Genomic DNA, 56335 nt, shown 5'->3' with positions numbered 1-56335 from the left:
ATCGGATCCGCCGGTACGGCATGACCGTGGAGATCTTCGACGGCGTCCACGTCGAGCCGACCGACGACTCGATGAACAAGGCCGTGGGCTACGCCGGCGAGCAGGGTCCGTGGGACGGGTTCGTCGCCGTCGGCGGCGGGTCGGCGATCGACACCGCCAAGGCCGTCAACCTCCTGACGACCTTCCCCGGCGACCTGATGGACTACGTCAACAAGCCGGTCGGCAACGCCGCGGTGCCGCCCGGCCAGCTCAAGCCGCTGATCGCGGTGCCCACCACGGCGGGCACGGGCTCGGAGTCCACCGCCATGTGCGTGCTGGACATCCTGTCGCTGCGGGTGAAGACGGGCATCAGCCACTGGCGGCTGCGCCCGACCCTCGCCGTGGTCGACCCGCTGCTGACGATGACGCTCCCCCCGGAGGTCACCGCGGCGTCGGGCATGGACATCGTCTGCCACGCGCTCGAGTCGTACACCGCGCGCTGGTACACGAGCTTCGACCGCAAGAAGCCCGAGGAGCGGGTGACCTACTGCGGGTCCAACCCGGTCTCGGACCTCTGGTGCGAGAAGTCGATGTCGCTGCTCGCCCGCTCGTTCCGCACCGCGGTCGAGCGCGGCGGCGAGGACGTCGACGCCCGGATGGACATGATGATGGCGGCGACGTTCGCCGGCATGGGCTTCGGCAACTCCGGCGTGCACATCCCCCACGCCAACGCCTACCCGATCGCCGGCCAGGTCCGGGACTTCCACCCGGCGGGCTACCCGTCGGACGAGGCGATGGTGCCCCACGGCATGTCCGTGTCGCTGACGGCGCCGGAGGCCTTCCGCTTCAGCTTCGACTCCGCCCCCGACCGCCACCTGGCGGCCGCGCGGATGCTGGGGCCGAACGCCGAGACGCAGAACAAGGCGTCGGAACAGCTCCCGCACGTGGTCACCGAGCTGATGCGCGACATCGACATCCCCAACGGGATCGGGGCGGTCGGCTTCGGCGAGGGCGACATCCCGGACCTCGTCGACGGGGCGATGAAGCAGCAACGGCTGCTCGCGACGTGTCCCCGGATGCCCACCGAGGACGACATCGCGGACATCTTCCGCAAGTCGATCGAGAACTGGTAGCCCAAGGGGGGTGACGCTGTGCCGATCTACGACTACCGCTGCGACTGCGGCCTGCGGTTCGAGCGGCTGATCGGCCGGGACGCCCCGGCGCCGGCGTGCCCGGAGTGCGGTGGCGAGACGCGCAAGGTGCCGTCGCGCCCCGCACTCCACGGGACCGCCGACCCCGGGCCGTCCCAGGAGTACATGCCCCAGACCTGGAAGGGCACCTACCGCGGGAACCGGGAGTACGTCACCGGTCTGCAGAAGCAGTGGGACCAGCGGCAGAAGCTCGAGGCCAAGCACCCCGAGCTCCGCGGGGACACCCGCCCGGTCGCGGCCCACGAGGGGCGCTACGAGCAGGCGCCCCTGCGGGCGGGGGAGCCGTACCTGGGCCACGCGCGATCGTCGGATCCCGTTCCGACGAAGGACTCGGGCCACGGTCACGGTCACTAGGGCCCTGACGGGCGCCGGCCGTCGCCGGGCCGACTCCTCGCCGCGGTGGGGGACGCGGCGGTTGCCGCGGGTTAGCCAGGCGATGGAGCGTTCGACCATGGGGCGGTGACGCCGGTAGCTCTCGATGTGTTCGGGGAGTCCGGCGCGCTCGCGGTGGGCGCGCTGCAGAGCGTGGTGGGGTCCCAGCCTGAGAGTGCGCCCGGCGGTGGCGGTGGTGCAGCGTTCGCGCAGTGGGCAGCCCCGGCAATGCGCACCGAAGATCACCGACCCGGCTGCGGTGATGGGCCGGGTGATCCCGTTCGGGCAGGTCACGGCGTCGCTGGTGTCGTTGATGGTGAAGTCGTCGAGGGTGAACCCGCCAGCAACGGTCGGCCGCAGCGGCCAGGGCTTGATCACCGCGCGGTGCCCGGCGGCCTCGAGCGCGGCGAGCGCCTCGCTGCTGCGGTAGGCCGAGTCGGCCAGCACCTCGACCGCGTCGCCGGGCTCGGGGTCCACGCTCGGGGTCCACGCTCGGCTCGTCGGCGAGCAGGGCGATCCCGACCGTGGCGTCGCTGTTGTCCGGGCCGGTGGCCTTGGTCAGGGCGGTGTTGGTGATCAGCCCGGTGTCGGGCTCGACCACGAGGTGGGCGCGGAAGCCGTCCTGGCGGCGCTCACGGGACTTGTGGGCATGGCGGGTGTCGGGGTCGACGGTGGAGATCACCCGGTCCGGGGCGGTTCGGTGGGCGATGCGCCACCGACCGTCGGTGCCATCCGAGCCCTCCGCGGGCGAGGTCCTGCCCGGCGACCAGCGCCAACAACGCCACCGCCTCGGCCTGCTTCGCTTCGAGGCCGTCGCCGCCGGGATAGCGCTCCTCGATGCCGGCCAGGACCGCCAGCGCGTCGTTGACCAGCGCCGAGACCAGCTCGTCGCGAGCCTGTGGGTCGTCCCAGGCGATCTCGGGTTTGCCGGTAGCCACCACCTCCGGCGGCACACTAGCGTCCCTGCACCCCACAAGGATCCCAGCCCCGGGCTCGGCCGCCCGCTCCGACACCCACCTTGTTCAGCGGGCTCCTAGGCGGCGGTCAGCACCCGGACGGTCTCGGCGACGGCGGCCACGCGCGCCGCGCGCACGGCGGTGGCGAGGGGTCGCAGGGCGTCGGTCCGGGCGAGCGCCGCGGTCGCCGACACCGCGCCGCCGGGGTCGTCGCCGGACGCGGCCACGAGGATCGCCTCCACCTCGTCGGCGTGCTGGAGCACGCGCAGCGGCCGGCCCGGTGTGCCGGTGGGCCAGCCGGGGTGGGGACGGCGGCGCAGGCGGTCGGCGATCTCCTCCCGCACGCCCGCGCGGGGCTTGGCGACGTCCATCGCCGCGAGGGTGTCGGCGGCGTCGCGCACGGAGCCGCGCAGGTCGTGCTCGGCGTCCGGGAGGCTCGGGTGCGCGGCGGGCGGGACGTCGTCGACGACGTGCACGGTCCAGCGCAGGACGCCGTCGGCGACGGGGGACGGCACGGCGGCGAGCCCCGCCCCCGCGAGCACCGCGCACTCGCCGGCGTCCATCGCCGCGACCCGCAGCGCCTCGGGCCCCGGCAGCCCGCGGACGTCCCCGGGCGCCGGCATGACGAGCCGCGCGTCGGACCCGGTCGGCGACACCCGCTGCCGGGCGAGCACGAGCAGTGCCACGAGCCCCGCACCGGCGTGGTCCGGGGTGGGCAGGTCGGTCACCGCGGCGGTCGCGGTGTCGGCGGCGACGACGTCGTGGGCCTCGGACCACGGGGCCAGCGCGTCGAGGACGTCGTCGGCCGCCGCGGAGCCGGCGAGCCACGCCGCGCTCCAGACCGCGAGGGAGGCACTCGCACAGGGCACCCGATCAACGCTACCGGCGTCCCCCACCGGGGCGCGCCGCCGGCGGCGACGGGGCACGTTCGGCAGGCCGCGATCCCTGGTGACCGTGCGCAGCGCACCCCTCGGGTCGGCACCCGCGCGGGTCGACCGCTCAGAGGGCCCACGGGCGTGTCGGCCCCGGACGACCACGCTGCGCCGTTAGCGTCGCCGATCGTGGCGAGGACACAGGGCCGGGGGATGCACGGCTCCACCGGCGACCCCGGGTTCCGATCGACCGGCGGGGCGGTGCACGCGCCCGCCCGGAGTGGCGGCGGGCCGTCGTCGGGCGCCGGGCGCACCGGCGGGCTGCCGGGCCTCGCGCCGCACAGGCCGACCCGCGAGGTCGTGTCGGTCGTCGCCGAGCCGGGGCTGGTCGTCGAGGACGCCGCCGAGACCTTCTGCGGCGCGGTGATCCGTGCCGACGTGCGCGAGGTCGTGCTCGAGGACGCCGCGGGGCGCCGGCGCCTGTTCCCGAACAAGCCCGCCGCGTTCCTCCACGAGGGCCGGCCGGCGACGCTCGTGCCGCCCCAGCGCGCGGCGACGGCGGAGAAGACGCCGCAGCGCTCCGCCTCCGGGTCGCGCCGCGTCGAGAACGTCACGGCGCGCATTGCCCTCCCGCACCGGATCTGGGTCGAGGGCCTGCACGACGCGGAGATCGTCGAGCGGGTGTGGGGGCACGACCTGCGGGTCGAGGGCGTCGTCGTCGAACCCCTGCACGGGGCGGACGTGCTCGTCGAGGCCGCGCGGGAGTTCGGGCCCGGCCCGGACCGGCGCCTCGGGGTGCTCGTCGACCACCTCGTCACCGGCTCCAAGGAGTCCCGGATCGCCGAGGGGCTGCGCCGCGAGCTGGGGCCCGCGGCGGCCCACGTGCTCGTGCTCGGTCACCCCTACGTCGACATCTGGGAGGCCGTGAAGCCCCGCGCGGTGGGTATCGACGCCTGGCCGACCGTGCCCCGCGGGATCGACTGGAAGAGCGGTGTCTGCGAGGCGCTGGGCTGGGGCGACGACCGCGCCGGCGCACGCCGCGTGCTCTCGTCCGTGTCGACCTGGGCGGATCTCGAGACGCCCCTGATCACGGCGATGGAGCAGTTGATCGATTTCGTCACCGTCGATCCCTGAACTCACGCTCACGGCAAGTGGCGTCTGGCACACTCGGGCCCGTGATCCCGCTGCTGTGGGCGATCGCGGGAGTGGTGCTCGTCGCGGTCGAACTCGTGACCGGCACCTTCGTGCTGCTCATGCTCGGGCTCGCCGCGCTCGTCACGGCCGGGGCCTCCGCGCTCGGTGTGCCGCTGGGTCCCGACGTCGCCGTCTTCGGGCTCAGCGCGCTGGCGCTGATCCTGGTCGCCCGCCCCGCGCTACAACGCCGGATACGCACCGACCGCACCGACGCCCCGGTCAACGCCGGGACGCAGGCGCTGCTCGGCGCCGACGCCGAGGTCGTCGAGCCGATCGCCACGGGTGACGCCGGCACCGTGCGAATCGGCGGCGCGTTGTGGACCGCGCGCGCTCTGCACGAGAGCGACACGCTCGCCACCGGCGACCCCGTGGTCGTCGTCGACATCCGCGGGGCGACCGCGGTGGTCACGGGCCCTTCGCCGGGCTCGCCCCACCCGTTCCACCCGCCCCTCCAGGGAGAGAGCTGATGGAGCCCGCGACGCTCGTGCTCTACGTGGTCATCGCCGCTGCGCTGATCCTCATCATCACGGCGGTGGTCAAGAGCATCACCGTGGTCCGCCAGGCCGAGGCCGCGGTCATCGAGCGGCTCGGGCGCTACCAGCGCACGGCGGCCCCGGGGCTGACCTTCCTCGTGCCGTTCATCGACCGCATCCGCGAGCGGGTCGCGCTCTGGGAGCAGGTCGTCTCGTTCCCGCCCCAACCGGTGATCACCCAGGACAACCTGACGGTCTCGATCGACACCGTCGTCTACTACCAGGTCACCGAGCCGAGCAACGCGGTCTACGAGATCTCCGACTACATCAACGGCGTCCAGCAGCTCACCACCACCACGCTGCGCGACGTCGTCGGCGGGATGAGCCTCGAGGAGGCGCTGACGTCCCGCGAGACCATCAACTCGCGCCTGCGCCGCGCCCTCGACGACGCCACCGGTCCGTGGGGCCTGCGGGTGGTCCGTGTCGAGCTCAAGGCGATCGACCCGCCGCCCTCGATCCAGGACTCGATGGAGCGGCAGATGAAGGCCGACCGCGAGAAGCGGGCGATGATCCTCACCGCCGAGGGCCACCGCGAGGCCGCCATCGCCCAGGCGCAGGGCAACAAGCAGGCCGCGATCCTCTCCGCGGAGGGCGCCAAGCAGGCCGCCATCCTCGAGGCCGAGGCCGACCGGCAGTCCACGATGCTGCGTGCCCAGGGCGAGCGGGCGGCGCAGTACTACCAGGCGCAGGGCGAGGCCAAGGCCATCGAGAAGACCTTCGCCGCCATCAAGGCGGGTCGACCGACCCCGGAGATGCTGGCCTACCAGTACCTCCAGACGCTGCCGCAGATGGCGCAGGGCGAGGCGAACAAGGTCTGGATGGTGCCCAGCGACTTCGGCAAGGCGCTCGAGGGCTTCACGAAGATGCTCGGCGCGCCCGGCGAGGACGGCGTCTTCCGCTACACGCCCTCCCCGGACGACGGCGCGCCGACGACGCGGCCCGGCGAGACCGACGCCGACGTCGCCGACTGGTTCGACACGAGCACCGACCCGGAGATCGCCAAGGTCGTGGCCGCCGCCGAGCAGCGCGCCGAGGCCGCGACCTCCGCGGAGCCCGAGTCGAACGGCGCCGGCCGCCACGCGAGCGGGGAGGGCGCGGCGCCCGACACGGTCTGACCCGAGGGCCACCTCGTAGATTGGGCACATGCTCGATCGCGCCCTCGTCGACGGCCTGTTCCCGGCCGACCTGCCCGAGCCCGCCGAGCTCGAGGAGCGCTACCCGCCACGTGAGCTGCCCGACGGGGCACTCGTGACGCGCTTCGGCCCGAGCCCGACCGGGTTCGTGCACGTCGGCGGCCTGTACACGGCGATGGTGTCCCGCGACCTCGCGCACTCCACCGACGGCGTCTACGTGCTGCGGATCGAGGACACCGACCAGAGCCGCGAGGTCGAGGGCGCCGACGCGCAGTTCCGCCGCGCGTTCGAGGCGTTCGACCTCGTGCCGGACGAGGGTGATCTTGATTTTCCAGCCCGGCCGGCGCCGCGGGGCGACTACGGGCCGTACCACCAGTCGGCGCGCGCGGCGATCTACCAGAGCTACGTGCGCGAGCTGATGCGCGAGGGCAGGGCGTACCCCTGCTTCGCCACCAAGGCGGAGCTCGCGGAGATCTCCGACGCACAGCGCACACTCAAGCTGCCCACCGGCTACTACGGACGCTGGGCGCCGTGGCGGGACGCGTCGGCCGAGGACGTGCGGGCAGCACTCGACGCCGGCAAGCCGTGGGTCGCGCGCTTCCGGTCACTGGGCTCGGTGGGGGAGCGGTTCGCGTTCACCGACCGCCTGCGCGGCCGCGTCGAGTCCGAGGACAACCACAACGACGTCGTCATCCTCAAGACGTCGGAGAACCCGGTGCGGCTGCCGACGTACCACTTCGCGCACGCCGTCGACGACCACCTCATGCGCACCACCCTCGTCGTGCGCACCGAGGAGTGGCTGTCGTCGGTGCCGACACACCGCCAGCTGTTCGCCGCGCTCGGCTTCGAGCCCGTCGACTACGCGCACCTCGCGCCGCTGATGAAGCAGGAGGGCGGCTCGAAACGCAAGCTCTCCAAGCGCAAGGACCCCGAGGCGTCGGTCGACTTCTACCTCGAGGCCGGCTTCCCGGTGCCCGCCGTGCAGTACTACCTGCGCGGGCTCGCCAATCCTCGGCTCGCCGAGATGCCGCTGGACGAGGCCCTGGTCACCCCGCTGCGCCTCGACGAGTTCGGGCTCGCCGGCCCGCTGGTCGACACGGTCAAGCTCAGCGACATCTCCGCCGACCACATCGCCACGCTGTCCGCGCCCGACGTGGTCGCCGGCGTCCGGGCGTGGGCGTCGGAGTACGACCCCGAGATCGTCAAGGTGCTCGACGCGAACCCCGAGCTCGCGCTCGCGGCGATCGACGTCGAGCGGGTCGGCGTCGAGAACCCGCGCAAGGACCTCGCGAAGTGGTCGGACTTCCGGGAGGCCTACGGCTTCTTCTTCCCGGAGCTCTTCACCGACGTCACCGACCCCGCCGACGAGCGCTTCGGCGGGCTCGACGCGGAGCTGGTGCGCACCGTCGCCGCGGACCTGGCGGAGACGTACACCCACGAGGGCGACCAGCCGACGTGGTTCCAGCAGATCCGCGACCTCGCGACCCGGCACGGCTTCGCGCCCAACCCGAAGACGTACAAGAAGGACCCGGACGCCTACCCCGGCATGCTGCGCGACGCCGCCAACGTGGCCCGGGTGGCGATCACCGGGGCGCAGCGCAGCCCGGACCTCTACGAGGTCACCCGCGCGCTCGGTGCCGACGAGGTCGTGCGCCGGCTCCGGGCCCTCACGCGATGATTCCGGGTGCCGGTACCCGTCAGACCTGACACGGCCGGGCGACGGTCGAGCTCTCGCCGCCGGCCGCGAACCGGTCCACACGCACACGCGGCACGACGGAACGGCGTCCGCCGCGGAACAATGGCGGGGTGGACTTCGGAACGAAGCGATGAGCCCGCTCCCCGTGCGCCTGGAGCTCGGCGCGCACGCCCCGACCGCCGGCGTCGACCTGTCCGGGGTGGCGGTCACCGGTGACACGATGTTCCTCGCCCCCGACGAGGGCTCCTCGCTGCTGCGGCTGCGCCGCGAGCCCGGCGGCGGGTCACTGGGCTGGGCGGCGCCCGAGGAGGTCCCGCTCACCGAGGCCGTGCATCTGAAGGGCGACGCCGAGGACGAGGTGGACGCGGAGGGCCTCGACCTCGTCGACGGGTGCCTCTGGGTGGCCGGCTCGCACAGCGCCAAGCGCAAGCGGGTCAAGCCGGGCACCGAGCACGAGGAGATCGGGCCCCGGCTCGCGGAGGTCGACCCGCAGCGGTCGCGCCGGGTGCTCGCCCGCCTGCCGCTGCGCGACGGTTCCGACGGGCCGCGGACGATACCGGCGGGGGAGGAGGTCCCGGGGCTCGGCGAGGCGGCGCGGCTGCCGTCGGGCAAGAAGGGCCTGATGGGGGCGCTGGCCGAGGACGAGCACCTCGGCCCGTTCCTCGGCATCCCGGGCAAGGACAACGGGTTCGACATCGAGGGCGTCGCGGTCCGCGAGGCGCACGCGGGCGGGGGCGTGATCCTCGGTCTGCGCGGCCCGGTGCTGCGCGGGTGGGCGGTGCTGCTCGAGGTCGCGGTGCACGCCGACGGCCCGAAGCTCGTGCTCGACGGGCTGACGAAACACTTCGTGGACCTCGAGGGCCTCGGCGCGCGGGACCTGGCCCGCGACGGCGACGACCTGCTCGTGCTGGTCGGGCCGACGATGGTGCTCGACGGCCCGGCCCGCGTCGTGCGCCTCCGCGGCGGGGCGGCGAACCCGCTGCCGCCGGCGATCACGGCCGGCGAGGTCGAGACGGTCACCGAGGTGGCGGTGGGGCGGGGCTGCGACCGCCCCGAGGGGCTCGCGGTCCTGTCCGAGGGCCTGCTCGTCCTCCACGACACCCCGGCGCCCCACCGCCTCGAGGGCGAGCACCTCGTCGGCGACCTGATGTGCCCTCCGGGCATGTGAGCGACGCCCACATCAGACGTTCATCGCGATGTACTTGATCTCCAGGTACTCGTCGATGCCGACGCTGCCGCCCTCGCGGCCCAGGCCCGACTGCTTGATGCCGCCGAACGGGGCGCCGGCGTTGGACACCATGCCCTGGTTGAGGCCGACCATGCCGGCCTCGAGACGCTCGGAGAGGCGGATCGCCCGCGTCAGGTCGTTGGTGTAGAGGTAGCTGACCAGGCCGAACTCGGTGTCGTTGGCGGCGCGGATCGCGTCGTCGTCCTCGGTGAACGTGAAGATCGGCGCGACCGGGCCGAAGATCTCCTCCTTGGCCAGGCGGGCCGAGGTGGGGACGTCGGCGAGCACCGTCGGCGGGTAGAAGTAGCCCGCTCCCGAAGGGATCTCGCCGCCGGTGCGCACGACGGCGCCCTTCTGCACGGCGTCGTCGACGAGCTCGGCGACCTTGTCGCGCTGGTCGGCCTCCACCAGCGGGCCGACCTCCACGCCCTCTTCGGTGCCGCGGCCGATCGTCATGTCGCCCATCCGCTCGGTGAGCTTCGTGGTGAACTCCTCGGCCACGTCGGCGTGCACGTAGAAGCGGTTGGCGGCCGTGCAGGCCTCGCCGATGTTGCGCATCTTGGCGAGCATCGCGCCCTGGACGGCCTCGTCGACGTCGGCGTCGGCGCACACGACGAACGGTGCGTTGCCGCCGAGCTCCATCGAGGTCTTCAGCACCTGCTCCGCGGACTGCTCGATCAGCTTGCGGCCGACCTCGGTGGAGCCGGTGAACGAGAGCTTGCGGATGCGCCCGTCACGGATCAGCGGCTCCATGACCCGGCCGGTCGAGGAGGTCGTGACGACGTTGAGCACGCCGTCGGGCAGCCCGGCCTCGGCGAGGATGTCGGCGAGCTCGAGGATCGTCAGCGGCGTGAGCCCGGCCGGCTTGATCACCATCGTGCAGCCCGCCGCGATCGCCGGCCCGATCTTGCGGGTGCCCATCGCCAGCGGGAAGTTCCACGGCGTGATCAGCAGGCACGGCCCGATCGGCTGGCGGGTCACCAGCACGCGGCCGGCACCGTTCGCGTCGACCTTCCACTCGCCGGAGATCCGCACGGCCTCCTCGGAGAACCAGCGGAAGAACTCGGCGGCGTAGGTGATCTCGGCCTTCGACTCGGCGAGCGGCTTGCCCATCTCGAGGGTCATGAGCAGGGCGATGTCCTCGGCGCGCGCGGTGACCAGCTCGAAGGCGCGCCGCAGGATCTCGCCGCGCTCCCGCGGGGCGGTCGCCGCCCAGGAGGCCTGCGCGGCGGCCGCGGCGTCGAGGGCGAGCATTCCGTCGGCCGGGGAGGCATCGGCGACCTCGCAGAGGAGCTCGCCGGTCGCCGGGTCCTCCACGCCGAACGTCCTCCCGTCGGTCGCGTCGCGCACCGACCCGCCGATGATCAGGCCCTTGGTGACCTCGTCGATCACTCGGCGTTCGCGGTCGGTCTCGGCCATGGGTCCCCTCCCGTCGGCGGCCCCGTCGCGCGGGGCCGGTCGGACGGCGGAGTGCCCTGGTACCGGTGTCGCTACGCGTGCACGGCGTGCCGTGCCGTGCCGGGAGCAGCGACGCTCCCGGACGCGATCCGCTCGTACGGACCGGACCGCGTCGCGCGGCTAGGGTCGGCGTCCGTGCCCGGCCCCCGCACCCTGCATCAGCACGTCCCCGCCCGCCCCGACCTCCCGCACCGTGTCGGGCCGGACGCCACGGCCGTGGTCGTCGGCGGCGGGATCGCGGGGGTCAGCGCCGCCCTGGTCCTCGCCGAGCGCGGCGTCCGGGTCGAGCTGCTCGAGGCCGCGCCGCACCTGGGAGGGCGCCTCGGCACCCGGGACAAGCGGCTCGCCGACGGCTCCGAGGTGGTCGTCGAGCACGGCTACCACGGTTTCTTCCGGCAGTACTACACCCTGCGCGACGTCCTGCGTCGCCTCGACCCCGAGCTCGCCTTCCTGCGCGACGTCGGCGGCTACCCGATCGCGAGCCGGCCGTCGGTGGGCTGGGAGTCCGAGGACTTCACGGCGCTGCCCCGCACGCCGCTGCTCAACCTCGTCGCGCTGGTGCTGCGCAGCCCCAGCTTCCGGCTGCGCGAGCTGCGCCACGTCGACGCCGACGAGGCGCTGGCGATGCTGCGCTACGACCCGGTACGCACGTTCGCCGAGCACGACCACCGCAGCGCCGCCGAGCTGCTCGACGGTCTGGGCTTCTCCGACCGCGGCCGCGCGATGTTCTTCGAGGTCTTCGCGCACTCGTTCTTCAACCTCGAGCAGCGGTACTCGGCGGCGGAGTTCCTGGCCATGTGCCACTTCTACTTCACCGCCAACCCCGAGGGCCTGGGGATGGACGCCCCGACCGAGGACTACCGGACCTCGCTGTGGGAGCCGTTCACCCGGCTGCTCGAGAAGCACGGCGCGACGGTGACGACCGGCGCGCGGGCGGTCTCGCTGCGCCCGGACGGGGCGCGGGGCTGGGTGGTCGACGTCGAGCGCGAGCCCGCCCGCCACGCCCGCCACCTGGTGGTGGCCACCGACGTCCCCGCCAGCCGGGAGCTCGTCGCCGCCTCGCCGGAGCTGATCGCCTCGGCACCCGGGCTCGCGCGGCGGATCGCGGCGCTGCCCGGCGGAGAGCCCTACGTCGTCGCGCGCCTGTTCTGCGAGGGCGACGTCGACCCCGGGCGGGCGGTGTTCACCGGCGTCACCCGCGAGCGCATCCTCGATTCGGTGACGTTGTTCCACCGGCTCGAGGGCGGATCGGCGCGCTGGGCGGGCGCCGGGCGCTCGGTGGTGGAGCTGCACTCGTACGCCTGCCCGCCCGGGGAGTCGGTCGACGACCTGGTGGCGACGATGCGCGAGGAGCTCGCGGCGCTGTGGCCCGAGGCCGCGGACCTGCGGGTGATCGACGTCGACGCGCACCGGTACACCAACGCCCCCGGCTTCGACCCCGGCTACCACCTGGTCCGCCCCGGCGTGCTCACCGACGCGCGCGGGCTGCGCCTGGCCGGTGACTGGGTCGCGAGCGACGTGCCCTCGGCGCTCATGGAGCGCGCGGCGGTCACCGCGGTCACCGCCGCCAACGACGTCCTGCGCGAGGAGGGCGCCGCCCCCGAACCGATGCGCTCGATCCGCCCCCGCGGGGTGCTGGCGCGCCGTTCTCCGTGAGCGAGCTCCGGGCCGACAAGCACCAGTGATCGCTCACACGGGCCGAGGACGGTGAGGGGGACGGCGAGGGGGACGGCGACGCGATACCGTCTGCGCGCCGCCGGCGGAGGACCGGTGGGAGACCGGGGAGGACCTGCAGTGGCGAACCGACGGACGGCCGGGCGCACGGCGGCGCTGGTGGGCGTGCTGCTCGCCGCAGGCGTGGCCCTGAGCGCGTGCGTGTTCCCCGCCGAGCCGGCCCCGGGGTCGCCGTCGAGCCCGGACGACTACTCCACCGAGGGGTTCCCGCCGCCCGGTCCCGCGCCGCAGCCCGGCGTGATCACGCCCGCTCCCGCCCCGCCCGCCGAGCCGGTCGAGCCGACGCCGGGCCCGCGGACCAGCGTGGACCCGGCCGAGCCCGAGCCCGCGCCCGCCCCGGGCGAGTAGTCAGCTCCCCGGCGCCGGGGTGCGCGCGCAGAACGCGACGCCGATCAGCCCGAGCGCGCCGCTGACCAGGAAGATCGCGAGCATCCCCGGCGAGAGCGAACCGGTGACCGCGTCGCCGAACAGCACCACCGCCGCGGTCCCGGGCACCAGCCCGATCGCCGTGCCGGCGAGGTAGTGCCGCCACCGCACGCTCGTCACCCCGAACGTGTAGTTCAGCGGGGCGAACGGGATGAACGGCACGAAGCGCACCGAGATCACCGCGAGCAGACCGCGCGAGCTCAGCCGCTCCTCGAGCACGCGCACCCGCCCCGGCCCGAGGCGCCGCACCGCGCGACCCCCGAGACGCCGCGAGATCGCGAACCCCGTGGCGGCCGACACGACGCTCGCGGTCAGGCACAGCACCAGACCCGGCCAGGGACCGAAGAGCAGGCCCGCGCAGACAGAGAACGCCGTTCGGGGCACCGGCGCCGTCGTCACGACGACGTGCACCCCGAGGAACGCCAGCGGAGCCCACGCCCCGAGCGCCGCGACGCGGTCGCGCAGCTCGAGCGGTGTGGGCAGCGGGACGGTGAGGGCGACGACGGCCAGCGCGAGCAGCACCGCGGCCAGCAGGTACCAGCGCCCGCGGCCGGACGTCAGGCGCAGCGCTGCCACGGTCGTGTGCTCCTGTCGTCCTTGCTCGGCGTGTTCCGGCGAGCGTACTCAGGCGACCCGCGCGAACAGGCCCTGATACGCGACGACCATGCCCACCGGGTCGACGGTGACGCCGAACTCGCCGTAGGTCGGGTCGGCGTAGGTGTAGGTCGCGAGGCCGCGGGCGTCGTCGTGGCCCCGGCGATAGATCTGGCGCACGCGGTGCAGCGCGAGCGAGGGCACGTCGAGCCAGGCCACGTCGATCGCCGCCTCACCGCCCACCGGCAGGTCCAGCCGGCGCACGGGCAGCGTGTTCGTCAGCGGCGAGGCCGAGACGTCGACGTCGGTGCACCCGCGCAGGTCCGGCCAGGGCCGCCCGTCGAGGGACCACTCACCGAGGTGGTCGACCTCCAGTGTCACCCGCTCGAGCCCGTCGTCGGAGAGGACCTCGACGAACACGGTCCGGGTGAGCCACGCCCTGTCGGCGATCACGGAATACCGCAGCGACCACACGCCGGCATCGTCACGCACGACCCCCGAGCCGTCGAGCAGGTGCGCACCGTCCGGGTGCGTCGCGTCCGGGGTGTAGTCGGAGAGGGCGCCGTGGGCCAGACCGTCGGAGATGTCGAGCCGTCGCCACATCGCGGAGTGCAGGGCCACCCGGGGATGGTGGCAGACACACGGTGACGCACATTCACGCGTGCCGTGCACGTACGCGTGGCACGATCTCGGCGTCATCTCCTCCGGCGCGGGGGAGTCACCGGCGCGGAGAGGGGAGCGTGCCCAGGTGAGTGGTCCGCCGTCGTCCGACCAGCCGTCCGACCAGCCGTCCGACGAGACGTCCGGCACGTCCGGGTCCTCCGGATCGTCCGATGCCTCGGGCGGCGAGAACGGCGGGACGGCCGAGTCCACCCCGCCGCGCGGCACGCCCGGCGGGTCCTCGGTCCCGGCCTGGGATCCGGGCGGTGGCGGTGGTGGCGGCGGCGGTGACCAGCCCACCGCCGGCGGCCCGTCGGGGTTCGCTCAGCCTGGCACCACACCCGGTCAGCAGCCGGCCTACGGGCAGGCTCCGGGGTACGGCCAGCAACCCGGGTACGGCCAGCCACCCGGGTACGGGCAACCGGGGTACGGGCAGCCACCCGGGTACGGGCAACCGGGGTACGGGCAGCAACCCGGGTACGGGCAACCGGGGTACGGCCAGCAACCCGGGTACGGGCAACCGGGGTACGGCCAGCAACCCGGGTACGGGCAACCGGGGTACGGCCAGCCCGGCCCGGGCCAGCCCGGATTCGGCCAGCCCGGAGTCGGCCAGCCCGGAGTCGGCCAGCCCGGAGTCGGCGGGATGCCGCCGCGCGCGCCGAAGCCCGGCATCGTGCCGCTGCGCCCGCTGGGGCTCGGCGAGAGCCTCGACGGCGCGCTCGGCTACATCCGCGCGCACCCGAAGATCGTGCTCGGCTGGTCCGCGGTCGTCTCGGTGATCAGTGTGCTGGCCCAGCTCGTGATGACGCTGCTCATCCCGACCGCGTCGCCGACATCGCTCGGCGCCACACCGGATCTCTCCCGGCTCACCGGTCAGGTCGCCGGCACGGGGGCGTCGTCCTTCGTCTCCGGGGTGATCACCCTCGTCGCGACGTCGGTGCTCACCGGCATCCTCATGGTGGTCATCAGCCGCTCGGTGCTCGGCGCCCCGGTCGACGCCAACGAGACCTGGCGCGCTGCGCAGCCACGGATCCTCGGCATCATCGGGCTGTCGCTGCTCATCGCGCTGATCGCGATCGGCATCCTGCTCGTGGGCGCGATTCCCGGTCTCCTGCTCCTGCTGGTGGACGGCACGCTCGGCGGCGCGATCATCGGCCTCGGGGTGCTCGCGGCGGTCGTCGTCATGATCTGGGTCGGGGTCTCGCTCTCCCTGGCCGCGCCCGCCTACGTCCTCGAGGGCGTCGGCGTCACCGAGGCGCTGCGTCGGTCGTGGTTCCTCGTCAAGGGACGCTGGTGGCCGGTGCTGGGCATCCAGCTGCTCGGCGCAATCATCGCCCTCGTCGTGGCCGCGGTCATCGCCGTGCCGTTCTCCGTCGCGGGCGGCCTGGCCGCGTTCGGCGGTGGCGCCGGCGGCTTGGCGGGCGCGGGGACCATGCCGGTCTCGGTGCTGGTCCTGACGTCGCTGGGATCGATCATCGCGAGCACGGTCACGACGCCCTTCCAGTCCGGGGTCACCGGCCTGCTGTACGTCGACCAGCGCATGCGCCGCGAGGGTTTCGACATCGAGCTGCAGCGCGCCGCCGTCGGGCCGCGCTGACGGGCCGCCGATGATCCCGGTGTGGCCCGCCGACCCGGCACCCGCACCCGGCGCCGTGCCGATCGACATCGGCGCGGACCCCGCCCGCGAGCTGGCCCGCGAGGAGCTCTCCGGGCGGGTCTACCAGGAGGCGGCGCCCGATCCGGCGCAGGTGATCCTTCGGTGGATCGCCCAGCGGCTCGAGGACGTGCTGCGCGCCGCGTCGGGCATCGCGCCCGGCGGCGGGTGGGGACTGCTCGTGCTCCTGGTGCTCCTCGTCATCGTGATCGTCGTGGTGCGCCGCCGGTTCGGTCCGATCGCGCGCACCGCGGCGCTTCCCGGCGCGGTGCTGGGCGGGACCGGGCGCACCGCCGCCGAGCACCGCCGCCTCGCCGACGGGCACGCCCGGGCGGGCGAGTTCGACGACGCGGTCCGCGAGCGGATGCGTGCGATCGTCCGGTCGCTCGAGGAGCGCACGATCCTGGAACCCCGCCAGGGCCGCACCGCCGGCGACGCCGCACGCGAGGGCGGGCGCGCGCTGCCCGCCGTCGCGGACGACCTGCTCGAGGCCGCTCGCCGGTTCGACGAGACGGTCTACGGCGGGCGCACGGCCGACGCCGGCACCGACGTCCGCCTGCGCGAGATCGACACCGCCGTCTCGGCGACGCGGGCCGTGAGCGCCACGTGATCAACGGGGACTTCCGGCGCGTAGAAGCAGCGAACGCCACGTTCGCTGCGAGGGGGAGGCGCTGGCGCGGGCCGGTGCTGATCGGCGCGCTCGTGCTCGGCGCCGCGCTCGTGATGGCGTTGCTCACGGCCGCGCCGCGAATCGGCGACCTGAGTCCCGAGGGTGCGTCGCCCGAGGGCGCGATGGCCCTCGCCCACCTGCTCGAGGACCAGGGCGTGCGGATCCGGGCGGTCGACGACCTCGATCCCGCGACCGCCGCGCCCGGGCGCACGGTGTTGGTGGCCTTCCCGGAGCGGATGAGCACCCGACAGCGCGACGCCCTCGCCGCGTCGGGCGCCGACGTCGTGCTCGTGCGTCCCGACGAGCGCTCGCTCACCGCCCTCGCGCCGGGCGTGCGCACGGAGCTGATCGAGCTGCCCGAGCCCACCGAGCCGGCGTGCGCCCTGCCCGCCGCGGTGCGGGCCGGGCCCGTCGACCTCGCCGGCGCCGCCTACGGGATCGGTCCCGGGCTCGCGGCGGAGCGCTGCTACCCGACCGACGGGCCGGCCGGTGCGGCCTCGCTCGTGAGCGTGCGCGAGCGAGGACGGACGGTGACCGTCGTCGGCGACGCCACCCCGTTCACCAACGACGCGCTCGACGAGCGGGGCAACGCCGCGCTCGGGCTCAACCTGCTCGGCGCCCATCCCGAGGTGCTCTGGTACCTGCCGGTCCCGCCGCCGGCGGAGCCCGGCCAGGAGCGCAGCACCTCCGAGCTGCTGCCCGAGGGCTGGATCTGGGGCCCGCTGCAGCTGCTGGTCGCCGGGCTGGCCGTCGCGCTGTGGCGGGGCCGGCGGCTCGGGCCGGTGGTGACCGAGGACCTCCCCGTCGTCGTCCCCGCCGGCGAGACCGTGCGGGGGCGGGCCCGGCTCTACCGGCGCGCCGGGGCCCGCGACCGGGCGGCCGCGGCGTTGCGGGCCGACGCGAACCGGGAGCTCGCCGCCCGCCTCGGCGTGCCGCGCCGCGAAGGCACCGGGGCCGTCGTGGACGCCGTCGCCGCGCGCACCGGGCGTCCCGCCCACGAGGTCGGCGCCCTGCTCGACGGCCCCGCACCACCGGACGATCCCGCGCTGGTCGCGCTGGCCGGCGACCTCGACGGGCTGCGCCGCGCCGTCCGTGACACGGCCGCCGACGGGCCCACGGGGTACGCATGATCGGATGGCCCACGTGACCAGCAGCGAGGGCACCGACACCACGGTGGTGACGACCGACGCCGGCGTCAGCGGCGACGAGGCCCGCGAGGCCCTGCTCGCCCTGCGCCGCGAGGTCGCCAAGGCCGTCGTCGGCCACGACGCCGCCGTGACGGGCCTGGTCATCGCGCTGCTCAGCCGCCGCCACGTGCTGCTCGAGGGTGTTCCCGGCGTCGCGAAGACGCTGCTGGTCCGGGCGGTCGCCGCGGCCCTGTCGCTGGAGGACCGCCGGGTGCAGTTCACCCCCGACCTCATGCCCGGCGACGTCACCGGCTCGCTCGTCTACGACTCCCGCACCGCGGAGTTCTCGTTCCGCCCGGGCCCGGTGTTCACCAACCTGCTGCTCGCCGACGAGATCAACCGCACCCCGCCGAAGACCCAGGCGTCGCTGCTGGAGGCGATGGAGGAGTTCCAGGTCTCGGTGGACGGGACGCCGCGCCCGTTGCCGGACCCGTTCGTCGTGGCCGCGACCCAGAACCCCGTGGAGTACGAGGGCACCTACCCGTTGCCCGAGGCCCAGCTCGACCGGTTCCTGCTCAAGCTGGTCCTGCCCCTGCCACCCCGCGACGACGAGATCCGCATGCTCGGCCGGCACGCCGAGGGCTTCGACCCCCGCGACCTCGCCGCCGCGGGCGTGCGCGCCGTCGCCGGGCCGGAACACCTGCGGGCCGGGCGCGCCGCGGTGAGCAGGGTGACCGCCCGGCCCGAGCTCCTCGCCTACGTCGTGGATCTCTGCCGCGCCACGCGCTCGTCGCCGTCGCTGCGCCTCGGCGTCTCCCCGCGGGGGGCCACCGCGCTGCTGCTCGCCGCCCGGTGCTGGGCGTGGCTCTCGGGCCGCGAATACGTGACCCCGGACGACGTGCAGGCCCTCGCGCTGCCGGTCCTGCGCCATCGGGTCGCGGTGCGCGCGGAGGCCGAGCTCGAGGGCGTGACCGCCGACGGCGTCGTCTCCGGGATGCTCGCCGCGGTGCCGGTCCCGCGGTGAGGACGCGGTAGGCGATGGCCGTCACCGGGCGCTTCGCGCTCCTCGTCGCCCTGGGCGCGCTGGTCGTCGGGCTGGCGTGGCCGTCGGGCACCGGGGTGCTCGTGGTGTCCGGGGTGCTGGCGCTCGCCGCGGGCGCCGACGCGCTGGCCGCGGTGCCGGTCGGCTCCCTGCGCCTCGACCGCGAGCAGGACCCCGACGCGGTGACCACGCTGCGCCTCGGCACGTCGATCGAGGTCGCGCTGCGGGTCGCCAACCCGGGCCGCCGCCGCGCGGTGCTGCTGCTGCGGGACGCCTGGGAGCCCTCTGCGGGCGCGGTGCCGTCGCGGCACCGGCTCGTCGTGCCGGCGGGGGAGCGGCGCCGGGTCGTCTCCACCCTGACCCCGACGCGCCGCGGCGATCGCGACGCCGTGCGGGTGACGGTCCGCTCGCTCGGGCCGCTCGGGCTGGGCGCCCGGCAGGGCCGGCGGGACGTCCCGGCACGCGTGCGCGTGCTGCCGGCGTTCGGGTCGCGCCGCCACCTGCCCTCCCGGCTCGCCCGGCTGCGCGAGCTCGACGGCCGGCGCGCCATCCAGGTGCGGGGGCAGGGCACCGAGTTCGACTCGCTGCGCGAGTACGTCGCCGGCGACGACGTGCGCTCGATCGACTGGCGGGCTTCGGCGCGCTCGCACGACCTGGTCGTACGCACCTGGCGGCCGGAACGCGACCGGCACGTGCTCGTCGTCATCGACACCGGCCGCAGCGCCGCCGGTCGCGTCGGCGCTGGAACGAGCTCGGACGGGCCCCGGCTCGACGCGGCCCTCGACACCGCGCTGCTCCTGGCCGCCCTCGCCTCCAGAGGCGGCGACCGCGTCGACCTCCTCGCGCTCGACCGCGAGGTGCGGGCGTCGGTGCTCGGGGCGACCGAGCGCGACCTGCTGCCAGCGCTCGTCACCGCGATGGCTCCGTTGGAGCCCCGACTGGTCGAGACCGACATGCGCCTGCTCGCCGCCGCGGCGCTGGCGCGGGCCGGGCGGCGCAGCCTCGTCGTGCTGATCACCGGGCTCGAGGAGGCCGCGGTGACCGAGGGGCTCGACCCGGTGCTGGGCGCGCTGCTGCGCCGGCACACGCTGCTGCTCGCCGCCGTCGCCGACCCGGAGCTCGCGACCCTGGCGGCCGGTCGCGGGAACGCCGAGGCCGTCTACACCGCGGCCGCCGCCGGCGCCGCCCGCGACGCCCGCCGCCGCACCGCCGAGCGCCTGGCCCGCCGCGGGGTCGAGATCGTCGACGCGGCCCCGGACGACCTGCCCCCGGCCGTCGCCGACCGGTACCTCGCGCTCAAGGCCGCCGGCCGGCTCTGAGGCCTCACGCTTCGGCCCACAGCAACCAGCACGCGGCGGTGAACCGGATCTCCCCGCCCGCGCGGAACTCGTCGAACGCGGGCGTGATGTGATCGACGACGCGGGCCCGGGTGGCGTCGTCCTCGCCGGCGAGCAGGCGACCGACCGGTCCGAGCGCGCCGAGGTAGGCGTCCAGCGCGTGCGCCGGGAGCGCGCACACGAGGTCGACCGGGTCGGCCGTCGCGGTCGACCAGCCCGCGTCGCGGAGCAGACCGAGGGTCCGGTCGGGGTCGGCGAGGGCGAACGGGCCGGGCGCGTCGGGGACGAAGGGCGGCACGTCGAGCAGGGGAGCGGCGGCCTCGCCGGCGCGCGTCATGAAGGGGTTCTCCTCGGCGCCGCGCCAGACGACGGCACGCAGCGCCCCGCCGGGGCGGGCGGCGGCCCGCAGGTTCGCGAACGCCGCCACCGGGTCGTCGAAGAACATCACCCCGAACCGGGAGGCGATCACGTCCGCGGCCCCCGGGGCGAACCGGTGGCGGGCGGCGTCGGCGACGACGAACTCGGCCGTGCCGGCGTCGCGCGTCCGGGCGACCGCGACCATGGGCTCGGACAGGTCGACGCCCAGGCACTGCGCCTCCGGGCCGAGGCGGCGCGCGAGCGCCAGGGTGGTCGCGCCGGTCCCGCAGCCCACGTCGATCACGGTCGGCGAGGAGCTTCCCACGGCCGCCGCCACCCGGTCGACGAGGAGCTCCTCGATCGGGGAGTACATCGCGTCGAGGACGGGCTGCAGGCGTACCCACGCGTCGCCGCCGGCGCCGTTCCAGGCCGCGGTCTGCTCCGCCTGTGCGTCCACGGGCCACAGCGTGTCAGGCGGCGTCCACTCAGCTGAAGTCGTCCGGGCTGAACGGGCGGGGCTCGACGAGCACGAGCCAGTTGCCGGAGTTGTCGCGCATGACGGCCTCGACGCCGTAGGGGCGCTCCGAGGGCTCCTGGGTGAACTCGACGCCGAGCTTCGCGAGGCGCTCGTACTCGGCGCGGCAGTCGTCGGTGGTGAGCCCGAACCCGCCCATCGTCCCGCTCGCGAGCGCGCGACGGACGGCGCCGGCCATCTCCTCGTTGAGCGGCGGCCCGGGCAGCATCAGCGTCACCTCGAGCTCCGGGTGGTCGGGGAGCTTCACGGTCACCCAGCGGAAGCCCTCACCCATGCTGACGTCGGTGCCCTCCACGAACCCCAGGACGTCGCAGTAGAACCTCTTGGCCTCGTCCTGGTCGGTGACGTAGATCGTGACCAGCGAGATGTTGGTGATCATGCGGGGGATTCTCCTCGAGCGGGCTCGGCCCGGGCCTTCTCCGGAATTGCTCGGTCGGCATCGGTGGACCGGCTCCGCTGCGCTGCACGGTCGGACAACCCGTGCATCATCACAAAGCACCCCGGGATGGGCGGCGGGCCGGAGTGCGCCCAGCGCGCCTGGTACTCCGACGGGCTGCAGCCGACGAGCCGCCGGAACAGCGTCGAGAACGACCCGAGCCCCGAGTAGCCGACGAGCCAGCACACCTCGGTGACGGTGAGGTTGGTGGCGCGCAGCAGGTCCTGGGCACGCTCGATCCGGCGCTCGGTGAGGTACGCGTGCGGGGTGCGGGCGTAGGTGCGGGCGAAGCAGCGCAGGAAGTGGTACTTCGACAGACCCGCCGTCGCGGCGAGGGCGTCGAGGTCGAGCGGCTCGGGGTAGTGGCGGTCGATCCGGTCGCGGGCCCGGCGCAGGCCGACGAGCAGGTCGTCGGGGACCGTCGTCATGGCTAGCCCGCCGCCGGGAGCACGGCACCCCGCCGGTCGGCGGCGAGGTCGGCGAGTGCCGGCGCCGTCGCGCCGTGACGCCGGACCAGCACCGCACCCCACAGCACGTAGGTGACGAACGCGGCCTCGGCGAGCACCCCGATGCCGACCCGGGCAGCGGTCGGTAGGCTCGACGGCGTCACGAACGCCTCGATCACCCCCGAGATCGCGAGCAGGACGGCGACGCCGAGCGCCATCCCGACCGTCGTGCGGCCCTGGCGGGCGAGCGACTCCGTGCGCGACAGCGGCCCCGGATCGATCCACGACCACCCCAGCCGTAGGCCCGCCCCGGCCGCGACGAACAGGGCGGTGAGCTCGAGGAGCCCGTGCGGCGTGATGAGCCCGAAGAAGAGGTCCGCGCGCCCGTGGGCGGCGAGGATTCCGCCGGAGACCCCGATGTTGACCACGTTCTGGAGCATCACCCAGAGCACCGGGAGGATCAGCACGCCGGTGACGAGGCAGATCGCCGCGATCCAGGCGTTGTTGGTCCACACCCGCGCCGCGAACGACGACGCCGGGTCCGAGCTGTAGTACGACGCGAAGTCCTCCTCCACCAGCCGCCGCGTCTCCTCCGGGGGCAGCAGCGCGGCCTGGACGTCGGGGGAGCGGGCGACCCAGACGCCCACGGCGACCATGACGACCGAGCACACCGTGAGCGTGGTGAACCACCACCGCCACGACGCGGCGAGCGCCACCGCGAAGCCGACCGTCGCGAACCGGGTGAGGTCGCGCCACGACGCGGTGGTCGACCCCGTGATCGCGGTGCGGGCGCGCGCGACCAGCGTCGAGAGCCGTGCCACCAGCGCCGGGTCCGGCGAGGTGGAGCGCACCACCGACAGGTGGGTGGCCGTGCGCTCGTAGAGCGACACGGCCTCGTCGACCTCCGCACCGGTCCACCGGTGACGGTCGAGCAGGGCCGCCAGGCGGTCCCACTCGGGCCGGTGCGCGGCCACGTACGCGTCGACGTCCACGATCGCGATCCTCCCACCGGCCCCCGACAGGCGCTGGCACGATGGCACCCGTGGACCGGGTCGTGATCGGCGAGGCCGTCGAGCTCGACGTACGCACCGCCCGCCTGCCCAGCCGGGCGCTCTCGTTCGCCCTCGACGCGCTGATCATGGTGGCGCTGCTGTTCCTGGTCCTGCTCGTGATCGAGCTGATCGGGTCCGACGTCGACACCGCCCTGGCCGCCGCGGTGGGCCTTGCGATCACCGTCGGGGTGTTCGTCGGCTACCCGCTGCTCTGGGAGACGCTGACCCGCGGGCGGTCGCCGGGGAAGTACGCGATGGGCCTGCGGGTGGTCCGCACCGACGGCGGGCCGATCGTCTTCCGCCACGCCCTGGCCCGGGCGCTGGCCGGGTTGATCGTCGACTTCGGGCTGCTCTCGTTCTTCACCGGCGTGATCGGCATCGTCGTGTCGGCGAGCACGGCCCGCGGTCAGCGCATCGGCGACCTGCTCGCCGGCACGATCGTCGTCCGCGAGCGGCTCCCGCGCACCGGGCTGCCGGGCCTGCCGCCTGCCGACCCCGCGCTCGCCGCCTGGGCGCAGCGCTGCGAGCTCGCGAACCTCCCCGACGACCTCGCCCTCGCCGCCCGCCAGTTCCTCGTGCGCGCCGGGCAGCTCGCCGCCCCGATGCGCGCGCAGCTCGCGACGCGGCTCGCCGCCGACGTCGCCGCCCGCGTCGCCCCGCCCCCACCCCCCGGCACGCCGCCCGAGGCCTACCTGCTCGCCGTGCTGGGCGAGCGCCGGCGTCGTGAGACCGAGCGGCTCGGCGGGTCGTCGTGGGGACATTCCTCGCCACCGGTAGGCGCACCGGCCCCACCGTTCTCGCCGTGGACCGGTCCGGCGGGTGCCCCGCCCGCACCGGTCACCACGTCGCCGTTCGCGCCGTTCGCGCCGTTCGCGCCGTCCGCGCCCGGCCCGACACCGGACCCGGCGCGTCGTGACGACCCGGACCCCGCCGCGTCCGCCGGCGGCTTCGCACCACCCGGCTGACCGCCGCGACCGGCACCTTCCACAGGCGCCGACGCCTGTCGATCATGCCCAGAGGGCCGGTCGCGTCACCGAACCCGCCCGCAGGACGCTTCGGTTCCCGAAGCGTTCTCCTCGGAGCACCCGCCTCCCCGCCGACCCCCGGGGCGAGGCCCGCGACCGCGGCTTGCCACGATCGGACCGTGTCCCCGGACCCCGCAGCGACCCCGGACGCGCCGCGGGTCGCCGACGCCGCGGCGAGGGAGGACGCGCCGCGCCGCCGGCCCGGGATCGCCGCCACGGCGCCCGTCGTGGGCGTGATGGCGCTGGTCAGCGCGTGGACGGGTTGGGGCGGGCTCGCGCTGGGGCTGGTCGCCGTGGCCGTCGCGCTGGTCGCGTTCGCGCGCCTGCGGGGTCGGGACGGCTCCCGTCGCGGCCCGCTCGCCGGGCTCGCACTGGGCGTCGTCGCCGTCGCGATCGCGGTCGTCGTGGAGTGGAGCACCCTGGCCGGCGCGGTCACCTACCTGGAGACCGGTGGGGTGCGCACGCTCGACGAGTGCATGCGGCAGGCGCAGAACGAGAAGGAACAGCACGTCTGCAAGTCCCAGCACCTCGACGAGTACCGGGCCCGCTACCCGAGCGAGATCGACCCGTGAGACGGGGCGCGGCGCTCGCCGGCGCCGCCGCGGTCGGGGGCCTGCTCGTCGCGGCCATGGCCGTGCTGGTCCGGGGACCGGTCGGCTACCCGGAGCTGGGCCTGACCGACCCGGGCGTGCAGGTCCGCGTCCTCGTGCCGGTGCTGCGCACGGTCGTCGACCTCGCCGGCGCGGCCACGCTCGGCGGGCTGCTCGTCGCCCTGCTGGTCGCCACGCCGCCTGCGGGCACGAGCGCCTTCAGCCCGACCGGGCGGCGCGCGCTGGGCATCGCGCGGTGGGCGGCGTGGGTCGGCGCGGCCGGTGCGGCGCTCTCGGTGCCCGCGACCCTGGCCGACTCGACGGGCGGGCGGGTCCCGCTCGGTCCCGATCTCGTGACGACGATGCTCGCGCGCGGGGAGCCCGTCGGCTGGCTGGTCGCGGCCGTGCTGGGCGGGGCGACGGCCGTGGCGGCCGGCGAGGTGCGCCGCTGGAGCGGCGGCGCGGGGGTGCTCGTGCTGGCCGTGGCGACGCTGCTGGTGCCGGTGGCCACCGGCCACGCCGCCGACGGCGTCGGTCGCGACCTCGCCCTGTCGAGCACGGCGTTCCACGTCGTCGCCGCCGCGGTCTGGCTGGGCACGCTCGGGGTGCTGACGGTGGTCCGGGGCGACCGGCGAGCGTGGTGGCGGGCCGGACGGATCGGCACCGCCGCGGGCCTCGTCACGGTCGCTTCGGGCGCCGTCGCCGCGACCGTGGCCCTGAGCGGGCCGGGCGGACCGGCTGCGGGCGTCGACTGGACGGTCCTCGTCCTGCTCGGCGCCGCCCTGACGGTCGTCGCCGGCGGGGCGCTGTGGCGACGGCGCAGCGGTCGCACCACCGGGGCCGTCGAGCTCGCCGTGCTCGTCGTCGTGGTGGGCCTGTCCGCCGTCGCGACCCGCGCGGTGCCGCCGGTGCAGGCGCCCGGCGCAGCGAGCACTCCGACCGCGCTCCTCGGCTACGGGCTCGCCGCGGCGCCCTCGCCCGCGGTGCTCGCGACGTCGTGGCGCCCCGAGCTCACCACATCGATCCTGGCCGTCGTCCTCGCCGGGCTCTACGCCGCCGGGCTGCGGCGACTCGCGAGAGAGGGAGCGCGCTGGCCGCGGGGACGGTCGGTCGCGTGGTTCGCGGGGTGCGCACTGCTCGTCGTCGCGACCTCGTCGGGGCTGGGGCGCTACGGCCCGGCGGTGCTCAGCGTCCACATCGCGGGACACATGCTCGTCGCCACCGCCGTCCCGCTGCTCTGGGGCCTCGGCGCGCCGATCGTGCTGGCCCGGCGCACGCTGCCCGAGGCGCCGCCCGGAGGGCCGGAGGGGCCGGCACCGGAGGGTCCGGAGCAGTGGCTGGAGCACCTGCTCGCCGCGTCGACGCTGCGGTTCGCGAGCCATCCCGCGGTGGCGCTCGTGCTCGTCGTGGGCTCGCCCGCGCTGCTGTACCTGACGCCGGTGTTCTCGCTGACCCAGCCGCTGGGCTGGCTGCAGCCGCTGATGACGCTCTGGTTCCTGCTGGTCGGGGTGCTGTTCCTCGGCCCGCTGGTCGCCGGGCCGCCGGACGGTCCGGGTCTGCCGCCGATCGCGCGCCTGACCTTCCTCATGGCGTCGATGCCGGTGCACGCGCTGGTCGGGCTCGCGCTGCTCGCGTCCGACCACCCGGTGTCGCGCACCCCGGTGCTCCCGGCCGACGGGGGGAGCGGCCAGATCGTCGTCGACGACTTCTTCGTGCGCCTGCGCCTGCCGTGGGCCCCGGATCTGCTGGCCGACCAGCACCTCGCCGGCGTCCTGGCCTGGCTGCTGGGCGACCTGCCGCTGCTCGCCGCGGTGGTCGCGGTACTCGTCGCGTGGTCGCACCACGCCCGGGCCGAGGACGCCGACCGCCGGGGCGACCTGCTCGTAGGACTGACGTCACGCTGATCCTTCCCAACATCTGGGACAAGCGTCCTGCGACGTGGGCGCTGGAGGCGTAGAACAGGGAGCCGTGCGATCCCGTCGACGCTGGGCCGTCCTCGCCGCGGGCGTCGCGGCGCAGACGGCCGCGTCGGCCGTGGTGTACGGCGTGCCGTTCCTCGTGCCGAGCCTGCGCGACGAGCGCGGCCTGTCGCTCGCCGCGGTCGGGATCGTCGTCGCCGCCCCCACGCTCGGGCTGCTGATGGCGCTGATCGCCTGGGGCGCGGTCGTCGACCGGGTCGGCGAACGCCTCCCGATGGCCGTCGGGCTCGGCGCCTGCGGCCTGATCACCGGCGCGCTCGCGCTGCTCGCCCCGCCGTCGCTGACCACCACCGTCGCGCTGCTCGTGCTCGCGGGCCTCGGCGCGGCCTCGGTCAACGCCGCGAGCGGGCGCCTGATCATGGGCTGGTTCGACGTCGACGAGCGCGGCCTCGCGATGGGCATCCGGCAGACCGCCCAGCCGCTCGGCGTGGCCGCGGCCGGGCTCGTGCTGCCGACGCTCGCGGCGCGCGAGGGCCCGCTGCCCGCCCTCGGCTGGCCCGCGCTCGCCTGCCTCGCGTGCGCGGTGATCGTGGTGCTCGTCGCCGCCGACCCGCCACGCGTCCCGCGGGCGCCGGGCGAGGCGCGGCCGGCGTCGCCGTACCGCACCCCCCTCCTGCCCCGCGTGCACGCGGCGAGCGCGCTGCTGGTGCTCCCGCAGTTCGCGGTGTCGGCGTTCTCGCTGGAGTACCTGGTGCGCGAGCAGGGCTGGTCCCCGGGCGCGGCGGGCGTCTTCGTCGCCGGCGCGCAGATCGCCGGCGCGGGCGGGCGCATCGCGAGCGGCTGGTGGTCCGACCGCGTGGGCTCGCGGCTGCGCCCGATGCGCCGGCTCGCGGTGGCGAGCGCCGCGGTGCTGCTCGTGTTCGCGGTCGGCGACCTCACGCTCGGGCTGATCGCCGTCGCCGGGATCGCCGCCGGGTCGGTGATCACCGTTGCCGACAACGGCCTCGCGTTCACGGCCACCGCCGAGATCGCAGGCCCCGGCTGGTCCGGGCGGGCGCTCGGGGTGCAGAACACCACCCAGAACATCGTCGCCACGGTGGCACCGCCGGCCCTGGGCGCGCTGATCGGTGCCTCGAGCTATGCGGTCGGCTTCGCCGTGGCCGCCGTCGCGCCGCTCGCGGCGATCGCCGTCACGCCCGTCCGGTCGGAGCCCGAGCCGGAGCGGGTCACGGCAGCCCGGGCCACCGTTGCCGGAGACTGACCGGGTGCGCTGGACCATTCGCCGCGCGGTCGAGGCCGACGCCGACCGGATCGGCGAGATCACCGTCGCCGGCTGGCGACACACCTACCGCGGGATCGTCGCCGACGAGCGCCTCGACGCCCTCGACGCGGGCGAGATCGCCGAGGTCCGCCGGGCGTCGATCGCCGCGCCCGCGCCGACGGCGGTGTTCGTCGCCGACGACGAGCAGGACCGCGTCCGGGGCTACTGCATCGTCGGCCCGCCGCGCGAACCGGAACCCTCCGACGAGGGCACGGCGGTGCTCTACACCCTCTACCTGGACCCTGCGGTCATCGGGACCGGCGCGGGCGGCGCGCTGCACGACGCGGGCGTCGCGCACCTCGCGGCGGCGGGGTTCGCCCGGGCCACGCTGTGGGTCTACACCGCGAACACGGGCGCGCAGGCGTTTTACGCCCACCGCGGGTGGCGCGTCGACGGTGAGCCCTACCAGGGACCGGGGTGGTCGGCGCCCGCCACGCGGTGGGCGCTGGACCTCTCGAGGCTCTAGACGAGGAAGCGGAACGCCGGCGACCCCGGCTCGAGCGCCTCGATCTGCAGCGGCGAGCGGGCCATGCGCTCCAGCAGCGGCTCGAGGTCGTCGCGGGACCCGATCTCGACGCCGACGAGCGCCGGGCCGGACTCCCGGTTGTCCTTCTTGACGTACTCGAAGCGCGTGACGTCGTCGTCCGGGCCGAGCACCTCGTCGAGGAAGCGGCGCAGGGCGCCGGGCTCCTGGGGGAACTCGACGAGGAAGTAGTGCTTGAGGCCCTGGAAGCGCAGCGAGCGCTCGATGACCTCGGCGTAGCGGGAGACGTCGTTGTTGCCCCCGGAGAGGACGACGACGACGGTCTCGCCCGACACGAGGTCCAGGCCCGGCCCGTCGGGGCGGATCGCGGCGCCGGCCAGCGCGCCCGCGGGCTCGGCGATGATGCCGTCGGTCTGGTACAGCGCGAGCATCTCGGTGCAGACCAGGCCCTCGTCGACGGCGACGAGCTCGGCGCCGGAGCGGCGGATCAGCGGGTAGGTCACCGCACCCGCCTTGCGCACCGCGGCGCCGTCCACGAAGCGGTCGAAGCCGTGCTCGTCGAGCATCACGGGGCTGCCGGCGTGCAGGGCGGCGGCGACGTTGCGCGCGCCGGCGGGTTCGACGCCGATCACGCGGGTGCGCGGGTGGGTCGCCTGCAGCCAGGTGGCCGTGCCGGCGAGCAGGCCGCCGCCGCCGACGGGCACGACGATCGTGTCGGGCGCCTGGCCGAGCTGCTCGACGATCTCGGCGACGACCGTCGCCTGGCCGGCCACGGTGCGGGTGTCGTCGAAGGCCGGGACGAGCGTCGCGCCGGTCTCGTCGGACCACCGCGTCGCGGCCGCCGACGACTCGTCGTAGGTGTCGCCGTCGACCACCAGGTCGATCATGTCGCCGCCGAGGGCGACGATCCGCTCGCGCTTCTGGCGCGGGGTGGTCGACGGGATGACGATCCGCCCGCGCACGCGGTGCGCCGCGCAGGCGAACGCGAAACCCTGGGCGTGGTTGCCGGCGCTCGCGCACACCACGCCGGCGGCGCGGGACTCGTCGTCGAGCTGGCTGATGAGGTTGTAGGCGCCGCGCAGCTTGTAGGAGCGCCCGACCTGGAGGTCCTCGCGCTTGAACCAGACCTCGGTGCCGGTGGCGCCGGACAGGCGGGGGTTGCGCTGCAGCGGGGTGCGCTCGGCAATGCCGCCCAGACGCTCCGACGCCTCGAGCACCTGCTTCTCGAAGGTCGTACCGCCGTCGCGCGCCATGGGTGTCCCGCTCCTCGCTGCTGTCATCCGGTGATGGGGGAGTTGATCCATCGATGGTAGGTGCCCCCGGCGCCGACGTCCGGGCTGACCCCGATGGATCCCCGGGTCGCGTACGCCCGGACGCTGACGACAGGGCCCCGAGCGCCCCCTAGCGTCGTCGGGGTGACCCCGATCGTCCGTCTCGCCCGGTCCCGGTGGTGCCCGCCGCCGGCCGACGCGGCGCTGGCCGCGGCGCTCGGGGCGCTGTGCCTCGCGGGCACGGCGATGGCCGCCACCTCGCCGGACCGCCCGTGGTGGCCCGGCGGCGCACTGCTGATCGCCGCCGCGGCCCTCGTGCTGGCGTGGCGGCGGCGCGCCCCGCTGGTGGTGCTCGTCCTGACCCTGGCCGCGGTCGCGCCGTACTACTGGCTCGCCTACCCGGACGGCCCGGCCTCGCTGATGGTCGCCGTCGCGATGTACACGGTCGCGACGCGGTCGAGCTGGACCCGCTCGGTCGGTGTCGGCGTCCTGCTCTTCGTGGCCTGGGTCGGGCTGGAGCGCCTCATCGACGGGCGGCCCGTGGCGAGCGCGCCGGAGCACGTCATGTGGATCGTGGTGACCGTCGCGATCGGGGTCGCCGTCGGCGGGCTGCGGCGGGCCCAGACCGCGGCCGTCGAGCGGGCGCACGAGCAGGCGCGCCGGCGCGTCGAGCAGGAGCGGCTGCGCGTGGCCCGCGAGGTGCACGACGTCGTCTCGCACAGCCTCGCGATGATCGCGGTGCAGGCGGGCGTCGGTGCCCACGTCGCCGACCGCCGCCCCGAGCAGGCCGTGGCCGCGCTGCTCGAGATCAAGCAGGCCAGCAGCGCCGCGCTCACCGAGCTGCGCAACGTCCTCGGCGTCCTGCGCGACGCCGGGCCGGTCGACGCGCCGGGGGTGCACCGCCTGGACGAGGTCGTGCGCGTCGCGGGCCTGGCGGGGGTCGAGGTCGAGGTGCGGGGGAGCGCGGGACGCCCTGACGCGGCCGTCGACGGGGCGGCGTTCCGGATCGTGCGCGAGGCGGTCACCAACGCCGTGCGCCACTCCCGGCGGGCGCGCCGGGTCGTCGTCGACCTGGTGCGCGACGCCGACGAGCTGCGGATACGGGTGGCCGACGACGGCGGGGCGGCGGGGGAACTGGTCCCGGGCCACGGGCTGCGGGGCCTCGCCGAGCACGCCGCCGCGGTGGGCGGGCGCTCGTCGGTGTCGTCGGACACGGACGGTGTGGTCGTCGAGGCGTCCCTGCCGGTGCCGCGGTGATCACCGTCGCGCTGGCCGACGACCAGCAGCTCGTCCGCGCCGGCCTGCGCGTGCTGCTCGAGACCGAGGACGGCTTCGCGGTGGTCGGCGAGGCCGCCGACGGCGGCGAGGCCGTCGCGCTCGTCCGCGCGACCCGCCCCGACGTGGCGGTGATGGACGTCCGCATGCCCGGCGTCGACGGCCTGAGCGCGCTGGAGACGATCGTCGCCGACCCCTCCCTGGCCGGCACCGCGGTGCTCGTGCTCACGACCTTCGACCTCGACGAGTACGTCTACCGCGCGCTGCGCGCGGGCGCGGCGGGCTTCCTGCTCAAGGACGCCGAGCCCTCCGATCTCGTGCGTGCGATCACGCTCGTGGCCCGCGGCGACGCGCTGCTCGCCCCGGCCGTGACGCGCCGGCTCATCGCGGAGTTCGCCGCCCGCCCGCAGCCCCTGGTGCCCGCGGCCCGCCTCGACGTCCTCACGCCCCGCGAGCGCGAGGTCCTCGCCCTGGTCGGCGGCGGGCTGACGAACGACGAGATCGCCGCGCGCCTCGTGATCAGCACCGCCACGGCCCGCACGCACGTCGGTCGCCTGCTGACCAAGCTCGACGCCCGCGACCGCGCGGCCCTCGTGGTCATCGCCTACGAGTCCGGGGCGGTCGTCCCGCGCCGGTGAGTTGTCCGCGCAGCGGCTCCGCAGACCTCTACTTGTCCGTCACGCCACGCACTCGACGCCCACCCCCGAGATGTCAGCGACGTGGCGTCGCTGACACTCAACGTCCGTAACGCCACGCGCTCGATCGCGGGCCCCGGGGATCCCGGGGTTCCTACGCCCCCGCGCGTACGCCCGGAACACGTCGTCACGCCGACGTGGCCGGCCCGTCCCGCGGCGAGTCTCGTCGCCGTGTCCCGCCCCCTCTCCCGACGCCGCTTCCTCGGCGCCACGCTCGCCGCGGGCGCGTTCGCCGGTCTCGCCGCGGCCGGGTGCTCGACCGGCCCGCCACCGGTCCGGCAACGCCCCGCCCAGCATCCCCTCGCGATCCCGCCCCTCGCACCGACACGGCGCGAGGCCGGCCGCCGCGTCGTCGAGCTCACCGCCGCCCCCGGCGAGAGCGTGTTCCTCGACGGCCCGACCACCCCGACCTGGGGCTACGGCGGGATGCCGTTCGGCGGGCCGACGATCCGGGCCCGGCGCGGCGAGGAGGTCGTCGTGCGCGTCACCAACCGCCTGCCCGAGACCACGACGACCCACTGGCACGGCATGACCCTGCCGGCGCGCATGGACGGCGGCCCCCACCAGCCGATCGCGCCGGGCGAGACCTGGGAGGCGTCCTGGCGCATCGACCAGCCCGCGGCGACGCTCTGGTACCACCCGCACCCCCACGGCCGGACCGAACGCCACGTGCACCGCGGGCTCGCCGGGCTCTTCCTCGTCGACGACGACGTCCGAGTCGACCTGCCCGACCGCTACGGCGTCGACGACGTCCCGGTCGTGCTCACCGACCGCTCCTTCGCCCCGGACGGCAGCTTCGACACCGCGCACCGCAACGCCGTCGGGCTGCTCGGCGACACCGTGCTCGTCAACGGCACGGTCGCGCCGTACCTGGACCTGCGCACCACCCGCGTGCGCCTGCGTGTCCTCAACGCCTCCCCGGCGCGCAGCTACCGCCTCGCCCTGGACGCCCCGCTGACCCTCGTCGGCACCGACGGCGGGCTGCTCCCGTCGCCGCGGGTGGTGCCCGACGTCCTGCTGACCCCCGGCGAGCGTGCGGAGGTCGTGGTGGAGCTCGCCCCCGGGCGCCGCGCCATGCTGCGCTCGCTGCCCGACGGGCTCGGCGCGGTCAACGGGATCGCGAACGCCGCGGGCGGGCACGACACCCTCGACCTGCTCGAACTGCGCCCCGCCGACCGGCTCGAGTCCTCGCTCCCGGTGCCGGCGACGCTGAGCCGCGAGGCTCCGCTCGCGGAGGCCGCCGCCGGGCACACCCGCCGCTTCGTCCTGTCCAGCAACCGGATCAACGGGCTGGCGATGGACATGCGCCGCGTCGACGAGGTGCTCGACGCCGGCGCGACCGAGGTCTGGGAGCTCACCAACCGGCACACGCTGCCGCACAACATCCACGTGCACGACGCCCGTCTCCAGGTGATCGAGCCGGGGCAGCGGGCGTGGAAGGACACGGTCGCCGTCCCGCCGGGACGCACCGTGCGGCTACTGGTGCGCGTCGGTCCGTACGCCGACCCGGAGGTGCCCTACATGATCCACTGCCACCTGCTCCGCCACGAGGACGACGGGATGATGCTCCAGTTCCTCGTCGTCGACCCTGGTCAGCGACCCTCGGAGATCGTCGGACACGCGCATGGTTAGCGGGCTGGCGGCCGGCGCCCTCCGGGTCGTCGCGGTGCTCCACGCGGCCATGACCGTCGTGCAGGCGTTCGCCGCCGGCGCCCTGCTCCAGGCGTCCGCGGCCGGGTTGGTCGTCCACCAGGCCGTCGGCGGGACCCTGCTTCTCGTCGCGATGCTGCAGGTCCCGCTCGCGGTCCTCGCCTGGCGCCCGGGCCGCCTCTCGCCCTGGCCGATCGCGGTGTCGGTGGTGCTCGTGGTCGCCGAGACGGCCCAGGTCGCGATCGGTTACACGGGCATGCTCTCGGTGCACGTCCCGCTGGGGATGGCGATCGTCGGGACGGCGGTGGCGCTCGCGTGGTGGGCGGTGCGGACGCGGCGCGTGATCGCCACCGGTGCTCCGGCGGGTCGATGACCTCGCCCCGGAGGAGCACCGGGAGCGATCTCGCCGAGAACACCCCGGCCCGCGGTACGGTGAGAGGTTACGGTGAAAGGTATGGCGACCCGGAAGGTCACGTACTCGCTCGACGAGACCGCCGTGGAGCTCGCCGAGGCGTCGGCGCGGCGGGCGGGCCTGTCGACGTCGGCGTGGCTGTCCCGCGCAGCCCGGCGCGAGGCCGTGCGCCAGGGCGCGGGCACCGCGTGGGGCGACCCGGCAGGCGAGGCCGCCGCCGACGACGCCGACCTCGCCGCGGCGGAGGACGAGGTCCGTGCGACGGGGTGAGCTCCGCGCCTACACCCGTCCGTCGTCACCCGATGTGCGCCGCGCCGTCGTGCTGCTCCAGCGACGGCATCAACGACTCGCCCCGCCCGTGGCTGCTCGGGATCGAGCTGCGGGCGCAGGACCCGGGCGACATGCTGGCGATCCCGGTCGGTGACGGGCGCGTCGCCTACGCCGGCGACCTGACCCGGCTCTACCGCGCGTGGGTGGGCGAACGCCTCGGTGTGCTCGACACGACGACGCTGACCCGGATCGACGGCGCGCTCCGGGCCGCGCTCGACCTCTGATCGGGGCCATGATCCGCCCAGGTGCTCCGGGCACCCCGTGACATCGGGTCGACGGAGCACCCGGAGCGATCACGTCGATCGGTCGCGCGCAACCGGCGTGAACCGCCGTCTCCCGGGAACGATCACCCCTGACGGATCCCCAGGGAAGGACAGCGCGCGATGCCGGGACGGCTCGAGGGACGCCGCGTGCTCGTGACGCACGCCGATCGCTACGTGGGACCGCCCGTCGTGGCGGCCCGCGGGGCGCAGAACGCGTTCCCCCAGGCCGTCGGGGCCGAGGTCGCGCCGCACAACGTGCAGGTCAACGCCCTGGGATCCGCCCACGTGCGGAACAACATGTACGACACCGACGCGATGCTCGCGGACGACGCCGGGCAGGTCGTGTCGGTCTCCGGCGGCGGGGCGACCTGACGCCGAGCGGCGCTGTCGGTGGTCGGTGCTATCCCTCGTGGCACGGCACGGACGAGGGAGGCCGCGATGAAGGTGCTGGTGGCGACGGCCGAGACGCAGGGCGCACGCGCGCACGACTACCACTGGGCGACGGACGGCGAGCTCGTCCGCGTCGGCGAGGTCTGCCGGAAGGACCGGGACGATCCGGACGGGGGCTGCGGCTGCGGGCGCGGGTTCGCCGGGCTGAACTCGCACCGGGCGACGACGACGGCACGGGTCGCCGAGGTGCCCCTGACCCGTGCGGAGTACGTCGAGGCGATCCGGTCCTCCCTGCAGGCCCAGGGGTGGGATCCCTGCGCCTGCTGCTCGACCGACGAGGCCGACGACCTCGCCGAGTACGTGGCCGGCTGGCCTGTGGGCTCGATCGTCGAGCGACGCCTCGACCTCCTGCACGTCCGCGCCCTGCCGAGCGAGCTCCCGGTGTGACCCACGGACGGCCGGGCCGCCGGACCCCGCGCCGACGGGTCGATATCCTCGACGGTGCACGGACGACCCACCGCGGGAGAGGACGCATGAGCGAGACGATCGAGTTCCAGGCCGAAGCCCGTCAGCTGCTCCAGCTGATGATCCACTCGATCTACTCCGACAAGGACGTCTTCCTCCGCGAGCTGATCTCCAACGCGTCCGACGCGCTGGACAAGCTGCGCCTGGCGTCCTACCAGGACAAGGATCTCGAGGTCGACACCTCGGACCTGCGGATCGAGCTCGCCCCGAGCGCGCCCGACACCGAGCACCGCACGCTCGTCGTCCGCGACAACGGCATCGGCATGACGCGCGACGAGGTCGTCGAGCTGATCGGCACGATCGCGAAGTCGGGCACCGCCGAGATGCTCCAGCAGCTCCGCGAAGCCAAGGACTCCGCGCAAGACGACGGGCGGGCCGAGGACCTCATCGGCCAGTTCGGCATCGGCTTCTACTCGAGCTTCATGGTCGCCGACAAGGTCGAGATGGTGACCCGCAAGGCCGGCAGCGACGAGGGCGTGCACTGGGAGTCCACCGGCGAGGGCACCTACACCCTCGAGCCGGTCGCGGACGCCCCGCAGGGCACGTCGATCACGCTGCACCTCAAGCCCGAGGACGCGGAGGACAGCCTCCACGACTACGCGAAGCCCGAGACGGTGCGCCGCATCGTGAAGCGCTACTCGGACTTCATCACCTGGCCGATCCGGATGACCCCGCCCGCCACGGACGAGACTCCGGAGCCCGAGCCGGAGACGATCAACTCCCGCAAGGCGCTGTGGGCGCGGCCCAGCTCCGAGGTCACCGACGAGGAGCTCACCGAGTTCTACCGCCACGTCAGCCACGACTGGCAGGAGCCGCTGGAGACCATGCGGCTCTCGGGCGAGGGCACCTTCGAGTACCAGGGCCTGCTGTTCCTCCCCGCGCACGCGCCGATGGACCTGTTCATGCGCGAGGCCCGCCGGGGCGTGCAGCTCTACGTCAAGCGCGTCTTCGTCATGGACGACTGCGAGGCGCTCGTTCCCGAGTACCTGCGCTTCGTCAAGGGTGTCGTCGACGCCGCCGACCTCTCGCTCAACGTCTCGCGCGAGATCCTCCAGCAGGACCGCCAGATCCAGGCGATCCGCAAGCGGCTGGTCCGCAAGGTGCTGCAGACGGTCGCCGCCCTGCAGGAGAACGAGCCGGAGAAGTACGCGACGTTCTGGGCCGAGCTCGGCCGGGCCTTCAAGGAGGGCCTGCTCACCGACCCGGACAACCAGCAGGCGATCCTCGGCGCCAGCGCGTTCCCGTCCACCCACTCGCCCGACGAGAACACCACGCTCAAGGCCTACAAGGAGCGGATGCCCGAGGGCCAGGAGTCGATCTACTACCTCACCGGGACGACGCGCGGGAGCATCGAGAACTCCCCGCACATCGAGGCGTTCCGCGCCAAGGGCTACGAGGTCCTGCTCCTCACCGACCAGGTCGACGAGGTCTGGACCGACGCCGTCACCGAGTTCGACGGCACCCCGATGGCCTCGATCGCCAAGGGCGACGTCGACCTCGGCGGCGACGAGGACAAGCCCGAGGGCTTCGACGACCTCCTGACCTGGATGGGCACCGAGCTCGCCGACGACGTCAAGGAGGTGCGGCTCTCGACGCGGCTGACGAGCTCGCCGGCCTGCCTCGTCGGCGATCCCGGGGACCTCTCGCCGACCCTGGAGAAGATGTACCGCGCGATGGGCCAGGAGCCGCCGGTCACCAAGCGGATCCTCGAGCTCAACCCGCAGCACGCGCTGGTCAGCGGGCTGCGCGACAAGCAGGGCGCCGGCGAGGCCGACCCCGACGTCGCGCGGCTGCTCTACGGGATGGCGCTGCTGGCCGAGGGCGGCGAGCTCAAGGAGCCGACGGCGTTCGTCAACACCCTCGCCGAGCGTCTCCAGAAGACACTCTGATGGCGGACAACGTCCTCCTGGGCGTCGACAGCTTCGTCGCCCGGGTCACCGACCCCGCCACCGAGCGGGTGATCGGCCCGGAGGAGCGCTTCGAGCACCTGCTCTCCGAGATCGCGCTCGCCGACCGCGTCGGCCTGCACTCCTACGGCATCGGCGAGCACCACCGCAGCGAGTACTTCGACGCCGCGCCGCCGGTGATCCTCGCGGCCGCCGCCGCGCGCACCGAGAACATCCGGCTGCGCAGCGCCGTCACGGTGCTGTCCGCCGCCGACCCGGTGCGGGTGTTCCAGGAGTTCGCGACGATCGACCTGATCTCGCGCGGCCGGGTCGACCTGGTCGTCGGGCGCGGTTCGTTCACCGAGGCGTTCCCGCTCTTCGGACTGCGGTTCGAGGACTACGACGACCTCTTCACCGAGAAGCTCGACCTCCTGCTCAAGATCAACGAGTCGCCGACGGTGACCTGGTCGGGGAAGCATCGCCCTGCCCTGAACGATCAGCCGGTCTACCCGCGGCCCAGCCAGGAGCGGCTGCCGATCTGGGTCGGGGTGGGTGGCACGCCCGAGTCGTTCGCGCGGGCCGGGCTGCTCGGGCTCCCGCTCATGGTGGCGATCATCGGCGGCGAGCCGAGGCAGTTCGCCTCGCTCATCGACCTCTACCGACGGGCGGGCGAGCACGCCGGCCACCCGCCGGAGGCGCTGCGGGTGGGCCTGCACTGCTTCGGGTTCGTCGGCGACGACGTCGCCGAGGCCACCAACGCCTTCTACCCGGGCTGGCAGGAGATGTTCACGCAGGTCGCCGCCGAGCGGGGCGGGATGCCGCCGACCCGGCGCGCGTTCGACGCCATGCGGGGCCCCGAGGGCGCGTTCTTCGTCGGCGATCCGCGCACCGTCGCCGAGAAGGTCCTGCGGGTCTCCGAGCAGCTCGGCGGCGTCGAGCGGATCAACCTGCAGATGACCAACCCACGCCTCGCCCACGACGACCTGCTGCACTCCATCGAGCTGCTCGGCACCGAGGTCGCGCCGCTGGTCGAGAAGGGCTGATCAGACCGACTCGGTCTCGCGGTCGTCGGTCGTCGGGCGGCGTCGCCGTCCCCGCAGCACCACCGGCACCACGAGCAGCAGCACGATGATCACGTACACGGTGATCGACAACGGCGTCGACACCAGGGTCGTGACGTCGCCGTCGCTGATCTGCAGCGCACGCCGCAGCTGCAGCTCGGCGTCGGGCCCGAGGTTCACGCCGATGATCGCGGGCAGCACCGGGAGCCCGAAGCGGCGCATCCCGAAGCCGATCGCCCCGATGACGAGCAGGACGACGAGGTCGAGCGAACCGATCGGTCGGCGACGAGTCCCAGCGCATCGACGCGGTGGATGTCACCGTGGCGCCGGGCCCGGGGGGTTAGTACGTGTGTCCGAGGGGGCTACGCACTAACACGACGCTTCGGCGGGGCAGGGGAGTGCCCGCGCCGCGGTTGAGCAGGCCGTCCCCGAGGTGGGACGGCTGAGGCGTCCCACCTCGGGGACGGCCGCTGAGCAGCGGGGACGTCGCTCATGGGCGCGCAGCCCGACCCGGCGGCCGTCGTGGTCGACACCGCCGAGGAGGCCGCCGATCTCCTGCTCGCCGACGGGGTGGACGCCGTCATCCTCACCCCGACTCTGCGTCGAGGCCCGCTTCGTCATGCGCCCCGACGACTCCGGCGACGCCGTCCACCAGTGGCTCTGGGGCGACACCGCTCTCGGCCCCTGTTCGCCCGGGTCACCGAGGTGCTGGCCGAATCCGACGACCCGACCGACAGGGCCGTCTCCTTCGGGATCAGCCGCTGAAGCACGGTCAGAGGGTGGCGTGGATCCAGTCGGCGATGTAGCCGGTGGCGGCGGGCATGTTGTCGGCGCTGACGTGCTCGACCCCGCCCTCCCTCGGGGTGAACCACTTGAGCTCGCGCTTCGGGCTATTGACCGCGGTCTCGTACTGGGCGATCGCGTACTCGCGAGGGATCTGCCGATCGTTCGCGCCGTGGGTGACCAGGAACGGCACGGTGATCTTCTCGGTGACCCCGACCAGGCTCATGGCCGGGGCGAACGCCATGAACTCGTCGAGGGTGTCCTGACCGAAGACCCACTGGACGTGGTCCCAGTAGTGGGGGACCGGGCGGTCGCCCTCGCGGGCCAGGCGACGCTTCTGCAGCTCGCCCCAGTTGTAGTTGGCGCCCCAGGCGACGCAGAGACGGAAGCGCTGCTCGAACGCGGCGGCACGGGGCGCGTAGTAGCCCCCGAGTGACCAGCCGATGACGCCGACGCGGTCGCGGTCGACGTCGTCGCGGGTCTGGAGCCAGTCGAGGCACGGCGCGGCCCAGTGCTCGCTGTCGTGTCGTCCGGTCAGCCCCTGCAGCCGGAGCGCCTCGCCGCTGCCGGGGTGGTCCACGACGAGGGAGGCGACGCCCCGCCGCGCCAGCTCCCGGGGCATCCCGGAGCCGTGGACCATCTCCTTCATGCTGTCCAGCCCGTTGGTGAAGACCATGCAGGGCGCCGGCCCGTCGACGCCCTGCGCGGCGACGAAGAGCGCGGGCATGCTCGTGTACCCGTAGGGGATCTCGACTCGGGTGGTGTCGTGCCGGTCGAGCGTGATGGCCTTCTCGAAGGCGTCGAGCATCGCGCGGTAGGCGGTACGGCGCGGGGTGTAGTGCCTGCTCTGCAGGCGTTCTGCCGTGAGGTAGTGCACCGCGGCGCGGTAGTACCGGGCGCCGGCCGAGAGGGAGTGACCTGCGGCCTCGTCCTCCCGCGCGAGCTCGGCGAGGCGGTCGGCCACCGCCGTCCAGGAGCGGAAGAACAGCTCGGTGCCCGCGTCCTCGCCGTCGCGGGCGGCGTCGAGGACGGGCGCGCAGGCCTCGGCCACCTCGCTGATGTGGGCGCCGGTGTTCAGCGCGATGCTGACCGACAGGTTCCACACGTAGTTGCCGGGGAACATCTCGAACACTGCTGCGTCTCCTCTCACCAGTGGATCGGGGGCAGCCCCGGGACGGGGGAGGGGAAGCACGGCAGGGTCGTCCCGCGCAGGCTGCCCAGGTAGACCTGGTCGAGGGCCGGGCCGCCGAAGGTGACGCTGGCGAGCCAGGGCGCGAGGGTGCCGCCGGTACGCGACAGGGTCTCGAAGCTCACCGCTTCCCCGGTGGCGAACTCCGCCTCGAAGCGCGCGGTGGCCTCGGGGTCGCCGTCGGAGAACAGCTCGAGCAGACGGCCCTCGGGCGTCAGGGCGACCAGGCGGTCGGCGAAGATCATCGTCGCCCAGAGGTTGCCGTAGCTGTCGAAGGTGATGCCGTCGACGAGGCCGTCGCCGAGAGAGCTCGGCCCGAAGACCTCGCGCTCGGCGACCGAGGCGTCGTCGGCGATCCGCAGGCGCGTCACACGCTTGCCGGTCGTCTCGGCGACGTAGAGCCACTGCTCTTCGGCGTCGAAGCGGATCTCGTTGGTGAAGGCGAAGCCGTCGGCGACGACGCGCAGGCCGCGCTCGTCCAGGACGGCGACGTACCCGTCGGCCACGTGCCGACCGATCGCCTCGCTCCACGGGTTGACCATCGTCGACACCGTGATCCAGATGCGGCCACGCCGGTCCCGCACGACGAAGTTGACCTTGCCTAGGGGCTCGCCGTCGATCGAGTCGTGCAGGGTGTGGACCGTGCCGCCCCGGTCCATGACCTCGAGGGCGTCGGTCCCGAAGTTGGCGATCAGGATGTCGCCGCCGTCGGTGAAGGCGAGACCGTTGGGCAGCGTGCCCGAGAGCAGGCTCCCCGCCATGTCGCGGTCGGTGTCGAAGCGCCCCGACGGGCGCGCCGCGACCAGATCCTGGGTGCCGTCCGGCCCGATCCGGACGACGCCGCCCCGCGCGTCCGCGGTCCAGAGCGTCCCGTCGCGCTCGGCGAGGATGCACTCGGGCCGCTGGAGAGCCCACCCGACGGTGCGGACGGCGGCGCGATCGAACTCCCAGGTCAGGAGGGGGTTCACGGACGTCGACATCAGAACGGCTGGGCGAGCTGCGCGAAGGCCTGGCCCATCAGCCCGGCGTGGTCCGCGCCGGGCGTGCCCGGGTGCGTCTCCCAGTAGCTGATCTGCGCGGAGGTCTCCACGACGTACCGGCATCGGTCGAACCGGCGCTTGCCGAAGGTGCGCAGGCCGTCGTCGACGCCCGCGCCGGCCCCGAGCTCCTCGCCGAGGGCGACCGCGTCCTCCAGGCACATCGCCGCGCCGGCGGCGAGGTGCGGGGTCGTCGCGTGCGCGGCGTCGCCCAACACGAGAACGCGGTCGCGGTGCCACGGTTCCGGGACGAGGAGGTTCTCGAAGCGCGTGTAGTTGATCGGCGTCGCGTCGCCGAGCTCCGCGCGGGCCGTCGCGGCGAACCCGCCGAACGGCTGGAGACGCTCGCGCACCGCCTCTGGGAGGTCCTCCGGGTCGGGCCGGAAGGTCGCGTCGATCGGGAAGAGGACGTACATGTACATGCAGTCCGGCCCGGTGGGCGTGAAGCCGATCGTGGTCTCCTCGTCGCCGACGATCTGGCACTCCGTGGTCAGCTCGGCCGGCCGCGGCAGCACGACCCGGTAGATGCCCTGCCCCAGGAAGCGGATCTCGACGTCCCCGTGGACGAGCCGGCGCACGGTCGAGCGCAGGCCGTCCGCGCCGACCACGAGGTCGTAGCGCGCGCGCTCACCGTTTCCGAGCGTGACCGTCGACGAGCCGCCGTGGTGCTCGACGCCGGTGACCTCGGCGCCGGTGCGCACCGTGACCCCGGCCCGCCGCGCGCGGGCGAGCAGGATGCGGTGGAGCTCGGGGCGCATCATCCCGACCATGCCGGGGTGGTCGGTCCCGACCGACTTCGGGAGCGGGAAGCTCGTGAGCGGACGGCCCGCCGGGTCGAACAGCTCGAAGTCGTCCATGGCGTAGCCGTGGGCGAGGCACTCCTCGTAGACCCCGAGCCGGTCCACCGCCCGGAGGGCGGCGCCGAGCAGCGTGATGCCGCTGCCGAGCGCGTGGATCTCCGACTCGCGCTCGACGAGCTCGACGTCGATGTCCCGGGAGGCCAGGGCGGTGGCGGTGGCGAGCCCACCGATCCCGCCCCCGACGACCAGTGCCCGTGTCATGGCGCTCCTCCCTCGGGATGTGCCGACGACGCTAGGGGCGTCCGGACGGCGGGAGTTAGTGACGCGTGTCGATGCGAGCCATCGGTCGCATCGATGACCGGACCTCAGCCGGCCATGGCCGCCGCGGCGCGTCGGACGCGGTCGCGCAGCCAGCGGTGCGCGGGGTCCGCGTCCGTGCGGGGCGACCAGAACATCGCCTCGATCATCGGCGGCACCTCGAACGGCGGCTCGAGCAGCCGGATCGGCAGGTGGGACGCGAAGGCGGTGGCGAGACGCTCGTGCAGCAACGCCATCAGGCGCGTGCCCGGCAGCATCAGCGGCTGGATGACGAAGCTCTGGGTGTGCACGTCGACGTGGCGGTCGATCCCGAGGCGACGGAGCCGCAGCTCGCTGATCGTCATCCCGGGGGCCCCGTCGTAGGCGAGGTAGGGGAGCGTGCGGAACTGGTCGGCGGTGATGTGCTCCCCAACGTCGGGGTGGTCCCGGTCGACGGCGATCACGAACCGCTCGGTGAACAGCGACGCGGAGCGCACCTCGGAGCCCCGGGCCGCGAGTTCGGTGGGGAGGATGAGCAGGTCCAGCTCGGAGCGGGCGAGACGCTCGACCGCGTCGGAGGTGGCCGGCCGGACGTTCAGGTGCAGCTTCGGTGCCTCCGCCTCGAGCGCAGCCAGGAGCGGGCGCAGCAGGACCAGCAGCACGTAGTCGCTGGCCATCAGCGCGAAGGTCCGCTGGTCGGTGCGCGGGTCGAACTCGCGGGTCGCACGCACCGTCGACTCGATGGTGTCCAGCGCGTCGCGGATGGGCCCGACCAGCTCGAATGCGGTCGGGGTCGGGGTGAGCGTCCGTCCCTCGCGCACCAGCAGTGGGTCGCCGAAGAACTTCCGCAGCCGCGCCAGCGACGCGCTCATCGCCGGCTGCCCCACCGACAACCTCTCCGCCGCCCGCGTCACGTTGCACTCGCTGATCAGGACGTCGAACGCGACGAGCAGGTTCAGGTCCAGCTGCTGCAGCAGGGAGTCGCGGTCCATCGTCGACGCCACCTCCTCCAAGGGGCGCCACACGCTACCGCGATCGCGGTCCGGTCATCGATGTCATCGATGTCATCGATCTTCGGGGTGCCGGGGCCGGAGGGCCAGGGGCAGGCTGTCGAACCCCCGGAGCATGCGGTTGTCCTTGCGGACCGACGGCCCCGCGAGGCGGATCTCGGCCGCGTTCGCGACGAGCTCGGAGAGCACGACCCTCCCGATCATCCGGGCCACCGGCGCGCCCAGGCAGAAGTGCACGCCGCGCCCGAAGGCGAGGTGGTCGTCGGGGTTCCGGTCGACGAGGAACCGGTCCGGGTCCGCGAACTGCCGGGGGTCCCGGTTGGCGCTACCGAAGGCCACCATGACGCGCGACCCCGCCGGGAGGGTGACGCCGGCGACGGTCGTCTCGGCCGTGGTGACCCGGAAGAACCCCGGCTGGACCGGTGACTCGAACCGGAGGGACTCCTCGATCGCCGCCGGCACCAGCTCGGGGCGTTCCACCAACCGGGCCCACTGGTCCGGATGCGTCGCGAGGGTGTGCGCGAGGTTGCCCAGCATGTTCACCGTGGTGTCCATCGCCGCGACCAAGATCCCGCCGAGCAGGGACACGACCTCGCCCTGACCGAGCTCGCCGCGCCCGCCCGCCTGCACGATCCGGTCGGCCCACCCGTCGGCGACGTACTCCCCGTCCGCGGCGATCCGGGCCACGAAGCCGAACAGCCCCTCGGTGGCCTCCGCGAGAGCGGGTGTCCCCCCGCCGGCCGGGCAGCCCATCGAATCGAAGATCGTCGACGCCCACCGGCAGTACTCCTCGCGGTGGCGGTCGGGGTAGCCCATCAGCTCGGCCATCACCGTCGTCGGCACCGGTTGCGCGATCCGGGCGATCCAGTCGACCTCACCCTCGGCCAGGGCCGTGTCGAGCGCCCGGCCCGCGAGCTCGCGCACGCGCGGTTCCAGCAGGCCGATGGCCTTCGGGGTGAAGTCCCGCGCGACGGCGCGACGGACGCGGGTGTGCTCCGGGGGGTCGGTCGAGAGGATCACGCCGCCCTCCTCCGGCGTGCCGACGGGCTCGAGGCCCGCCCCCTGCGCGGACGAGAACGTCTCCCAGTCGCGCAGGACCGCCGCGACGTCGTCGTAGCGGGAGATCAACCAGACGCCGTAGCGATCGAGGTGGACGCAGGGAGCCTCGTCCCGGAGGGCGGCGTAGGCCGGGTAGGGGTCGTCGCGGGGCTCGGCGCCGAACGGGTCGAACGCGGACGCCGCCGCGGGTCCGGACATCGTCGTCACCGGGCGTTCACCTCCGGCGTCCACGAGGCCCACGGGTTGGTGAGGTCCTCGTGCAGCTGTGGTGACACCCCGTCCTCGGTGCCCGCCATCCCGGCCGCCTTCGGGAAGGCGTCCATCATCGAGTCGGGCATGTGCCAGTTCCGGAAGAAGTCGTTCGACCCCTGCGAGGGCCGCCACGTCCGAGCGCGCCAGTCCGGCACGTAGTTGCGGTAACCGCCCGAGTTGAGTTCGACCCGCAGGCTGCTCGGCTCCCGGAAGTAGAGGAAGTTCTGTTCCCCGATCCCGTGCACCGACGGCCCGTACTCGATGGGCGTCCCGTTCTCGATGAGGATGTCGGCCGCCCTGTGGAGGTCCTCGGGATGGTCCGCCCAGAAGGCGATGTGGTGGACACGTCCGGCGGTGGCGGACGTGTCGATCACGATTCCGAGGTCGTGCGACTTCTCGTTGGTGGTCAGCACGGAGAACACGGTGACGGGCGCGTCCTCGAGGTCGGTGAAGGCCATGACGCGGAATCCGAGGACGTCGGAGTACCACTGCGCGAAGCCGCGCACGTCCGAGGCCGCGATGGTCACGTGGTCGAGGAAGCGCGGCGCCGCGCCGTGGCTGCTACGCCGCTCGGGCCGGTCCGGGTAGGTGGACTCGTAACCCTCCTCGGCCACGAACGGCGGGACGTCCCAGACCAGGCTCGTCCGGTGCCCGAAGGGGCCGACGAAGGTGAAGGTGCGGCCCTGGGCGGGCAGGTCGTCGCGCCACACGCCCCGGACGCCCGTCGCCTCCACCCGCGCGACGAGCTCGTCGAGAGCGCTCGCGCTGTCCGCGCGCCACGTCGTGTCCGCCAGCCCGGCGTCCGGGCCCGGGGCGACCACCACGCTGTGGCGGTAGTGGTCCCCCCAGCACCGCAGGTAGACCTTCCCGGCGTCGCGGTCGACCACCCGCAGGCCGAAGCGCTGCACGTAGAACGCGACCGACGACTCGACCTCCGGGCTCGTGATCTCCAGAGAGATTAGATGGCTGAGCAGCCTGGGCATGCCGTTCCTCCCGTGCACGCGGGCTCGGCGGGTCGCCGACCGTGCGGGGGACGCTATGTCGCTCGTCAGATCGCCGGAAACAATCGTTGTCGATTACTGGCATCGTCGTCGTCGATGCACAACCGGATCTCGCTGGGTCTCGACGCCGGCGCCTCCTCTTCGGTGCGGGCATCGCGAAGGAGTTCGCGGCCGCGGGGGCACCAGTCGTGGTCAACACAGGTCGTCGGCGCTGATTCCCGGGGTCCAGGCTGCCTGGCGCCACAGCCTGGACGACGCGACGCCGGAGCGGCTGGAGAAGCTGTACCGGGTTGCTGGCGTCGACATGATCGATGACCCGCGCCAGGACGTGGTCGACGTAACCCTCGCCCCGGGACGTGGTGTGAGTGAGTGTGTCCGAGGGGGGACTTGAACCCCCACGCCCTACTAGGGCACTAGCACCTCAAGCTAGCGCGTCTGCCATTCCGCCACTCGGACTTGCGTGGTCACAGGGTAGACGACGCCGCGCAGGGCGATCACGGTGGGTGGCAGGATGCGGCGCATGGGTCGTGCCGAGGACGAGGTCGTGATGCTGACCAGCGAGCTCATCCAGATCGACAGCCAGAACACCGGAGAGCTCGCGACGACGACCGGTGAGGCGGAGGCCGCCGCCTACGTGGACGCGAAGCTGCGGGAGGTCGGGTACGAGACCGAGGTGATCGAGTCCGGCGCTCCCGGCCGCCACAACGTGTTCGCCCGCCTCGAGGGCGCGGACCCGGACCGGCCGGCGCTGCTGGTGCACGGACACCTCGACGTCGTGCCGTTCGACGAGAGCGAGTGGTCGGTCCACCCGCTGTCCGGCTCGGTGCAGGACGGCTACGTCTGGGGCCGGGGCGCGGTGGACATGAAGGACATGGACGCGATGATCCTGGCGCTGGCACGCCAGTTCAAGGCGGAGGGGACGGTGCCCCCGCGGGACCTGGTGTTCGCGTTCCTCGCCGACGAGGAGGCGGGCGGCGCCTACGGATCGCACTGGCTCGTCGAGCACCGCCCCGACCTCTTCGAGGGCTGCACCGAGGCGCTCGGGGAGGTCGGCGGCTTCTCGCTGACGCTCGGCGAGGACGTCCGCGTCTACCCGGTGATGACCGCGGAGAAGTCGATCGCGTGGATGAAGCTGCGCGTGCGGTCGCGCCCCGGCCACGGCTCGATGGTCCACGACGAGAACGCCGTGACGATCCTCGCCGAGGCCGTCGCCCGCCTCGGGCGGCACCGCTTCCCGCTGGTGCTCACCGAGTCGGTGCAGGGCTTCTTCGACGAGATCACCGAGCTGACCGGGATCGAGTTCCCGACCGAGTCCGCGGCCGCGCTCGACGGCGCCGTCGCCAAGCTCGGCGGGGTGGCGCGCGTCGTGGGCGCCACCACCCGCGACACCGCGAACCCGACCATGCTGCAGGCGGGCTACAAGGCCAACGTCATCCCGTCGGTGGCCGAGGCGACCGTCGACTGCCGCGTGCTGCCGGGGCGTCAGGAGGCGTTCGAGCGCGAGCTCGACGAGCTGCTGGGCCCGGACGTCGAGCGGGAGTGGATCCGCAACCTCGAGGCCGTCGAGACCGCCTTCGACGGCGAGCTGGTCGACGTCATCACGCGGGCGGTGCGGGAGGAGGACCCGCAGGCGCACACGCTGCCCTACATGATGTCCGGCGGCACCGACGCGAAGGCGTTCGTCAAGCTCGGGATGCGCTGCTTCGGGTTCGCGCCGTTGCGCCTGCCCCCGGACCTCGACTTCACCGCGCTCTTCCACGGCATCGACGAGCGCGTGCCGGTCGACGCCCTCCGGTTCGGCACCCGGGTGCTCGAGCGCATCCTGCTGCGCGCGTGAGCGGGCACTGACCGTGCGCGCCTGGCGGGTGCCGCGCTACGGACCGTTCGGCGAGGTCCTCGAGCTCGCCGACGTCCCGCGCCCGGAGCCCGGTCCGGGGGAGACCCGGGTGCGGGTGGCGGCCGCGGCGCTGAACTTCGCCGACATCCTCCACACCGCCGGCGAGTACCAGGAACGCGTCCCGCCGCCGTTCACGCCCGGCCTCGAGGTGGCCGGGACGACCGACGACGGGCGGCGTGTCTTCGGGCCGGTCGCGCTGCCGCACGGCGGGTTCGCCGAGGAGGCGGTCCTGCGGACGACCTGGCCGTGGCCCGAGGGGATGAGCGCCGCCCAGGCTGCCGGGTTCTTCGTCTCGTACCAGACCGGGTGGTGCGCGCTGCACCACCGGACGTCGCTGCGCGCGGGTGAGACCCTGCTCGTGCTCGCGGCCGCCGGCGGCGTCGGTCTCGCCGCGGTGCAGCTCGGCCGGGCGGCGGGCGCGCGGGTGATCGGCGTGGTCGGTGACGAGGGAAAGGCGCCGGTGGTCCGCCGAGCCGGGGCCGAGGTGCTCGTCGCCCCGGGGAACCCGCAGCGATCGGGGGAACACGCCGACGGGGGAGCTGGACCCGACGGGACGGACCTCGTCGCCGCCGTCCGCGAGCTGACCGACGGTCGCGGCGCGGACGTCGTCTACGACCCCGTCGGCGGCGACTCCTTCGACGCCGCCCGCCGCGTGGTGGCCTGGGAGGGCCGGCTGCTCGTCATCGGCTTCGCCGGCGGGAGGATCGCCGACGCCCCGACCAACCACGCACTCGTGAAGAACTACGCGGTGGTCGGCGTGCACTGGTCGGCGTACCGGGAGCGGTCGTCGGAGCTCGTCACGGCGTGGCAGCGCGAGATCGAGGCGCTCTGGGAGCGGCGGGCGATCGACCCGCACGTCGGCGCCGAGTACGCGTTCGAGGACCTGCCGACCGCGCTGGAGGAGCTGGCGGCGCGCCGGACGACGGGCCGCGTGGTGCTCCGGGCGCCCTGAGGGCAACGCCGCCGAGGGGAACGAGTTCCCGATGTCGGGGGTCCGCGAGCCCGCCGCGGCGCCCACCGTTCTCCCCGGTGGCCCGCTCGGTCTCCGGTTCTCGGATCGGCCGGGACCGGCGCGCTCGCTAGGTCGCGAGGCCGGCGACCAGCGAGCGCGAGAGCTTGCGGCGCAGCCAGACCTTCCGGGTGCCGTCGGCGTAGAGCAGCGTCCGTGCGAGTTCCCAGCCACCGAACTCGGCGCGGATGCCCAGCTGGACCGTCGCGGAGATCCGCGTGACGTCCGGGGGCAGCCGCACCGGCTGGTACTCCCAATCCCCTTCGACCACCGGCGCTCCGACGAGGGCTCCCCCTCCACCATCGGCAGAGCCGCGGGCGCCACCAGTGTTCACGAGCCGACCACCTCCGGGACACCTGACCCAGCCGCACCACCGTACGCACAGCTCCGCACCCCGCGCACCCATCACAGCGCCCGGTGGACACCCGAGTCGATCACTCCCAGGGCGGGAGGTCCGGCTCCTCGGCCTCGTCGTCGAGCACCGACGTGCCCGACGGGCCCGAGGGGGAGCTGACGTCGTCGAGCGCCCCTCGGATCGCCGAGGGCAGCACGAGCTCCTCCGCGGCCAGCGAGCCGAGCAGCTGGGCGCCGTCGCGCGCCCCGACGACCGGGGCGACGACACCCGGCCGGTCGCGGACCCAGGCGAGCGCCACGGCCAGCGGCGACGTGCCGAGCCCGTGCGCGGCGGTGACCACGGCCTGCACGATCCGGGCGGTGCGCTCGGTGCGGTGGCGGTTCACGTACCCCGCGAGGTGCTCCGAGGCGCCGCGGGAGTCGGCGGGCACGCCCTCGCGGTACTTGCCGGTGAGCACGCCGCGCCCGAGCGGGCCCCAGGGCATGAGGCCGAGCCCGTGGTGCTCGGCGGCCGGCAGCACCTCGGTCTCGACCGACCGGTCGAGCAGCGAGTACTCCGACTGCACCGACACCAGCGGCAGCGAGGTCAGGCTCTGGCGGGTCGCGGCCGACGCGACCTGCCAGCCCGTGTAGTTCGCGATGCCCGCGTACCGCGCGCGCCCGGTGGTCAGCGCCACGTCGACCGCCGCGAGCGTCTCCTCGAGGGGCACGTCGTCGTCCCACTCGTGCAGCTGCCACAGGTCGACGTAGTCGGTGTTCAGCCGGTCCAGCGAGTCGTCGAGGGCCGTGAGCAGCGCCGCGCGCGAGGCGCCCCCGCCGAACGGGCCGTCCTCGCGGCGCGCGCCCGCCTTGGTGGCGACCACGACCTCGCCCCGCGGGATCACGTCCTCGAAGAGACCGCCGAGGATGCGCTCGGCCTCGCCGCCCGAGTACACGTCCGCGGTGTCGACGAGCGTGCCGCCGGCGTCGAGGAAGGCCAGCAGCGACGCGCCCGCCTCGTCCGCGTCGGTGTCACGGCCCCAGCTCATCGTGCCCAGGGCCAGCCGCGAGACCCGCAGGCCGCTCGTGCCCAGGCGTCGCTGTTCCACGGGGAGGCAGCTTACGAACAGGTCACGGTCGCGGTCCGGGGGGCACGCCGAGCAGAGACCCGAGGGGACTACCGTCCGTCGCCGTGACAGCGGGTGCACCCATGGGATGGCTCGAGGCGGTGGTCCTCGGCATCGTGCAGGGACTGACCGAGTTCCTGCCCGTCTCGTCCTCGGCACACCTGCGGATCACCTCGGCGTTCTTCTTCGGCAACGACGCGGGCGCGGCGTTCACCGCGGTCACCCAGCTCGGCACCGAGACCGCCGTGCTCATCTACTTCTTCTCCGACATCTGGCGCCTGCTCAAGGCCTGGTTCGTCGGCCTCGCGAAGCGCGAGGAGCGCGGGTACGACTACAAGCTCGCCTGGTACGTGATCCTCGGCTCGATCCCCATCGGTGTCGTCGGGCTGCTGTTCGAGGACGCCATCAAGGGGCCGGCCCGCAACCTGTACCTCAACGGCGCCGTGCTGGTGATCTTCGCCCTGGTCCTGGCCCTCGCCGAGCGCTACGGAACGCAGCGCCGGGGCTCCGACCAGCTCACGCTGCGCGACGGTCTCGTCATGGGCTGTGCGCAGGCGATGGCGCTGATCCCGGGCGTCTCGCGTTCCGGCGGGACGATCACCGCGGGTCTGTTCCTCGGTCTCGAACGGGCCGTGGCGGTGCGGTTCTCGTTCCTGCTGGCCCTGCCCGCGGTGTTCGCGTCCGGGCTGACGCAGATCCCGGACATCCTCGACCCGACCGCGTCGGACGTGCAGGGCGCCGTGGTCGTGTTCCCGAGCGTCGCGCAGATGATCGTGGCGACGCTCGTCGCGTTCGTCCTCGGCTACGCCTCGATCGCCTGGCTGCTGCGGTTCGTCGAGAACCACACCATCTACGTCTTCGTCTGGTACCGGGTCCTGCTCGGCCTGATCGTGCTGCTCGCCGTCAGCAACGGCGTCGTTCCTGCGGTGTAGTCGCGGCAGGCCGGTTCGGTACCTCCCGCTCCTCCGTCGCGGGACCTACCGACGTGCGGCGCCGCGGCCACCTGGGCGTGGCCACGGCGGGAGCGGGCACCTCGATCCGCGTAGGTAGGGTCGTGTCGTGACGACGGTGATCCTGTTGCGGCACGGCCGGTCCACGGCCAACACCTCCGGGGTGCTCGCCGGTCGCACACCCGGCGTGAGCCTCGACGACCACGGGCGCACGCAGGCCGAGAAGCTCATCGACCGTCTCGCCGAGCTCCCGCTCGCGGCGGTCGTGACCTCGCCGCTGCTGCGCTGCGAGGAGACGCTGGCGCCGTTGCTCTCCGCGCGCGGGCTCACCGAGACCGTCGAGCCCGACCTCGCCGAGGTCGACTACGGCGACTGGACGGGCCGCAAGCTCGGCGACCTGGGCAAGGAGGACCTCTGGAAGGTCGTCCAGGCGCACCCCTCCGCCGCCGTGTTCCCCGGGGGCGAGGGGCTGGCCGCGATGCAGGCGCGATCGGTCGCCGCGATCCGCCGCCATGCCGCCCGCATCGGCGCCGAGCACGGCGAGAGGTCGCTGTGGGTGGCCTGCAGCCACGGCGATGTGATCAAGGCCGCGGTCGCCGACGCCCTGGGCCTGCACCTCGACTCGTTCCAGCGGATCGTCATCGACCCGTGCTCGGTGAGCGTGATCAGCTACACGCCGACGCGGCCCTTCGTCGTCCGGGTCAACGACACCGGCGGCGACCTGTCCGCGCTGGTCCCGAAGCCGGAGTCGGAATCGAAGGACGGTGCGGACGAGACGCCGCCCACCGAGGACGCCGTGCCCGCGGAGGCCACCGTCGGGGGGTCGACGGGAGTAGCATGAAGCTTCCGCCGACGCCAGAGGACACCGTCCTCCAGCGGCGCCCTGCCCGGAGTCCTACGATCGAGATGTCATGCCCAGGGTGATCCACGTCTTCCGCCAGCCCGACCGGTTCGTCGCCGGGACCGTCGGGCAGCCCGGTGAGCGCTCCTTCTACCTGCAGGCCACCGAACAGGCCCGGAAGGTGAGCGTGCTGCTCGAGAAGCAGCAGGTCTCGGTGCTCTCGGAGCGGATCGGCACCCTGCTCGAGGAGGTGTCGCGCCGCTTCGGTGCGGACGTCCCCGTCACCGTGCCCGAGGACGAGGTGGACACCTCGCCGCTCGAGGTCCCGGTGGAGGAGGAGTTCCGGGTCGGCACGATGGGCCTGGGCTGGGACGCCGAGTCGCGCAACGTCGTCGTCGAGCTGCTCGCGGTCACCGAGGAGGAGATCGACGAGTCGGTCGTCCTCGACGACACCGACGAGGGCCCCGACGCCCTGCGCGTGTTCCTCTCGCCGGCCGGGGCCCGCGCGTTCGCGACCCGCGCCGAGCGGGTCGTGGGTGCCGGCCGCCGCCTGTGCCCGCTGTGCACCCAGCCGCTCGACGCCGCCGGACACGTGTGCCCGCGGCAGAACGGCTACCGACGCGTCACCACCCCCGAGTAGGCGCGTGGACCGGGAGACGCACGGCAGCAGCAGGCCGCGGGACAGGGAGCGTTCGAGGGAGCACGCCGACAGGGGAGCCGGACCGTCGAGCTCGGACGAGACCACCCACGATGCCCTGGAGCTGCTGCTCCACGGCCGTATGGAGGTCGAGGGCCGCCTCACCGAGGCCTCCAACACCACCCTGTTCTGCTCGATCGCCGTCAACGGCGTCGAGGAGCACTGCGTCTACAAGCCGGTGCGCGGCGAGCGCCCGCTCTGGGACTTCCCCGACGGCACGCTCGCCGGCCGCGAGGTGGCGACCTTCCTCGTCAGCGAGGCCGCCGGGTTCCGCGTGGTGCCGCCGACCGTCCTGCGCGACGGCCCGTTCGGGCCCGGGATGGTGCAGCGCTGGATCGAGACCGACGACGAGCGCGAGCTGGTCGACATCCTGTCGCCGAAGGACGTCGGGCAGGGCTGGCGCACCGTGCTGCGCGCCCGCGGGATGGACGGGGACCCGGCGCTGCTGGTGCACGCCGACGACCCGGCGCTGCGGCGGATGGCCGCGCTCGACGTCGTCGTCAACAACGCCGACCGCAAGGGCGGGCACATCCTCGCCGGGCAGGACGGCGGCGTCTACGGCGTCGACCACGGCATCTGCCTGCACCGCGAGGAGAAGCTGCGCACCGTGCTGTGGGGCTGGGTCGGCGAGCCGCTCACCGACGACGTCCAGGACGGCCTGCGCAAGCTGCGCGCCGCGCTGTCGCCCGGCAACGCCGCCGGGCTGAACGACACCCTGCACGACCACCTCACCCGCGCCGAGGTGACCGCGCTGCGCTCGCGGGTATCGACGCTCCTCGACACGAACGAGCTGCCCGCGCCCGGCGGTCGGTGGCCCCCGATCCCGTGGCCCGCCTTCTAGCCCGTCCTGCCCCACTGTGAGCACTTTCCGGGGCCATAGGCCCGGAAAGTGCTCACATCGCCGTGAACCGAGGTGCCACCGCCGTGCTGTTCGCACGCCGCGATCCGCGCTGGCCGCGCGACTTCCACCACCGGCGCACCGCCGAGCTGCTCAACCCGCTGCAGGCCTTCGAGCTCCTCCGGACGTTCCCGGCCGAGCGGGACGGCTCCGGGATCCCGGTGGTCGCCGCCGACCCGCGCCCGCCGGCGGCCGGGCCCGGGCGGATCGCGGTCACGTGGCTGGGCCACGCGTCGGTGCTGCTGCACGTCGACGACGTGACGTTGCTGGTCGACCCCGTGCTCGTGGGCGGCATCCCCGGTGCGCGTCGGCGGCTGACCGCGCCGGCTCTCACCCCCGAGCAGCTGCCGCCGATCGACGCCGTGCTGATCAGTCACGACCACTACGACCACCTCGACGCGCCCACCCTGAAGCGCCTGCCGCGCTCCACGCCCGTACTCGTCGGCGGCGGCAGCAGGCCCTGGTTCGCCCGGCGCGGCTTCACCGACGTCACCGAGCTGGACTGGTGGGAGAGCACCCGCATCCGTGGCGTCGGGATCGAGTTCGTCCCCGCCCACCACTGGTCCCGTCGCACGCTCGGCGACACCTGCCGGCGGCTGTGGGGCGGATGGGTGGTCACCGGTGCCGACGGCCGTAGCGTGATCCACTCCGGCGACACCGGCTACGGCCCGTTCCCGGCGCGCGTCGGGAGACGCCACCGCGACATCGCGGTCGCCGTCCTCCCGATCGGCGCGTACGCGCCGCGGCGGCTGCTGCGCGGCGTGCACATGGACCCCGCCGAGGCGGTCCGGGCGGCCGGCGACCTCGGCGCGCGCCACCTCGTCCCCATTCACTGGGGCGCGTTCGTGCTCTCCGGCGAGCCGGTGCTCGAGCCGCTCGAGCGGGTCCGCGAGGAGTGGGTGCGCGACGGGCGCGATCGCGCCGACCTCTGGGACCTGCCGGTCGGAGGGACACGCGTCCTGTGACCACCGTGGTCCCTCCACGCCTCTCCGGGCAGGCCCTCGCGGTCTGGGGCGTCGCCGTCCTCGCCTACGTCGCCGCCGTGCTGGGCCGGTCGTCGCTCGCGGCCACCGGCGTCACCGCCGCCGAGCGCTTCGACGTCCCGTCAGGCGTGCTGTCGCTGCTCGCGGTCGTCCAGCTCGCGGTGTACGCGGCGCTGCAGATCCCCGCCGGGGTGCTCGTCGACCGGATCGGGTCGCGCCGGGTGATCGCGGGCGGGGCCGTGCTCGTCGGCGTCGGGCAGGTCGTCCTGGCCCTGGCCGCGCCGTTCTGGCTGGCCGTCGCCGGGCGCATGCTCGTCGGTGCCGGCGACGCGGTGACCTTCGTCAGCGTGCTGCGGCTGATCCCCTCGTGGTTCCCGGCGCGCCGCGTGCCGCTGCTCAACCAGCTCGCCGGGATCCTCGGCCAGCTCGGGCAGGTGATCTCGGCGGTCCCGCTCGCCGCCCTGGTGCTCGGGACGGGCTGGACGCCCGCCTACCTCGCCGCCGGCGGCACCGCGGTGCTCGTCGCCGTGCTCGTGGTCGCGGTGGTGCGCGACGGCCCCGCCGGCAGCAGCGCCCCCGCCGGCCCGAGGACCGCCGGGGGACTGCGGGCGGCGCTGCGCGAGCCCGGGGTGACGTTGGCCTTCTGGTGCCACCTCGCCGCCCCGTTCCCCGGCAACGTGTTCGGGCTGCTCTGGGGCTTCCCGTTCCTCACCGGCGGCGAGGGCCTCGCGAGCGGAACCGCCCGCGGCCTGCTCGTGCTCTACGTCGTCGCGGGGATCGTGGTCGGGCCGCTGCTCGGCACGCTCGCCGGGCGCTTCCCCGCGCACCGGGTGCGGCTGGTCGTGGTCGCCACGCTCACCCAGGCCGCGTCGTGGCTCGTCGTCCTCGCCTGGCCCGGCCCGGCGCCGCTCGCGCTGCTCGCCCTGCACGTCGTCGTGCTCGGCGGCGGCGGGCCGGCGTCCCTGGTCGCCTTCGACATCGCCCGCGCCGCGGTGCCCCCGCAGCGCATCGGGCGCGCCTCGGGGATCGTCAACGTCGGTGGCTTCGTCTCCACCGTCGCCGTCGTGCTGATCGTCGGCGTCGCCCTCGACCTCCAGGGCGCCGGCACGCCCGACACCTACACGCTCGACGCGTTCCGGGTCGCCATGCTCGTGCAGGTGCCGGTGTGGGCGGCGGCGCTGCTGGGGATCGCGCGCGCGGCCCGCCGTGTGGACCAGCGGGTCCGCGCTCAGTCCGCCGCCGACGGGAACCGCGGCGCCCGCTTCTCCCGCAGCGCGGTGTAGCCCTCGACGACGTCGGGGCCCAGGAAGGTCAGCATCTCGTAGGCCGCCGACTGGTCGAACGTCGGGCCGGCGCTGCGCAGCCAGTTGTTGAGGCTGCGCTTGGTCAGGCGGATGGCCTGCTGGGAGCCGGTCCCCAGGGTGTCGGCGACGCGCAGGGCCTCGTCGAGCACCTGGTCGCGGGGCAGCGCCTTGGCGACCATGCCGAACCGCTCGGCCTCGGCACCGGTGACCATCTCGCCGGTCAGCAGGTAGTAGCGGGCCTTGGCCATGCCCGCGAGCAGCGGCCAGATGATCGCGGCGTGGTCGCCGGCGGCGACGCCGAGCTTGACGTGGCCGTCGCCGAGCCTGGCGTCCTCGGCGGCGATCGCGACGTCGGCCAGCAGGGCCACGACGACGCCCGCCCCGACGGCGACCCCGTTGATCGCCGAGATGATCGGCTTGTCGCAGTCGATGATGTTGTAGACCAGGTCGGACATCTCGCGCAGCATGTGCTGCACGCCGTCGTAGTCGCCGGCCATCCGCTCGACCATGGCGAGGTCGCCGCCCGCGGAGAACGCCTTGCCGGCGCCGGTGATCACCGCGACGCGTGTCTGCGGGTCGTCGTTCACGTCGCGCCAGACCCGGGCGAGCTCGCCGTGGAGTCCCTCGTCGGCGGCGTTGTACTTGTCCGGCCGGTTGATCGTGATCAGCAGGACACCGTGCTCGCGGCGCTCGAAGATCAGCTGCTGGTAGCCCTCGAAGGACAACGTCGACACTCCTCGGTCAGCGGGTACGGACGGTCTCGCACAGGCCCGCGCGTCGTCCTGGATCGCCTGCGCCGCGGCCCGCTGGTCAATCTTCTTCCCGGTCGCGGTGGGCGGCAGCCCGTCGACGAACCGGTACGCCCGCGGACGAGCTCGCGGACACCCTGATGACGCTGGTCACCCCCGGCCGGTGAGCGCGGCGTAGACGATCACGTTGTCCTCGTAGGAGCGACCGGTGGCGTCGAGCGCGCCGCCGCAGGTGATCAGCCGCAGCTCGGCGCCCGCGGTGTCGCCGTAGACGTCGCGGGTCGGGAACCAGTCCTTCGAGACCTGCACGGTGCCGGTCA

At 74.2% G+C, this 56335-nt stretch carries 57 protein-coding genes, 1 tRNA gene and 2 pseudogenes (2 of these 60 only partly in view); 38 read left to right on the top strand and 22 right to left on the bottom strand.

Annotated features, from left to right (window positions below):
- Both AC2A1K_RS06935 and AC2A1K_RS06930 read left to right on the top strand, forming a co-directional pair.
- On the top strand, positions 1 to 1112 hold the 3' portion of the coding sequence (locus tag AC2A1K_RS06935) for a hydroxyacid-oxoacid transhydrogenase (RefSeq protein ID WP_483895583.1). Its footprint begins 181 nt before the window's first position; only the last 1112 of its 1293 coding nucleotides appear in the window; the start codon falls outside the window, past its left edge; the stop codon is at positions 1110 to 1112.
- A gap of 18 nt (positions 1113 to 1130) precedes the next feature.
- Entirely contained in the window at positions 1131 to 1544 is a 414-nt protein-coding gene (locus AC2A1K_RS06930; protein ID WP_483895582.1) for an FmdB family zinc ribbon protein, read from the top strand.
- Positions 1545 to 1583: 39 nt separating this feature from the next.
- Here the strand turns inward: AC2A1K_RS06930 and AC2A1K_RS06925 are convergent.
- Positions 1584 to 2566: pseudogene (locus tag AC2A1K_RS06925) on the bottom strand (transposase); the annotation flags it as partial.
- 29 nt (positions 2567 to 2595) lie between these two features.
- Complete coding sequence (locus tag AC2A1K_RS06920) at positions 2596 to 3387, bottom strand: hypothetical protein (RefSeq protein WP_483895581.1); 792 nt, start codon at positions 3385 to 3387, stop codon at positions 2596 to 2598.
- 192 nt (positions 3388 to 3579) lie between these two features.
- Between AC2A1K_RS06920 and AC2A1K_RS06915 the strand changes: the two genes are divergently transcribed.
- From AC2A1K_RS06915 to AC2A1K_RS06895, 5 genes are all read left to right on the top strand, one after another.
- Positions 3580 to 4524, top strand: coding sequence for a DUF3097 family protein (locus tag AC2A1K_RS06915; RefSeq protein WP_483895580.1), 945 nt, complete (start codon positions 3580 to 3582; stop codon positions 4522 to 4524).
- A gap of 41 nt (positions 4525 to 4565) precedes the next feature.
- Positions 4566 to 5051: an NfeD family protein gene (locus AC2A1K_RS06910; protein WP_483895579.1), complete on the top strand. Its 486-nt coding sequence runs from the start codon at positions 4566 to 4568 to the stop codon at positions 5049 to 5051.
- Positions 5051 to 6232, top strand: a complete 1182-nt coding sequence (locus tag AC2A1K_RS06905) for an SPFH domain-containing protein (protein WP_483895578.1) — start codon at positions 5051 to 5053, stop codon at positions 6230 to 6232. The genes AC2A1K_RS06910 and AC2A1K_RS06905 overlap by 1 nt, the downstream gene beginning before the upstream one ends.
- Positions 6233 to 6260: 28 nt before the next feature.
- Positions 6261 to 7928, top strand: coding sequence for a glutamate--tRNA ligase (locus AC2A1K_RS06900; RefSeq protein WP_483895577.1), 1668 nt, complete (start codon positions 6261 to 6263; stop codon positions 7926 to 7928).
- A 148-nt stretch (positions 7929 to 8076) separates the two neighbouring features.
- Positions 8077 to 9114: a DUF3616 domain-containing protein gene (locus AC2A1K_RS06895; RefSeq protein WP_483895576.1), complete on the top strand. Its 1038-nt coding sequence runs from the start codon at positions 8077 to 8079 to the stop codon at positions 9112 to 9114.
- A gap of 12 nt (positions 9115 to 9126) precedes the next feature.
- Here the strand turns inward: AC2A1K_RS06895 and AC2A1K_RS06890 are convergent, their stop codons facing one another.
- Complete coding sequence (locus AC2A1K_RS06890) at positions 9127 to 10593, bottom strand: NAD-dependent succinate-semialdehyde dehydrogenase (protein ID WP_483895575.1); 1467 nt, start codon at positions 10591 to 10593, stop codon at positions 9127 to 9129.
- A gap of 174 nt (positions 10594 to 10767) precedes the next feature.
- Here AC2A1K_RS06890 and AC2A1K_RS06885 point away from each other — a divergent pair, with 174 nt between their 5' ends.
- Together AC2A1K_RS06885 and AC2A1K_RS06880 are read left to right on the top strand one after the other, a co-directional pair.
- Positions 10768 to 12288: an FAD-dependent oxidoreductase gene (locus AC2A1K_RS06885; protein ID WP_483895574.1), complete on the top strand. Its 1521-nt coding sequence runs from the start codon at positions 10768 to 10770 to the stop codon at positions 12286 to 12288.
- A 138-nt stretch (positions 12289 to 12426) separates the two neighbouring features.
- The gene (locus AC2A1K_RS06880) at positions 12427 to 12714 is read left to right on the top strand and encodes a hypothetical protein (RefSeq protein ID WP_483895573.1); all 288 of its coding nucleotides are present in this window, start codon (positions 12427 to 12429) and stop codon (positions 12712 to 12714) included.
- On the opposite strand, the gene AC2A1K_RS06875 is transcribed toward AC2A1K_RS06880, so the two are convergent.
- Together AC2A1K_RS06875 and AC2A1K_RS06870 are read right to left on the bottom strand one after the other, a co-directional pair.
- Positions 12715 to 13368, bottom strand: a complete 654-nt coding sequence (locus AC2A1K_RS06875) for a TVP38/TMEM64 family protein (protein ID WP_483895572.1) — start codon at positions 13366 to 13368, stop codon at positions 12715 to 12717.
- Between the two features lie 48 nt (positions 13369 to 13416).
- Positions 13417 to 14007, bottom strand: coding sequence for a putative glycolipid-binding domain-containing protein (locus AC2A1K_RS06870; RefSeq protein ID WP_483895571.1), 591 nt, complete (start codon positions 14005 to 14007; stop codon positions 13417 to 13419).
- A 127-nt stretch (positions 14008 to 14134) separates the two neighbouring features.
- Here AC2A1K_RS06870 and AC2A1K_RS06865 point away from each other — a divergent pair, with 127 nt between their 5' ends.
- The 5 genes from AC2A1K_RS06865 to AC2A1K_RS06845 all read left to right on the top strand — a co-directional run bounded on the left by AC2A1K_RS06865 (position 14135) and on the right by AC2A1K_RS06845 (position 19858).
- Positions 14135 to 15643: a DUF7847 domain-containing protein gene (locus AC2A1K_RS06865; protein WP_483895570.1), complete on the top strand. Its 1509-nt coding sequence runs from the start codon at positions 14135 to 14137 to the stop codon at positions 15641 to 15643.
- Positions 15644 to 15653: 10 nt separating this feature from the next.
- Positions 15654 to 16310, top strand: a complete 657-nt coding sequence (locus tag AC2A1K_RS06860) for a DUF4129 domain-containing protein (RefSeq protein WP_483895569.1) — start codon at positions 15654 to 15656, stop codon at positions 16308 to 16310.
- Positions 16311 to 16384: 74 nt separating this feature from the next.
- A complete protein-coding gene (locus tag AC2A1K_RS06855) occupies positions 16385 to 17500 on the top strand; it encodes a DUF4350 domain-containing protein (RefSeq protein ID WP_483895568.1) in 1116 nt (371 codons plus the stop codon).
- Positions 17501 to 17546: 46 nt separating this feature from the next.
- The gene (locus tag AC2A1K_RS06850; protein WP_483895858.1) at positions 17547 to 18521 is read left to right on the top strand and encodes an AAA family ATPase; all 975 of its coding nucleotides are present in this window, start codon (positions 17547 to 17549) and stop codon (positions 18519 to 18521) included.
- Between the two features lie 14 nt (positions 18522 to 18535).
- A complete protein-coding gene (locus AC2A1K_RS06845; RefSeq protein ID WP_483895567.1) occupies positions 18536 to 19858 on the top strand; it encodes a DUF58 domain-containing protein in 1323 nt (440 codons plus the stop codon).
- Between the two features lie 4 nt (positions 19859 to 19862).
- On the opposite strand, the gene AC2A1K_RS06840 is transcribed toward AC2A1K_RS06845, so the two are convergent.
- The 4 genes from AC2A1K_RS06840 to AC2A1K_RS06825 are packed head-to-tail and all read right to left on the bottom strand — an operon-like array spanning position 19863 to position 22642.
- Entirely contained in the window at positions 19863 to 20690 is an 828-nt protein-coding gene (locus AC2A1K_RS06840; RefSeq protein WP_483895566.1) for a class I SAM-dependent methyltransferase, read from the bottom strand.
- 28 nt (positions 20691 to 20718) lie between these two features.
- Positions 20719 to 21147, bottom strand: a complete 429-nt coding sequence (locus AC2A1K_RS06835; RefSeq protein WP_483895565.1) for a VOC family protein — start codon at positions 21145 to 21147, stop codon at positions 20719 to 20721.
- A complete protein-coding gene (locus AC2A1K_RS06830) occupies positions 21144 to 21632 on the bottom strand; it encodes a helix-turn-helix transcriptional regulator (protein ID WP_483895564.1) in 489 nt (162 codons plus the stop codon). The genes AC2A1K_RS06835 and AC2A1K_RS06830 overlap by 4 nt, the downstream gene beginning before the upstream one ends.
- Positions 21633 to 21634: 2 nt before the next feature.
- Entirely contained in the window at positions 21635 to 22642 is a 1008-nt protein-coding gene (locus AC2A1K_RS06825) for a stage II sporulation protein M (RefSeq protein WP_483895563.1), read from the bottom strand.
- A 50-nt stretch (positions 22643 to 22692) separates the two neighbouring features.
- Between AC2A1K_RS06825 and AC2A1K_RS06820 the strand changes: the two genes are divergently transcribed.
- The 5 genes from AC2A1K_RS06820 (at position 22693) to AC2A1K_RS06800 (ending at position 28023) form a co-directional block, all read left to right on the top strand.
- Entirely contained in the window at positions 22693 to 23667 is a 975-nt protein-coding gene (locus AC2A1K_RS06820) for an RDD family protein (RefSeq protein ID WP_483895562.1), read from the top strand.
- A 179-nt stretch (positions 23668 to 23846) separates the two neighbouring features.
- The gene (locus AC2A1K_RS06815) at positions 23847 to 24299 is read left to right on the top strand and encodes a hypothetical protein (RefSeq protein WP_483895561.1); all 453 of its coding nucleotides are present in this window, start codon (positions 23847 to 23849) and stop codon (positions 24297 to 24299) included.
- Positions 24296 to 26221, top strand: a complete 1926-nt coding sequence (locus tag AC2A1K_RS06810; protein ID WP_483895560.1) for a cytochrome c oxidase assembly protein — start codon at positions 24296 to 24298, stop codon at positions 26219 to 26221. Before AC2A1K_RS06815 ends, AC2A1K_RS06810 begins: the two co-directional genes overlap by 4 nt.
- A gap of 64 nt (positions 26222 to 26285) precedes the next feature.
- Positions 26286 to 27497 (top strand): MFS transporter, encoded by a 1212-nt coding sequence (locus tag AC2A1K_RS06805; RefSeq protein ID WP_483895559.1) that lies wholly within the window; start codon positions 26286 to 26288, stop codon positions 27495 to 27497.
- 4 nt (positions 27498 to 27501) lie between these two features.
- A complete protein-coding gene (locus AC2A1K_RS06800; RefSeq protein ID WP_483895558.1) occupies positions 27502 to 28023 on the top strand; it encodes an N-acetyltransferase family protein in 522 nt (173 codons plus the stop codon).
- Here the strand turns inward: AC2A1K_RS06800 and ilvA are convergent.
- Complete coding sequence (ilvA, locus tag AC2A1K_RS06795; RefSeq protein ID WP_483895557.1) at positions 28020 to 29294, bottom strand: threonine ammonia-lyase IlvA; 1275 nt, start codon at positions 29292 to 29294, stop codon at positions 28020 to 28022. The genes AC2A1K_RS06800 and ilvA overlap by 4 nt on opposite strands.
- A 162-nt stretch (positions 29295 to 29456) precedes the next feature.
- Between ilvA and AC2A1K_RS06790 the strand changes: the two genes are divergently transcribed.
- The 10 genes from AC2A1K_RS06790 (at position 29457) to AC2A1K_RS06745 (ending at position 37781) form a co-directional block, all read left to right on the top strand.
- Positions 29457 to 30569 (top strand): sensor histidine kinase, encoded by a 1113-nt coding sequence (locus AC2A1K_RS06790; protein ID WP_483895556.1) that lies wholly within the window; start codon positions 29457 to 29459, stop codon positions 30567 to 30569.
- Positions 30566 to 31225 carry a response regulator gene (locus AC2A1K_RS06785; RefSeq protein ID WP_483895555.1) on the top strand — a complete coding sequence of 220 codons (660 nt, stop codon included), beginning with the start codon at positions 30566 to 30568 and terminating at the stop codon, positions 31223 to 31225. Before AC2A1K_RS06790 ends, AC2A1K_RS06785 begins: the two co-directional genes overlap by 4 nt.
- A 228-nt stretch (positions 31226 to 31453) precedes the next feature.
- Positions 31454 to 32914, top strand: coding sequence for a multicopper oxidase family protein (locus tag AC2A1K_RS06780; protein ID WP_483895554.1), 1461 nt, complete (start codon positions 31454 to 31456; stop codon positions 32912 to 32914).
- Entirely contained in the window at positions 32907 to 33305 is a 399-nt protein-coding gene (locus tag AC2A1K_RS06775) for a hypothetical protein (RefSeq protein ID WP_483895553.1), read from the top strand. Before AC2A1K_RS06780 ends, AC2A1K_RS06775 begins: the two co-directional genes overlap by 8 nt.
- 81 nt (positions 33306 to 33386) lie before the next feature.
- Positions 33387 to 33614 carry a hypothetical protein gene (locus AC2A1K_RS06770; protein WP_483895552.1) on the top strand — a complete coding sequence of 76 codons (228 nt, stop codon included), beginning with the start codon at positions 33387 to 33389 and terminating at the stop codon, positions 33612 to 33614.
- A 32-nt stretch (positions 33615 to 33646) separates the two neighbouring features.
- Complete coding sequence (locus AC2A1K_RS06765) at positions 33647 to 33898, top strand: hypothetical protein (protein WP_483895551.1); 252 nt, start codon at positions 33647 to 33649, stop codon at positions 33896 to 33898.
- A gap of 159 nt (positions 33899 to 34057) precedes the next feature.
- The gene (locus AC2A1K_RS06760) at positions 34058 to 34309 is read left to right on the top strand and encodes a hypothetical protein (RefSeq protein WP_483895550.1); all 252 of its coding nucleotides are present in this window, start codon (positions 34058 to 34060) and stop codon (positions 34307 to 34309) included.
- Positions 34310 to 34375: 66 nt separating this feature from the next.
- On the top strand, positions 34376 to 34774 hold the full coding sequence (locus AC2A1K_RS06755; protein WP_483895549.1) for a DUF7715 family protein: 399 nt from the start codon (positions 34376 to 34378) through the stop codon (positions 34772 to 34774).
- Between the two features lie 86 nt (positions 34775 to 34860).
- Complete coding sequence (htpG, locus tag AC2A1K_RS06750; protein ID WP_483895548.1) at positions 34861 to 36741, top strand: molecular chaperone HtpG; 1881 nt, start codon at positions 34861 to 34863, stop codon at positions 36739 to 36741.
- Positions 36741 to 37781 (top strand): LLM class flavin-dependent oxidoreductase, encoded by a 1041-nt coding sequence (locus AC2A1K_RS06745; RefSeq protein WP_483895547.1) that lies wholly within the window; start codon positions 36741 to 36743, stop codon positions 37779 to 37781. The genes htpG and AC2A1K_RS06745 overlap by 1 nt, the downstream gene beginning before the upstream one ends.
- Here the strand turns inward: AC2A1K_RS06745 and AC2A1K_RS06740 are convergent.
- Positions 37782 to 38066: pseudogene (locus AC2A1K_RS06740) on the bottom strand (tripartite tricarboxylate transporter permease); the annotation flags it as partial.
- 225 nt (positions 38067 to 38291) lie between these two features.
- On the opposite strand from AC2A1K_RS06740, the gene AC2A1K_RS06735 reads away from it, so the two are divergent.
- Positions 38292 to 38564 (top strand): hypothetical protein, encoded by a 273-nt coding sequence (locus tag AC2A1K_RS06735; protein ID WP_483895546.1) that lies wholly within the window; start codon positions 38292 to 38294, stop codon positions 38562 to 38564.
- Positions 38565 to 38571: 7 nt separating this feature from the next.
- On the opposite strand, the gene AC2A1K_RS06730 is transcribed toward AC2A1K_RS06735, so the two are convergent.
- The 7 genes from AC2A1K_RS06730 to AC2A1K_RS06700 form a co-directional block, all read right to left on the bottom strand.
- Positions 38572 to 39705 (bottom strand): alpha/beta hydrolase family protein, encoded by a 1134-nt coding sequence (locus tag AC2A1K_RS06730; protein ID WP_483895857.1) that lies wholly within the window; start codon positions 39703 to 39705, stop codon positions 38572 to 38574.
- Between the two features lie 23 nt (positions 39706 to 39728).
- Entirely contained in the window at positions 39729 to 40739 is a 1011-nt protein-coding gene (locus AC2A1K_RS06725) for an SMP-30/gluconolactonase/LRE family protein (RefSeq protein ID WP_483895545.1), read from the bottom strand.
- An 11-nt stretch (positions 40740 to 40750) separates the two neighbouring features.
- The gene (locus AC2A1K_RS06720) at positions 40751 to 41869 is read right to left on the bottom strand and encodes an FAD-dependent monooxygenase (RefSeq protein WP_483895544.1); all 1119 of its coding nucleotides are present in this window, start codon (positions 41867 to 41869) and stop codon (positions 40751 to 40753) included.
- 104 nt (positions 41870 to 41973) lie between these two features.
- On the bottom strand, positions 41974 to 42897 hold the full coding sequence (locus tag AC2A1K_RS06715; protein ID WP_483895543.1) for a LysR family transcriptional regulator: 924 nt from the start codon (positions 42895 to 42897) through the stop codon (positions 41974 to 41976).
- A gap of 72 nt (positions 42898 to 42969) precedes the next feature.
- Positions 42970 to 44172: a cytochrome P450 gene (locus tag AC2A1K_RS06710; protein WP_483895856.1), complete on the bottom strand. Its 1203-nt coding sequence runs from the start codon at positions 44170 to 44172 to the stop codon at positions 42970 to 42972.
- Between the two features lie 5 nt (positions 44173 to 44177).
- Positions 44178 to 45209 (bottom strand): VOC family protein, encoded by a 1032-nt coding sequence (locus tag AC2A1K_RS06705; RefSeq protein WP_483895542.1) that lies wholly within the window; start codon positions 45207 to 45209, stop codon positions 44178 to 44180.
- A gap of 390 nt (positions 45210 to 45599) precedes the next feature.
- A tRNA-Leu gene (locus AC2A1K_RS06700) sits at positions 45600 to 45683 on the bottom strand.
- A 64-nt stretch (positions 45684 to 45747) separates the two neighbouring features.
- Here AC2A1K_RS06700 and AC2A1K_RS06695 point away from each other — a divergent pair.
- Positions 45748 to 47064 carry a M20/M25/M40 family metallo-hydrolase gene (locus AC2A1K_RS06695; RefSeq protein ID WP_483895541.1) on the top strand — a complete coding sequence of 439 codons (1317 nt, stop codon included), beginning with the start codon at positions 45748 to 45750 and terminating at the stop codon, positions 47062 to 47064.
- Between the two features lie 13 nt (positions 47065 to 47077).
- On the top strand, positions 47078 to 48076 hold the full coding sequence (locus AC2A1K_RS06690; protein ID WP_483895540.1) for an NADPH:quinone oxidoreductase family protein: 999 nt from the start codon (positions 47078 to 47080) through the stop codon (positions 48074 to 48076).
- 127 nt (positions 48077 to 48203) lie between these two features.
- On the opposite strand, the gene AC2A1K_RS06685 is transcribed toward AC2A1K_RS06690, so the two are convergent.
- Positions 48204 to 48404 (bottom strand): DUF5703 family protein, encoded by a 201-nt coding sequence (locus tag AC2A1K_RS06685; RefSeq protein WP_483895539.1) that lies wholly within the window; start codon positions 48402 to 48404, stop codon positions 48204 to 48206.
- A gap of 163 nt (positions 48405 to 48567) precedes the next feature.
- Complete coding sequence (locus AC2A1K_RS06680) at positions 48568 to 49575, bottom strand: aldo/keto reductase (protein ID WP_483895538.1); 1008 nt, start codon at positions 49573 to 49575, stop codon at positions 48568 to 48570.
- Positions 49576 to 49676: 101 nt separating this feature from the next.
- Between AC2A1K_RS06680 and AC2A1K_RS06675 the strand changes: the two genes are divergently transcribed.
- The 6 genes from AC2A1K_RS06675 (at position 49677) to AC2A1K_RS06650 (ending at position 55245) form a co-directional block, all read left to right on the top strand.
- A complete protein-coding gene (locus tag AC2A1K_RS06675) occupies positions 49677 to 50525 on the top strand; it encodes an undecaprenyl-diphosphate phosphatase (protein ID WP_483895855.1) in 849 nt (282 codons plus the stop codon).
- 127 nt (positions 50526 to 50652) lie between these two features.
- The gene (locus AC2A1K_RS06670) at positions 50653 to 51384 is read left to right on the top strand and encodes a histidine phosphatase family protein (protein WP_483895537.1); all 732 of its coding nucleotides are present in this window, start codon (positions 50653 to 50655) and stop codon (positions 51382 to 51384) included.
- A 70-nt stretch (positions 51385 to 51454) separates the two neighbouring features.
- Positions 51455 to 52024, top strand: a complete 570-nt coding sequence (locus AC2A1K_RS06665; RefSeq protein WP_378023797.1) for a DUF3090 domain-containing protein — start codon at positions 51455 to 51457, stop codon at positions 52022 to 52024.
- A 115-nt stretch (positions 52025 to 52139) separates the two neighbouring features.
- Complete coding sequence (locus AC2A1K_RS06660; RefSeq protein ID WP_483895854.1) at positions 52140 to 52922, top strand: SCO1664 family protein; 783 nt, start codon at positions 52140 to 52142, stop codon at positions 52920 to 52922.
- A gap of 83 nt (positions 52923 to 53005) precedes the next feature.
- Positions 53006 to 53944, top strand: a complete 939-nt coding sequence (locus AC2A1K_RS06655; RefSeq protein ID WP_483895536.1) for an MBL fold metallo-hydrolase — start codon at positions 53006 to 53008, stop codon at positions 53942 to 53944.
- Positions 53941 to 55245 (top strand): MFS transporter, encoded by a 1305-nt coding sequence (locus AC2A1K_RS06650; RefSeq protein WP_483895535.1) that lies wholly within the window; start codon positions 53941 to 53943, stop codon positions 55243 to 55245. The genes AC2A1K_RS06655 and AC2A1K_RS06650 overlap by 4 nt, the downstream gene beginning before the upstream one ends.
- Here the strand turns inward: AC2A1K_RS06650 and AC2A1K_RS06645 are convergent.
- Positions 55191 to 55991, bottom strand: coding sequence for an enoyl-CoA hydratase/isomerase family protein (locus AC2A1K_RS06645; protein WP_483895534.1), 801 nt, complete (start codon positions 55989 to 55991; stop codon positions 55191 to 55193). The genes AC2A1K_RS06650 and AC2A1K_RS06645 overlap by 55 nt on opposite strands.
- Positions 55992 to 56165: 174 nt before the next feature.
- On the bottom strand, positions 56166 to 56335 hold the final stretch of the coding sequence (locus AC2A1K_RS06640) for a class F sortase (RefSeq protein ID WP_483895533.1). It continues 496 nt past the right edge of the window; the window shows 170 of its 666 coding nt (coding positions 497–666); the start codon falls outside the window, past its right edge; its stop codon occupies positions 56166 to 56168.

The sequence above is a fragment of the Actinomycetospora sp. 2LY8.5 genome (assembly GCF_057180585.1).
Note: the sequence above shows the minus strand (reverse complement) of the source record. Positions and strands in the feature narration are given on the sequence as shown.

What these genes read in the sequence shown, in the direction of transcription:
- AC2A1K_RS06905 (WP_483895578.1), top strand. Translation starts at nt 5,051, where the DNA reads ATGGAGCCCGCGACGCTCGTGCTCTACGTGGTCATCGCCGCTGCGCTG.
- AC2A1K_RS06900 (WP_483895577.1), top strand. Translation starts at nt 6,261, where the DNA reads ATGCTCGATCGCGCCCTCGTCGACGGCCTGTTCCCGGCCGACCTGCCC.
- AC2A1K_RS06895 (WP_483895576.1), top strand. Translation starts at nt 8,077, where the DNA reads ATGAGCCCGCTCCCCGTGCGCCTGGAGCTCGGCGCGCACGCCCCGACC.
- AC2A1K_RS06890 (WP_483895575.1), bottom strand. Translation starts at nt 10,593, where the DNA reads ATGGCCGAGACCGACCGCGAACGCCGAGTGATCGACGAGGTCACCAAG.
- AC2A1K_RS06860 (WP_483895569.1), top strand. Translation starts at nt 15,654, where the DNA reads ATGATCCCGGTGTGGCCCGCCGACCCGGCACCCGCACCCGGCGCCGTG.
- AC2A1K_RS06845 (WP_483895567.1), top strand. Translation starts at nt 18,536, where the DNA reads ATGGCCGTCACCGGGCGCTTCGCGCTCCTCGTCGCCCTGGGCGCGCTG.
- AC2A1K_RS06835 (WP_483895565.1), bottom strand. Translation starts at nt 21,147, where the DNA reads ATGATCACCAACATCTCGCTGGTCACGATCTACGTCACCGACCAGGAC.
- AC2A1K_RS06830 (WP_483895564.1), bottom strand. Translation starts at nt 21,632, where the DNA reads ATGACGACGGTCCCCGACGACCTGCTCGTCGGCCTGCGCCGGGCCCGC.
- ilvA (WP_483895557.1), bottom strand. Translation starts at nt 29,294, where the DNA reads ATGGCGCGCGACGGCGGTACGACCTTCGAGAAGCAGGTGCTCGAGGCG.
- AC2A1K_RS06775 (WP_483895553.1), top strand. Translation starts at nt 32,907, where the DNA reads ATGGTTAGCGGGCTGGCGGCCGGCGCCCTCCGGGTCGTCGCGGTGCTC.
- AC2A1K_RS06770 (WP_483895552.1), top strand. Translation starts at nt 33,387, where the DNA reads ATGGCGACCCGGAAGGTCACGTACTCGCTCGACGAGACCGCCGTGGAG.
- AC2A1K_RS06765 (WP_483895551.1), top strand. Translation starts at nt 33,647, where the DNA reads ATGTGCGCCGCGCCGTCGTGCTGCTCCAGCGACGGCATCAACGACTCG.
- AC2A1K_RS06760 (WP_483895550.1), top strand. Translation starts at nt 34,058, where the DNA reads ATGCCGGGACGGCTCGAGGGACGCCGCGTGCTCGTGACGCACGCCGAT.
- AC2A1K_RS06755 (WP_483895549.1), top strand. Translation starts at nt 34,376, where the DNA reads ATGAAGGTGCTGGTGGCGACGGCCGAGACGCAGGGCGCACGCGCGCAC.
- htpG (WP_483895548.1), top strand. Translation starts at nt 34,861, where the DNA reads ATGAGCGAGACGATCGAGTTCCAGGCCGAAGCCCGTCAGCTGCTCCAG.
- AC2A1K_RS06745 (WP_483895547.1), top strand. Translation starts at nt 36,741, where the DNA reads ATGGCGGACAACGTCCTCCTGGGCGTCGACAGCTTCGTCGCCCGGGTC.
- AC2A1K_RS06735 (WP_483895546.1), top strand. Translation starts at nt 38,292, where the DNA reads ATGGGCGCGCAGCCCGACCCGGCGGCCGTCGTGGTCGACACCGCCGAG.
- AC2A1K_RS06730 (WP_483895857.1), bottom strand. Translation starts at nt 39,705, where the DNA reads ATGTTCCCCGGCAACTACGTGTGGAACCTGTCGGTCAGCATCGCGCTG.
- AC2A1K_RS06720 (WP_483895544.1), bottom strand. Translation starts at nt 41,869, where the DNA reads ATGACACGGGCACTGGTCGTCGGGGGCGGGATCGGTGGGCTCGCCACC.
- AC2A1K_RS06715 (WP_483895543.1), bottom strand. Translation starts at nt 42,897, where the DNA reads ATGGACCGCGACTCCCTGCTGCAGCAGCTGGACCTGAACCTGCTCGTC.
- AC2A1K_RS06710 (WP_483895856.1), bottom strand. Translation starts at nt 44,172, where the DNA reads ATGTCCGGACCCGCGGCGGCGTCCGCGTTCGACCCGTTCGGCGCCGAG.
- AC2A1K_RS06705 (WP_483895542.1), bottom strand. Translation starts at nt 45,209, where the DNA reads ATGCCCAGGCTGCTCAGCCATCTAATCTCTCTGGAGATCACGAGCCCG.
- AC2A1K_RS06695 (WP_483895541.1), top strand. Translation starts at nt 45,748, where the DNA reads ATGGGTCGTGCCGAGGACGAGGTCGTGATGCTGACCAGCGAGCTCATC.
- AC2A1K_RS06675 (WP_483895855.1), top strand. Translation starts at nt 49,677, where the DNA reads ATGGGATGGCTCGAGGCGGTGGTCCTCGGCATCGTGCAGGGACTGACC.
- AC2A1K_RS06665 (WP_378023797.1), top strand. Translation starts at nt 51,455, where the DNA reads ATGCCCAGGGTGATCCACGTCTTCCGCCAGCCCGACCGGTTCGTCGCC.